General features: G+C 59.6%; 18 protein-coding genes (2 of these 18 running past the window's edge). 7 read left to right on the forward strand and 11 right to left on the reverse strand.

What is annotated here, in order from left to right; translation table 11 throughout:
* The 6 genes from NKI46_RS04960 to NKI46_RS04985 form a co-directional block, all read right to left on the reverse strand.
* Positions 1 to 753, reverse strand: partial view of an HlyD family efflux transporter periplasmic adaptor subunit gene (locus NKI46_RS04960; RefSeq protein ID WP_352745049.1) — the 5' portion only. 1,395 nt of this gene lie to the left of the window's left edge; only the first 753 of its 2,148 coding nucleotides appear in the window; its start codon is at positions 751 to 753; the stop codon falls past the left edge of the window.
* 21 nt (positions 754 to 774) lie between these two features.
* The gene (locus tag NKI46_RS04965) at positions 775 to 2,661 is read right to left on the reverse strand and encodes a GAF domain-containing protein (protein WP_352745052.1); all 1,887 of its coding nucleotides are present in this window, start codon (positions 2,659 to 2,661) and stop codon (positions 775 to 777) included.
* 120 nt (positions 2,662 to 2,781) lie between these two features.
* Positions 2,782 to 3,675: an efflux RND transporter periplasmic adaptor subunit gene (locus NKI46_RS04970; protein WP_352745055.1), complete on the reverse strand. Its 894-nt coding sequence runs from the start codon at positions 3,673 to 3,675 to the stop codon at positions 2,782 to 2,784.
* Positions 3,659 to 3,961 (reverse strand): DUF3467 domain-containing protein, encoded by a 303-nt coding sequence (locus NKI46_RS04975; RefSeq protein WP_352745058.1) that lies wholly within the window; start codon positions 3,959 to 3,961, stop codon positions 3,659 to 3,661. Before NKI46_RS04975 ends, NKI46_RS04970 begins: the two co-directional genes overlap by 17 nt.
* Before the next feature lie 86 nt (positions 3,962 to 4,047).
* Complete coding sequence (locus tag NKI46_RS04980) at positions 4,048 to 23,274, reverse strand: Ig-like domain-containing protein (protein ID WP_352745141.1); 19,227 nt, start codon at positions 23,272 to 23,274, stop codon at positions 4,048 to 4,050.
* Between the two features lies 1 nt (position 23,275).
* A complete protein-coding gene (locus NKI46_RS04985; RefSeq protein WP_352745060.1) occupies positions 23,276 to 35,650 on the reverse strand; it encodes a CARDB domain-containing protein in 12,375 nt (4,124 codons plus the stop codon).
* A 1,119-nt stretch (positions 35,651 to 36,769) separates the two neighbouring features.
* Between NKI46_RS04985 and NKI46_RS04990 the strand changes: the two genes are divergently transcribed.
* Positions 36,770 to 40,183 (forward strand): TM0106 family RecB-like putative nuclease, encoded by a 3,414-nt coding sequence (locus NKI46_RS04990; RefSeq protein WP_352745062.1) that lies wholly within the window; start codon positions 36,770 to 36,772, stop codon positions 40,181 to 40,183.
* Between the two features lie 159 nt (positions 40,184 to 40,342).
* The gene (locus tag NKI46_RS04995) at positions 40,343 to 42,445 is read left to right on the forward strand and encodes a UvrD-helicase domain-containing protein (protein ID WP_352745064.1); all 2,103 of its coding nucleotides are present in this window, start codon (positions 40,343 to 40,345) and stop codon (positions 42,443 to 42,445) included.
* Positions 42,446 to 42,455: 10 nt separating this feature from the next.
* Here NKI46_RS04995 and NKI46_RS05000 read toward each other — a convergent pair whose 3' ends face one another.
* Genes NKI46_RS05000 through zorA form a run of 5 tightly spaced genes read right to left on the reverse strand, consistent with a single transcriptional unit; the run spans position 42,456 to position 50,758 of the window.
* Positions 42,456 to 43,364: an ASCH domain-containing protein gene (locus NKI46_RS05000; RefSeq protein WP_352745065.1), complete on the reverse strand. Its 909-nt coding sequence runs from the start codon at positions 43,362 to 43,364 to the stop codon at positions 42,456 to 42,458.
* Positions 43,365 to 43,395: 31 nt separating this feature from the next.
* Positions 43,396 to 46,380, reverse strand: coding sequence for a DEAD/DEAH box helicase (locus NKI46_RS05005; protein WP_352745067.1), 2,985 nt, complete (start codon positions 46,378 to 46,380; stop codon positions 43,396 to 43,398).
* On the reverse strand, positions 46,377 to 47,762 hold the full coding sequence (locus NKI46_RS05010) for an EH signature domain-containing protein (protein ID WP_352745069.1): 1,386 nt from the start codon (positions 47,760 to 47,762) through the stop codon (positions 46,377 to 46,379). Before NKI46_RS05010 ends, NKI46_RS05005 begins: the two co-directional genes overlap by 4 nt.
* The gene (locus tag NKI46_RS05015; RefSeq protein WP_352745072.1) at positions 47,759 to 48,622 is read right to left on the reverse strand and encodes an OmpA/MotB family protein; all 864 of its coding nucleotides are present in this window, start codon (positions 48,620 to 48,622) and stop codon (positions 47,759 to 47,761) included. The genes NKI46_RS05010 and NKI46_RS05015 overlap by 4 nt, the downstream gene beginning before the upstream one ends.
* Positions 48,623 to 48,634: 12 nt before the next feature.
* The gene (zorA, locus tag NKI46_RS05020) at positions 48,635 to 50,758 is read right to left on the reverse strand and encodes an anti-phage ZorAB system protein ZorA (protein WP_352745075.1); all 2,124 of its coding nucleotides are present in this window, start codon (positions 50,756 to 50,758) and stop codon (positions 48,635 to 48,637) included.
* A gap of 343 nt (positions 50,759 to 51,101) precedes the next feature.
* On the opposite strand from zorA, the gene NKI46_RS05025 reads away from it, so the two are divergent.
* The 5 genes in view from NKI46_RS05025 to NKI46_RS05045 are tightly spaced (at most 6 nt apart) and all read left to right on the forward strand, a layout consistent with a single transcriptional unit that may run on beyond the window.
* Positions 51,102 to 54,161 (forward strand): BPTD_3080 family restriction endonuclease, encoded by a 3,060-nt coding sequence (locus tag NKI46_RS05025; RefSeq protein ID WP_352745078.1) that lies wholly within the window; start codon positions 51,102 to 51,104, stop codon positions 54,159 to 54,161.
* 3 nt (positions 54,162 to 54,164) lie between these two features.
* Entirely contained in the window at positions 54,165 to 56,075 is a 1,911-nt protein-coding gene (locus tag NKI46_RS05030; protein ID WP_352745081.1) for a GmrSD restriction endonuclease domain-containing protein, read from the forward strand.
* Between the two features lie 6 nt (positions 56,076 to 56,081).
* Positions 56,082 to 56,510, forward strand: coding sequence for a hypothetical protein (locus NKI46_RS05035; protein ID WP_352745084.1), 429 nt, complete (start codon positions 56,082 to 56,084; stop codon positions 56,508 to 56,510).
* Positions 56,507 to 57,508: a PGN_0703 family putative restriction endonuclease gene (locus tag NKI46_RS05040; RefSeq protein WP_352745087.1), complete on the forward strand. Its 1,002-nt coding sequence runs from the start codon at positions 56,507 to 56,509 to the stop codon at positions 57,506 to 57,508. Before NKI46_RS05035 ends, NKI46_RS05040 begins: the two co-directional genes overlap by 4 nt.
* Positions 57,505 to 57,671, forward strand: partial view of a hypothetical protein gene (locus tag NKI46_RS05045; protein ID WP_352745089.1) — the beginning only. The gene runs 271 nt beyond the window's last position; only the first 167 of its 438 coding nucleotides appear in the window; its start codon is at positions 57,505 to 57,507; its stop codon lies off the right edge, out of view. Before NKI46_RS05040 ends, NKI46_RS05045 begins: the two co-directional genes overlap by 4 nt.

A 57,671-nucleotide genomic window follows, 5' to 3' on the forward strand; every position in this document is an offset into this window, starting at 1 on the left:
GCTGCGAAATCCGGCCGATGCCGAAGCATTCACATAGGGCACGGGAAAGAAAACCAGGAACATCAGCCCCATTTCATGGACTTCGCCACCGAAGGCCCGCGTCGTCAGGCCATGTCCCAGTTCATGCAGCAGTTTGACAACAGGATAGACGAGAGCAATCAAAAGCAGGCCTTGCGCCGCGAAAACCCGGTCCGAGATATTTTCCGTCAGAGTATGTGAGTGAAGGCTGGCCAAGTACAGCGCAGGTGCAACAACGACGACCCACAGAACCAGGCCGGTCTTCCCAAAAAGCCCGCGGCAAAACGGGAGTGCTCCCTTTAGGAAGCGATCGGGATCAAAGAGTGGTAGGGTTACGGAGAGCGGGCTCTTGAGATTGCGCTTCAATAGCGCCTGACTTTGCTTGGAGAACCGATCGAAAGCCTCCAGTGCGTCCGGCTGAGTGTCGTGGCGAATGAGATCCGCGCTATGAAGCTGCGTCAACAGTCCAATGATCTCATCCTGGCTCGGCGCGCTGTCGCCGAACATATCCACCATACTGTTCCAGATTGCGTCGACGGTCTGCCGCCCGTCGAGATTGGCAATGAAATAGTATGCGACCGGCGTGAACCGGTGGGACTTGCCGCTGGCGGCGTCCTGAACAACGTACCAGGCGCTGCCGCGATAGCGATGACGATGGATGCGCGCATGAAGCCGAAGCATCGGCTTCAGGCCGCAGACCCTATACCAGTTTGAGCTCAGGAACGGTTCAACCATCACGTACTCCCAAGTCCGGCATTAGGGGATCCAAGCCCAGATAAGGAGCCTGGTGCGTTCGATCAGGTTCCGTCCCAACACCCAAAGGAGCCGGCGCTCGCCAATTTCGATCTTACCGATGCCCTCCATACCCGGCCGGAGAGGAAGGTCGTTGGAGAGCAGGTCGGCTTCAACACGAAAGAAGTTACGGCCGTCCTCGGCGGTCGCCACTGAGGTCAGCCGGGCGACACTGAATGGGACCGTCTGCCCAGCCGCCCCGGTGAGGGCGAGAGTACCCTTTTGTCCAATTGCAATGTGCCGGATGTCCTCCTCGTCGACATGCAACACGACCCGATACGAACTCAACGGCGCCACCTCGAACAATACCTTGCCTTGCTGCACAGGTGCACCGAGCATCTGACTTAGATCCCCCGAGACAACGAAGCCGTCGACCGCGGCAACAATCCTGCTGCGCGCCAATTTGTCCTTGGCTAGGCTCGCTTGGGCCTCTGCCTGATCAATCTGCGCCTGCAGCACCTGCATATTTAGCCTGTCATGCTTCGCCTGCGCATCTCTATGTTTCTGTTGCAGTTTGCGAACCTCCATCTCCCACCGCGTGCTCTCCAGCACGAGATCGCGATCGTCGAGGGTAGCGAGAACGTCACCCTGTTGTACGATGTCGCCAGGTCGCACATTTGCTCGGGCGATGAACCCATCGAAGGGCGCTACGGCGGCTCGCTGTATCGAACCCTCGAGGACAGATTTAGCCGATACCCGGAATTCCGTGTTGGCAAACGCGAGAAACCCGAACAAAGCGAGTGCAAAAACGACTGCGAGCTTGAGCGCGGGTCGGCGCGGTCCGAAGATCGCCGTAACGGTTGACCGAGCGTTTGTCGCGATCCTGCCAGTGATCCAGCGCTCGGACCCTCGCTGTAGTTCCAGCACAGGGCCTGCTAGGGCTCCAAGAAGCTGGAGAGTTTGAACCGCCTCGGGATTAAAAGGATCGTTGACCTGACGCTCCAACGTCATTACGCCGATCGGGCCGTTTGCGGCTGAGAGCAGCACCGACAGAACGCTCCTGACCCGGCCTGAATTGGCAAGCTCCTTGTGAGCCACCGCGATCCGCCGTTCGGTTCCAGTCACCACGGGATAGGAGACTGGTTGTCTCTGGTCGAACGCCTCGTCCATGGCGTTTTCCAGCGTGCCGACCAACTCCGACTTCCGCTGAAACCAGGCCGAGTGCGACATCGCCCGCATCCGGATTCCGCGCCGCTCATGGAACCCCAGCGAAACGCGCTCGCAGCCGAAGCGCGCCGCAACTTCGTTGGTTAGGGCCAGCGCCGCAGTCTGGAGCCTGGAGTGTTCCTCAACGACTGCAAGCATGTCGAGGGTTGCATTTGCACGAGCGAGCAGCCCTATCTCGCCTACAGCCCGCTGTCGCAGCAAGGCCGCTTCGAGCCACCCGGTTCCCCATTGCAACTGCCGGAAAACGGTCTTGAGATCGAAGTTCGCATGGGAGACAACGTCTAGCACGACAACGCCTACTGCGTTTCCCTGCACATCGATTGGAAATGCGACATGCACACGCGCGATCGGCCCCGTACTTGCCGTGATTGATCTTACGACCCCACGGCGTTCTCGGATTGCCTGCTCTGCTCCAGGGCTCAGGTACGAAACATCCTTTTCGGCGTCGGGCCAAATGGCAGCAGGCCGGTACGAACCTTCTGGGCTCTGAAGCAGGAGCAGGCCTGCCCCCGTTTGCTGGATCTGGCTGCACTGAAGAGCCAGCCAGCAGGAGCAAAACGTTGCCAGGTTGTCGGCTGTCGCAAGCGACGCCCAAAGCGCGGCATCATCCGCCGCCGAGACTTTGCCGGAATCCGCGGTGCGGTCCCTCGTCGCGTCCTTTTCAAATTGATCAACGGTGTCCATAGAACACCTCAAGATCCGTGGCACCAGGCCCAATCGATTTCATAGAGGCGGACAAAACGCTGTCCTGTTCCAAGCAATGGTGGGCCGCTCGCTTTTCCATCTTCGCCCGACCACGCCAGTTCACCCCGCGTCGTGCCGCTGGTTCGCAACACGCGTGCGAAACATGATCGTGCAGCGCAGCCCCGCCGGCACCTTGCCCTCCGGGTTATCGAGCGTAAGCCTCACCCCGAAAGTTGCGCTGGGGGCATCGATGAACCGGTCGACCACCGACACCTTGGCGGTAAGCCTGCCCCCGACAGGGTCTTCCGGATAGACTTCGGCAAGATCGCCGACCTGGATTGTTCCCAAGCGTTCAAGCGGCAGAAACACCTCTACAAACAGCGGATCGGTCCTAAGGATAGTCAACACGTGAGCCTGGTCGTGAAGGTACGCTCCTGCCGTGAGCGCGCGCTCTATGACAACACCGTCGTACGGGCTGCGTATCATACGTTGCTCCAACAGCGCCTCTGAACGCCTCAACTCGAGCTGCGCCATCCGGAAGCTGAGTTCGGCCTCGCGCAGTTCCTGCTCCGCTTGTTTCAAGTCGGAGTCGCTTTCGTCGCGGCTGGCCTCGGACGCTGCCTTCACCTCGGCGAGCTTTGTTATCCGGTTGGACTTCTTGGTGAGGTATTCCATTCGAGATTTTTTCGAGAGCACCTCATGGTCGTTTTCCGCCCGAGCGCGGGCCACCTCGAGCGAAGCTCGTTCGACACCCGAGTCGAGCTCGGCCACGATTTGACCTGCTGTGACTGCGTCGCCCCGATCGGCAAACACGTCTTTCACGAGCCCTGAAACGGACGCGCCGAGCTCGACCTTCGCGCTCTGTTCAATCAGACAATCGGCATCGGAGGCAGCTTGTCTCTCTTGCGCAAGAATGGGCTTCGAAGCAGAGACCAACGCCAGCGCGGCAAAAGCGCTTATCGCCAGGGCATGGAGAGAAGCGTGCAATGATCGCAGCTTAGCGCAGTTCGCCATGGCGGTTTTCGTGCTCCTGGATGAGCTTCGTTATGAGCTCCTGCAAGCGTTTCGCCGCAAATGGGCTCAGGATAATGCGGTGGTGCAGCTCGATCTCGAGATCTCGCTGCTGAAGATCCCAATTCTGGTTGATTCCGAAATTGAGGACCACCTCTTCTCGCGTGCTTGTGGCGTTGCAGACATTGCAATAGGTGCTTTTCAAGTTCGCCGTGTTCAAACGTACAGGAGGCTGCGTCTTGCCCGCTGTAGTCGTTTCTGAGCCGTTCTCTGGCTTGCCACTCGCCATCCCGTCACCCCTTCTCCCTACCTGCAATCTTTCGTTGTTCGCCGAAGTCTGCCAAGCCAGTCCCAATGCTGGCTCGCCGCGATCGGCTAATTTCTTTTGCCCGGCCCTGTGGATGCCGAAACCCGGATGCCGGCGTTCGGGTTCTGAGCCGCAAGTGCCTGCGCGACGAATGGGAACTGCCATGCCACCTGATCCGTCAACAGCGACCACTTGTCGTTTGCGAATGCCGGGATCGTCAGATCGAGCGCAAAATCGCGATCGTCCGGCGAGGCTCGTCTCGCGGCGCCGCCAAATTGCCAGTCCGGAACTTCCAATGGTGAAGCCTCGGTTCCCTTCTCAGGAGCGCGCGAGAGAGGGGCAGAGTTCTTCGCAGGCGTAGGATCCGCTGATGCCTCGCCGAGCGCCACCCTCGACTGAGATGTTGTTGTGTTGGCTGAAGTCGGGATCGGGCCAAGGGGCCAGGCACCTAGTGCTGAGAACTCGCTCTGCAGCCCGGCCCCAGTGCTTTGGAGCTGAACGTGGATGCCGGAGGGAATCGGTGGGATTTCCGGCTGGTCGCGACCCGCTATTTCCGACTGCAGGATGTTGGCATCTTGGCTGGTAACAGCACCGCTGAGGTCGAAATCCGCGATCGAGACCGGATCGATCAAGGACCAGGCTGCGAAGCCCTGCCCCGGATTTGCGGCCGCGCCGGAGATCAGCTTCACATCGGCCTTGGTGTATGCCGCATCTCTGTTTGCGTCGCCGATATAGCCCACAACCTGTAGGGCATCGTCGCTGGTCGTTGTTGTCGCCTTGCCGTTTACGCTTGCAACAGCAACATGCAGGATCTGGGTATCTCCGTAGATCGCTGTGCTGGGCACAGACGCAATGAGGGAGACGATGTTCAGGGTGCCGCTTCGCAGCGCGCTGCTGCTGGAAACGGTCACGGTGGCCTGCTTCGTCCCATCAGGCTTCAGGGTGCTGCCAAATGTGAGTTTCGTGCCTTTGGGAAGGTCGGCTCCGGCCGTTGCTCCAGTTATGGTGAGCAGGGCCGGATCATAGTCCACAGTGAACACTAGCGACTTGACGCCGCCAAGGCTGCTGAAACTCACAGGCAGTCCGTTGGCGCGGGCGGGAACATCCACTTTCTGGCCCGGACCGCGCATGAAGTCGAACAGGCTGATAATGCCGTTTCCTACGCTCTTGACGTCGAAACCAGCGATAAAATCGTCGCCAGGAGTTCCATCGCGATTGCCATCCAGGTCGTCGCGGCTGTCATGCAGGGAATTCTCACCGCTTCGCAGCATGACACGGTAGTGATCGAACGGAAGGATGCCACCGACATTGAGATCGGGTAGCTGTGCTGTCCCGGGATCCTTAGCCGTTGGCTCCTGGCTGTGCTTTAACATAGATTCTGGGCTGGCGTTCTGGCTACCATATTGCCGGATTGCTCCCGTCCGCAGGAAGGTGAAGCCCGCCAAATCATCGTCGATGACGATCGAGCCGTCGATGCGACCGACCCCCTGCCCGATCAGCATGACGTCGGTGGGACCGCGTGCGTTTCCCTCGCCTGGATGGATATTGAACGTCGACGGGTCGAAGGCGTGATTGAAGCGCACCCGGAAGCCTGTCGCCGTCGGCGTGAAGCTTTGCACCACCAGCCAGTCGGTGTCGACCACAACACTGGTTCCGGAGGAAGCGCTGAACGTGCCGTCCTCGTTCGTGGCGCTGGCGAGGATGGTGAAGCCGCCGCGTGTGTCATAGTCATGCGTTGCGGTCGTAGCGCTTCCGGCCAGGGAGTCGACCAACCCATCGCCCCAGTCGACCCTCCAGAGGGTGATCGTGTCGTCACCGGGATCGGCAGCCCCAAGCGTGATGGTGTAAGGGTCACCCGCGATAGCATGTGCTGGACCGGTGACCGTGATTGTCGGCGCAACATCAGCGACGTGGATCGCAAAGCTCTGCTCGCTCGCGGCGCCGTGCGCATCCGTGACGCGCAGGGTCACATTGTGCGTGGCGTCACCATCGCGCGCCGTCCACCTGAACGCGCCTGTGTCCGGGTCCACCATCGCGCCGGCCGGGGCAGTCACAAGCGAGAAGACAAGCTTGTCGCCTCGGTCAGGATCGCTCGCGACGGGCACGAAGGCCACCGTCTCCCCCTCCTTCAGCGAGCGGTCGGACAATGCTGCGAGCGACGGCCCGTCATTGAGGCCATTCACCGCTATGGTCACGCGAGCCGTGGACAGCGCGCCGGAGGCGTCCTTGACCGTATAGGTGAAACTGTCGCTCGCCGTCTCACCCGCGGCCAGCGCCGCGAAGGCGCCGTTCGGGTCGTAGTCGTAGCTGCCGTCGCTCTTTACGGCTACGCGGGCCCCGGAAACAAGAGCCAGCACTTGGCCAATGTTCGCAGCCGACCCGTTCACCGCGAAGAGGGCAAGCGTGTCGCCGCTGTCCGGGTCGGTATCGTTGGCGAGAATGCCCTGGGCTGCTGCGACGCTCAGTGCGGTGTTCTGGTCAGTCGCCGCTGAATCGTCGACCGCCTTCGGCCCGTCGTTCTGTCCGGTGATCGAAACGGTCACGGTTGCGGTCGAGGCTGCGCCTGCAGCATCGCGCACCGTATAGATGAAGACGTCCTGGGCCGTTGCGCCCGCTGCGAGATGATCGAAGGCCCCGTTCGGATCGTAGGTAAAGGTGCTATTGGCATTGAGGATGACTTTGCCGACGGTCCCAGCGGTGTCGAAGCTGATACTGTGGGTGTCGCCTTGGTCGACATCAGCGAAAATCGGCGCGAGAAGCACCGCCGGGCCGTCCTCCATGGCTTCGCCGGCTACATCCTGCGCCACCGGCGCATCGTTCACCGGCGTGACTGTGAGGTTGAAGGTGTCGAAGGCTGACAGTTCACCGTCGCTCGCCGTCACCTTGAGGCCAAGGACTCCGTTGAAGTTCAGCGGCGGCGTGCCCGAGAAGGTCAGCGTCGAGGCATCGAAGGAGAGCCAGCCTGGCAGCGGCTCACCGGTGGCAATCGTCGCTGAAAGGGTGAGAGCATCGCCGTCCGGATCCTTGAAGACGAGCGCAGGAAGCGTGAAGGTCCACAGTGCATCCTCAGGCGAGGCCTGGTCCGCGATTTCCTGTTCCAACACCGGTGTGTTGTTGCCAGCCGTGACCTCAATGCGCACAGTCGCGATGTTGCTGGCCAGAACGCCGTCGCTTGCCTGGTAGGTGAAGCTATCGGTGCCGAAGAAATTGGTTTTCGGTGCATAGGTGAAGCTACCGTCCGGATTGAGCGTCAGCGTGCCATTGGTCGGGCCGGCGACGAGAACCGGCGTCAGGGTGTCGCCGTCGACGTCGCTATCGTTGGCAAGGACCAACACCACCAGGCTGCCGTCCTCGGCGACGTATGCGATATCATCGGCGGCGACTGGCGCGTCGTTCACCGGCGTGACGGTCAGCGCGACCGTCGCGATGTTGCTTTCGGCGGTGCCGTCGAACGCCTTGTAGGTGAAGCTGTCGGTGCCGAAGAAGTTGGCGTTCGGTGCATATGTGAAGCTGCCGTCCGGATTGAGCGTCAGCGTGCCGTTGGTCGGCCCGGAAACCAGGACCGGCGTCAGCGTGTCACCGTCGACATCGCTGTCGTTGGTGAGGACCGACACCACCAGGCTGCCACCCTCGGCAACGCTTGCAAGGTCATCGGCGGCGACCGGAGCATCGTTCACCGGCGTGATGGTCAGGGCGACGATCGCGATATTGCTCTCGGCGATGCCGTCGGACGCCTTGTAGGTGAAGCTGTCGGTGCCGAAGAAATTGGCGTTCGGTGCATAGGTGAAGCTGCCGTCCGGATTGAGGGTCAGCGTGCCGTTGGTCGGCCCGGTGACGAGAATCGGCGTCAGGCTGTCGCCGTCGACATCGCTGTCGTTGGTGAGCACCGGCACGACGACGCTGCCGTCCTCGGCTGCGGTCGCCATATCACCGATTGCCAGCGGCGCGTGGTTTTGGTTCGCGGCATTAATCGTGAGCGCGACGGTCGCGATGTTGCTTTCCGCCGAGCCATCAGAAGACTTGTAGGTGAAGCTGTCTGTGCCAGAGAAGTTGGCCTTCGGCGCGTAGGTGAAGCTCCGGTCCGAATTGAGCGTCAGCGTGCCGTTGGTCGGTTCGGTAACCAAGATTGGCGAGAGTGCGTCGCCATCCACATCGGTGTCGTTGGCGAGGACCGAGACAGCCACGCTGCCACCCTCGGCAACGCTTGCAAGGTCATCGGCGGCGACCGGTGCATCATTCACCGGCGTGACGGTCAGCGTGACCGTCGCGATGTTGCTCTCGGCGGTGCCGTCGGAGGCCTTGTAGGTGAAGCTGTCGGTGCCTGAGAAGTTGGCCGTCGGCGCGTAGGTGAAGCTGCCGTTCAGATTGAGCGTCAGCGTGCCATTGGCTGGTCCAGTGACCAGGACCGGCGTCAGCGCGTCGCCGTCGACGTCGCTATCGTTGCCAAGCACCGCCAGGATGAGGCTCCCGTCCTCGGTCACGCTTGCGATGTCATCGGTGGCGACAGGTGCATCGTTGACCGGCGTCACTGTCAGCGTGACTGTCGCGACGTTGCTTTGTGCGAAGCCATCGCTGACCCGGTAGGTGAAGCTGTCGGCACCGAAGAAATTCGTCTTCGGAGCATAGGTGAAGCTGCCGCCGGGGTTCAGGGTCACGGTGCCGTTTGCCGGTTCCGTCACGACCGATGGCGTCAGGGTATCGCCGTCTTCGTCGGTATCGTTGGCGAGAACGGCAACCACGACGCTGCCATCTTCGGCGACCATCGCTTCATCGTCGGACGCTATCGGCGCATGGTTTCCCGGCTGACCTTCGGTGACGAACTCGACGTCGTCGATGATGACCTGGCTACCGAGCGCACCAAAGCCGAGCAGGTCGAAATAGAGCTTCAGCGGTGTATCGGCCGGAATGCCGGTGAGATCGAATTCCACCGTGACCGCAGCGTCAGGAGGCAGCTTTCCATTCTGGTCGAGGCCGGTCAGTCTTATCCGCGACGAGGCGAAGACGGTGCCGTCGGACTGGATGTTGAGCGCTGCGTCGGTCCTGGAGAGCCCGTCTACAGCGATCGGTTTTCCATCCGACCCGATGAGCGCGAACTCAAAGGCATCGCCGGGGTTCTGTGAGCTGTCACCGAAGTGGACGCCCTTCAGTTTGAAGCGCAGCGCCAGTGTGTTTTGCGGAACGCTGAACTCCTGTGTGGCGCGGGCGCCGACCCTGTCGCTCTCGCTCAAAGTGAGGACGCCGGAGCCAATCCCGGCACCTCCTGTGACGATCCAGCCGGAACTCCCGGTGTTCGGGTCCGAGACGCCGAACGACCAGTTGATGCCAGCCGGAGCGGTGCCGCCCGGACCGAGTTCAGCCAGAAGCGCGTTCAGGTGGAACTCGGCTTCAAGTGCGCTTGCGACGCTTTCCTCTGGCGCGGCGGCAAGCACCGCCTTCAGTGCTTCGACATCGGCGGCAGAGGGGAGGCGCCGTACGCCGACAGGGAGGCTCGCAAACATCACGCTGTTTGGATCGGGGGAGTGGCCGAGACCAAGGATATGTCCAACTTCGTGGATCGCTGCCGTGAGGAGATCGATCCGGCTCGATGCGTCGGTCCCAGCCCGCGCGAGGAAGACGTTGGGTTCGGCTGTGGACTCAAACTCGCTATTATCGCGCGGGGTCGGATCGACAAACCAGCCGAAACCGGCTGCATTCGAATCTAGGGTAATCGCCACCGACGTTGATTCAGCCAGTTGCGATTCAGACAAATCGCCAAAACTCCATACTGCAGACTGAAGGGCACCGGGAGGTGGCTCTAAACTGCCTACCCATGACGACTCGGCCAACGCCTCCAAGTCACTAACAACCCAGTCGCTGGCCATATCACTTCCCAGCGCTGAAACAGTCGCCTCTCTAGGAGGCAGATACATATCACCAGAGTTGCCTGGCGATAACAGACTACCAATCACTACGCTACGCGTTCCAATCGTTCCACGCAATAACTCTGCAATGCTTCCACTCGGTGTTTGAGACAGATCTACGTCATAACGTACATTTCCATCACGGTAACTAATGATCTGTATATTATATAGCCATGATATCTCATGAACGCCATCCGACTGTGTCAACTCAATGTGATCACCGACCGTTTGCCACGAAAATATACGATGTTCAGGCCGCGCCGCTTCAATAACTAGCGTATTCGACCCAGTAAACCCAGCAACAACACCGCCGTCGACGATATGCGTCTTTGCTCCACCGGCCCAATAAAAAACATCACCAAATTGACCGCCCAAATCAAAATCGTCGTTATTTGACATCCTGACTACATTTGACGAAAATGCTTCGTTTGGGTCACCAGAATTTCCGGCAATACCGACTTGGATGTCTTTTCCACTATATAACGTATCCGCCAGTAAGCTTCTTGCAAAGTCTGTTTTGGAGAATTGGCTACTTGGATTATCACGAACAAAGTCAATGATGAACGACAGGTCATTCGTATAACTTTTGCGATTGTGCTCCGCAAAATTGTACATATCGAGTAGGCTTCCGACACTAGTGCTAAAGTAGACAACGCTTCCAGAATGTTCCTTCTGCGGCGTAAACACTGCCGAGAATAACAAGCTATCTTGTTGGGCCAGCGGGACGCCTTTCTCAGCCAAGGCGGCCCTGATGAAGGGAACTGCGACCCCGTTGGTCATTATGTCACCCGCGGCCACGAGACTCAAAATCGCTGCTTTGGCCGCAGGTGATGACAATGTCGGCACCCAATTGCCGACGAGATCGTCGGTGTGTACGAAATTCGTTATCGGCAATCCTTTGCGCGGACTCTCAGCTCCAGGGCTCCCATCGGTGTAGGTCGAAACGACATAGGTCGGGCACCTAGTCGACAGTAGCTGTTGAGTGAATAGTTGAGCGACAGATCCGCCAAGACTATGCCCCCCGATAAGCACTTTCTGTATGCCGTTGGTCGGATCGTCAAGATATGCAACTACGGCATCAAGAAGCGGTTTGAATTTGTCGAGGTGCTTTTGAAATGGAACGTAGTCGAGAAAATCGCTGGTCTGATCCGTTCCCCGAAAACTTATCTCAAGCGTCCGCCGTCCATCAACAATCCCCGTTAGGACCATTGCATTGGCTTCAGCATGATCTCCAAGCAATGTCTCTTTACTATCGATGGCTGCATATATGCCATTAACAAAAGAATAGTGTAACATTCCGTTAGGATCGTAGTCCGCCGGCAAGAGGCCGAGTTCCATAGCTGATATAGTATGCCACTTCCGAGAAACAGCAGCCGCAGTCAGGTTAGTGTTATCCGTCGCCCCCTCCGCGAAAGCGAGTAGCTCCTCCTTCTTCCCATTGAGTGTCGGAATTGAACCATAGACCTCATCATTTAGCTGCATCATCTCGACAGCGACGCTACCACCTGTGAGTTCGATGCTATTGTTGATTAAATCATCGAAGGTTACTTTCTCGAAATCCGTGGAGTTTACCCCGAAACTTGCTGATGGGTTAACACTACTCCGGATCTGGACAACCGTTTGAGTCCACGTCGCTCCATGATCATTAAATTTGACATCGAATGTGTAGTCGTTTGGGCGTCCGGGCAACCTCAGAATATCTAGGCCATTATTTATCTTATTATTTGACTTATCTCGATCAGTTTCCGTGCCTCCATCAACCGCCTGAACAATTCCGGCGCCACCGAAATCTGATGGAACTGCAACTGTGTCATTGCCTGGCCCTGCATAGAACGTGTTCTCATAGTTCCATCCAAGAGTACTGCCGTTGCCAACGTCTTCATTTTGATTCGCTTGATTTGGAAGGGTGACGACGTCGTCGCCACCGAGGCCGTCGTAGATATCAGCATCATCCGCAATGGCGGCCATCTGATCCAGCCTCAGCGCATTGAAATTGACAGGGTCGGCCTCAGGGCTGAATAGATGTGGGGACTGCTGCGAAGCCATACCCCTTGGCGTGCCACCCAAATAGATCGGTGCATTTGGGCTGTTCGGCGCGGACGGTCGAGTGACGCCAGACCACACTGCAAAATCTGCCCTCACATCGATGAGACTGTTGACGCCCGTGCGCAATCCGGTGAACGGGTCAAACAGGGTGGCATTCGAAGTCAGATCGTCAATCGCCCAATTGTAGGTCGGCGATCGCGCGCCGACCGGATGTTGCAGTGAGTTTTCGACCTGAGCGATGAGCGCGGTCACGTCAAACACGAGAACGGCGCCGTTGCCGGTATATGTGCCGTACAGATATTTGCCGTCTGCGGAAAGCGCAACGCTGCTGCCAAAAGCGTAGGGGATCATTCGAGTTGCAGCGACAAGGCCCTTCGGGCCGGTCATCGCAGGGTAAAGCCCGAATGGATCGCGGATGACGCCGATATTGCTGCCGGCCGGCTCATTTGGGTTGGCGTCGGGATCGTGCGAGTCAACACCTTGGACAAAACGGTTGTATCCGTAGACAAAACCGTAGCGCAGATCGTCGGTGAACACGACGTCACTCGCGTTGTTGACGTCAAAACTGTCGAAGTTATCAGGCCCGAATGGTGAATCCAGAGTGATCGAAATATTGCTGTGCAGTTTCCACGTGCTGCCGTCTTTCTTGAGCACAACTAAACCAGTGCCGTCCGACGAGCGATCGGTCACCGCGATGAACTCTTCCCCTTTCGGCCCAACAAGCGTCCGGACGGCGAATAGCTCCTCAAGGCCCGGCGCGCTGAACTCGGTGGAATGTACTTGCGAGAAGATCGGCCCGACCGCACCGGCTATCGCGAGGAGGGCTTTCGGGTCCGGCAGGTCCACGATAATCAGCTTGCCGGGTGTCGTTGCGGTGCTGGTGCCTGTGAGAAACTGGTTAGGCGCGGCGACGACCAGTTGGCGCCCATCCGGCGTGAGCTTCAAGTCGCGCAGGCCGAAATGTTGGGGCACGCCGCTGCTCATATCGGTGACGTCTTTCACGACGATAGTGCCGACATGCTTGTTGTAGGTGGCGGACGCCGGGTCCACATCGATGACGTAGATCGCACCATTGTTCATGTCGCTCACGTAGGCCCATTTATCCGAGGCATCGATAGCGATGTCCCATGGCGCAGCGTTGGGCGCGTTGATGAACTTGATGAAGTTCACTCCATCTGTGTTAGGCTTCGCCGGATCATCCGGAAGTACGTCTACCTGACGCATCAGCATCGTATCGACGACGGCTATACCTCCGCTTCGCAGCGTGACGTATGCGCGAGCCTTGTCGCTGGTGATCGCCACACGGTTGGGCATCACCGCGTTTCCCGCCACCGGCCGGCCGTTGTCTTCGAGATTGCCGAGTGGAATTCGAGCGACAAGTTCGGGCAACTCGTTGTTGTCATTCGCAACCTGGCGAATGACCGCCAGTTGATCGGCCGTGCCGTTCTCAAAGGTGCCGCCAGGCACAGCAACGAAGACGTTCTCTTCTCCCGGGTCAAGGAACTCCCAGTTGGAATAGACAGTCAAAGCGTCCCAGAACGAACCGGTCTGGCCGCTATCCCGCGCGTAGCTCGACCGTTCCCCGGTGAGCTCGTCGTTGGTGAGGACGTAGTTAAGGCGGCCGACCTGGAACGGCGTCGAACCGAGAGCAATGGAGTTCGGCGCACGGACCCAGAGTTCGCCGCCTTCCATGAAGCTTGGACGAACCAGCACGCCCTTGCTAACCGGAATCGCCTCGTCGGCTTCATGCCCGCGGATCAGATCGCGAATTTCCAGTTCGTCGGCATAGCCGAACAGCACCCGCAGATGGTCGAGGTCTGTGCCGGTGAGCGTCGGTGCCCCAGGCTCGCTCCAAACGAAGCGGTCCCCTTTCAGGACAAGCCAAGGCTCGATTCCCCGGCCCTTGTCGGCAAATTCGACGCGCGCCGATGTGATCGTCGGGCTGTGGTGGGTATCGGCCACTGGCTCGAAGTCGACACTGAAAGTGGTTTCGACTGTGCTGACTTCGCCAGGGCGAACATCTACGTTGGTTGTTGTCCTTACGAGATGACCGTCCACAGCGCGAGCGCTGAGGGTTATGTTCTGATTGCCTCCAGGCAGGGAAAGAGGAAATTGGCCCAAGCCGGCTGCGCCGACCAGGACGTTTCCGATGTTCGTGTAGGCGTATTGCTGGATGGTGCCGAAAGAGGCGCCGAGATCGGCAACGACGGTGCCGATCATGGCAGGATCGATGGCCGCCGCCATATAGGTGCCCCCGAAGCCGATGCCGCTCCAGATCGGGGAGGCGGTGCGGGCGAAACCGTTTGCGTCTACATAGCCGCTCTCGACTTCAAGCCAACCCTGTACGGTTCCGTCAGCGGTTGCAAAGTCGGAGAGCCGATAGAAGCGAACCGCGCTTCCCGGTTCCAGCGTGGTCGGAATCACAAGCTGCGCCGGGGCATCCAGCGTGGCGCCTTGGAGATCGATGTGGAACGCTGCGCCAAACCGGAACCCTTGGTCCTCGGGCAGAACAGGGATCGTCAAATCATCACGAGCAACACCTGAAATGGTGACGGTTACCTCTCGGCTTAAGGCTCCGGGAGCGATCGCTACCTGGAGGCCCTCGCCGGTCACGACCACGGCGCCTGCCTCGCCAACCAAAGTCGGGCCGAGCTGCGCGGCAACGACCCTGACCGGGACGCGGGCCTCCGCCATCTTGTACGTCGCAGTGATGGTCACTTCGCCGGACGCGAGCGCTGTGATCAGACCATCGGGCGAAACCTCGACAACGCCCGGCTTGTCAACATAGTAACGGGTCCCGTTCGCTGCGAAGGCCACGTTCGTGCTGGCATCCTGCGGATCGGTAAACAGCTTGATTTGACGCGTTCCGCCGTTGGCGGCCAGCGTGACTGCATCGGGATAGACGTCCGCGCCGAGGGTTGCGAGTAGATAGTCCTCATAGGTCTGCGCGCTGCCTACGAGGAATGCGGTTGCCGCTGTAAGTCGCCCGCGCGACGACACGACAGTACCGGCACCGGAAGCTCTTCCGATGAGCATGCCTCCGGAGACATCTGCTGCAACGGGATTGGTTGTCGACACGTTGAAGTAGGACGCGGGCAGAAGGACGTTGCTTTCATCCGCAAAGTCCCCGATCCACTGCATCTGATATCGTTCGCTGAGATTGATCCGGGGCTGACGCGTTACAAAATCGAATCTCAGCAGGGCAGCATCGGAGACACTGACGCTGATCGTGACCGGCGCCGAGTTCTGGTAACCGTCGTCGGCGACGATCGTGAAGCTTGCCTGCCCCGCAAAGCCCGCCTCGGGCACGAATACAATCGATTTCCCATCAGCAGACAGGCGCGCCGTGCCGTGCGTGGCCCCGAGCAACCGGACGAAAGTCGTGTCGGCTTCGGGATCGCTGACCAGATTGCCGATGGAAGCGGTGAGTTCGAGTTCCTGGTGGGTCTTGAATGTACCCGTAATCGCGATCGGCGCCTGGTTCGGCTGATACCCCAGGTTCTGGAACAGTAGCTGGGCGTCGGTGCTGTCGACGGTGCCGTCCTGGTTCGCGTCAGCGGTGGGCGTGTAGCCAGCCTGGCCCGCGCTCGCGCCGTTGGCGGCAAACGTCAGGGCGGCATCGGTTCCGTCCACCTTGCCGTCCCGGTTGGCATCGCCGGCAACGAAAAGCTCGAGGCTGTAGGCGCCGGCGCTCTCGGCATCTGCGCCGCGGACGGTCAGCAGCTTCAGCCCAGCCTGGTCGATCTTGTACAGCGCGAAAGCGCCATTCGCCCCCGCCCGGCTAGCGACAAGAGTTGCTCCCTGAAGCTCCGGAACAGCAAACGTTGCACCTCCGGAAGTGGGCTTAAGGATCACGCCGAGATAGAGGGAGCCGCCATCGGTGGATTCGAGCTCGGACGGCCGGATCGTAAAGGTCAGCCTGTTCGTCCCGCCTTGCGTCAAGGTTTCATGGGCGGCGTCTGCGAGATAGCCGGTTGCGACACCGAGATCAGCGGTGACCGGAAGCTCCGCTCCCGCCGCATCGATTGCCACGCCCGGCTGCCCGGCGTCGCCGCTCACCAGTGTGAGCCGGTGATCTGCGTCGTAACCGTATCGCCTCGACGTCGCGGTGATCAAATTCCTCACCAGCGTGAGATTGCCTTGCGCATCATAGAGATACGCGAACGAGCGGCCGTCGGTGGTGATGGCCCGTGTGATGCCATGCTCCCCGCCGATGAAGGAAACTCCATCGCCGTTCGGGGCAAAGATGCCGCTGTCGGCAACGGTCAGCGCTACACCGTCGGTGAAGCGGATCGAGGTCACGCCGGCCTGGGAGTCGACGACATAGGCGGTTCCATCTGGCCCGACGAGCTGGTACTCGCCGCGGGTGTCGAGCCCGGCCGGGTTGTAGGGCCTGCCGGTTGCAAGATCGTAGAACCGGTCGCCAACGCGAGAGAGCTGCGTCGCGGCCGTCTGCAAGGTCCACGTCACGCCAGCGTCAGCGCGGAAGGAAGGCGTGTAGTAGACGAGGCCCGGAATGCGGTGCTCTTGCGCTTCGAATGTGAAGCCGACCCGCTCTCCGGTCGGCAGAGTCACGTATACACGCGTGCCGTTCCTGAAGGCGCCGTACGAACCTAAGGCCTCGCGGCCGGTCGGCGGAACGTCGGTTTCTATCGCGACGTCCTTCAGAGCAAGTTGCCAGCCATTGCCGAAGCTGCCCGCCTGGGCGCGAGCAAGGGGATCGTAGTGCCTGACCAGAGCAATCTGGTGGCCGGCAAGCGTGACAGTGAGGTCATTCTCGGCACGCGGCAGTGCTTTGATGCTGTCGATCTCGACCTGAGTCTCGGCGCGCGCGGTCCGGCCGGCCACGTCGGCCGCCGTCAGACGCAGGCTGTAGATGCCGTTCGCAAACAGGGCAGGGTCGAGTTGCGCGAGCGCGCTATTCGTGATCGCGCCAGCCCCGGTAGCCAGGGTCGTCCACTTGCCCGATCCAAAATGCGCGATCTCAAGTTGCCAGCGATCGAGATTGGTATCGATCACTGACCCGACGACATCAGCCTTCGCGTCAAAGCGCCGACCCAGAAGGCCCGCCGCGAAGGAAACCTGCGGGGCCAGTATGTCGGCTGGGTCACGCACTTTGAGGATCGCCGTGCGCGTACCGACGAGCCCGTCTGCGTCGGTCGCGGTCGCCACGATCTCGCTCAGGCCCGGCAACCCGACCGGGATGCGGGCGCGCCCCTGGCCGTCGAGCGCGAGCAGGTTGCCGTTGTAACGCACTTCAAGCTTGGTGATGTCGGCAAAGCCCGTCGCGATGACGTGAACCAGTATTTCCTGGCCCGGCACGACCGGGAAGCTCGGTGTTTGCTCGATGACAATGCGCGGGAGATCTGGTGCGGTGGTTGCACGAAGCACGACCGGTTCGAGCACGCTCTCCTGCCCGTCAGATAACGTGGCGAGCACCAGATAGTCGCCGGCCTGGCCGGGACCCGGCGTCCAGCGGATCTCGCCTGTCGTCTCGTTGAGGGTGGCGCCTTCGGGCAGTCCGGTGGCGCCATAGGTCAATGTGTTCTGGGTATCCGGGTCTGTCCCTGCAAGCCGGAACACCAACTCGGTGCCGAGCACCACCTGATGGTCGGAGGACTTCAGGACCGGCGTGCGGTTTGTGTCCGCAATGGCGACCTGGACATCGAGCGTCGAAAGCGCGCCCGACGGATCGGTGGCGCCAAAACGGATCGTGTAGTCACCGGCCTGGCTGTAGCCGGGCGTCCAGGTGAACTTGCCGGTCTTACGGTCGAAGCGCGCGCCCTGCGGCAGGGGCGACAGCACGGAATAAACCACAGGATCCTGATCCACGTCACCCGAAAGCAGGGTGAAGGCCATCTCGGCAGCTTCCCGGCCGGCCTGCGGGAATATCGGCACGAGCTCGGGCGCGCGGTTCACGTTCTGCACCTTGAGCGTGATGGTCTCGGAACTCGCCTTGTTGCCGTCGGAAGCGGTAAACGTGATTCCCAAATAGTCGCCAGCGGTGAAGAAGTTCGGCGTCCACGACAGGAGCCCGGTCTTCGCGTTGAACGATGCCCCTGTCGGGAGGTTGGTAACCGAGAAGGTTATCGCGTCGTTGTCAGGATCGATTGCCTGCAGCGAAAGGGCGAAAGCCTCGCCTTCCCTCAGGGTGCGATCGCCGATCGGCAGCAGGACAGGCGCAGCATTGCTGGCGCGTACGACGAGGCTGATCGACTGGCGATCGAACAGCGCCGCGTAGGCGCCCGCGTTTCCGTCATCCGTTACCTGGAAGGTGATTGTCCGTTCGCCAATATCTGCTGCCGTTGGCGTCCAGTCGACGCGGGCGGTACCGTAGGTGGCGAGCGGCGTAATCGTCATGCCGGCAGGCATGTTCTCGCCGGAGAAGACCAGGCCAGTCTGATCCGGATCGCGTGCGCGCAGGATGAAACTCAGTGCCTGTCCGGGAACGGCGACCTTGTCGCCGATGATGTCGAACAACGGTCGCTCGTTCGGCGCCACCACGGTGGTGATGAAGCTCACCGCAGTCGTGCGAATATCTGCCTTGCCTTCAGCACCGCCGTCGTCGGTGGCACGGATGGTGATGAGATAGTTGCCGCGGTCATGGTCGACAGGCGCGAAGCGGATGATGCCCTTGTTGGCTTCCGTCTTCACGAAGGTCGCGAGGCCACCTAGGGCGGTCAGCTCGATCGGCGTCGTGTCGACGGCTGGCCCGCCGGCCGTCGGCTGCCGGCTCAGGTAGACCGACCATGTCAGCGGGTCACCGTCCGGATCGGACACCTCCACCGGAATCTTGAGGATCTCGCCGCGGTTGACGCTCTGGTTCACGGGCGTCGGCACCACCGGCGCGCGGTTGGCGTTGACGATATCGATGACGACATCACGCACCGTCACGGCCGGCGTGAGCCCATCTCCCGTGTCAGTCGCCGTGAAGCGAACGGTGTAATGTCCGGCCTGCGTATAGCCCGGTATCCAGCCGAAGATGCCGGTGACAGGATCGAAGCTTGCACCCTGCGGCAGGTTCTCGACGCCATAGGACACGGTGGGTGCCGTGCCATCAAGCGGCGTCAGGCTGCCGTCCGCCTTGCGATCCTGCGGTACGAAACCTGGATTGTCAGGATCGAAGGCGAAGGCGCGGAAAAAGAGCGGCTGGTTCTCCAGCAGTCGGAACGGGCCGAGCTCGTCGAATGCCGGCGCGCCGTTGGCATTCGCGACCGTGAAGGTCGTGCTGATCTCGGTGGTGTTGATGCCATCGCTGACGAGGAACGGGATCACATAGGTGCCCGCCTGGGTGAAGGACGGCGTCCACTCGAAGGCGCCTGTGTTCGGATCGAGGAAGGCGCCACCCGGAAGCAGCGCGCTGGAGAAGACGAGCGCATCGCCTTCCGCATCGTTCGCGCGCAGCCGGATGCGGATTGGATCGCCCTCGCGGACGATGCGGTCCGGCACCGGGGTAAGGCTCGGCGCCTGGTTGGTCGGCTCCACCAGTAGCGTGAATGTCCGCGCGACGGTGTTCACGCCGTCGGTCACGCCAAGAACCACGCCTTCATAGGTGCCGGCCTGACCCCAGCCCGGTGTCCACTGCAGCAATCCGGTTTCGCCGTTCAGCGACGCACCAGCCGGAAGCTGGTCGGCGAAATACTGGAGGTAGTCGCCGTCGGGATCGAAGGCCGCCAACCCAACGGCAAAGTTCTCGCCCTCGCGAACCCTTAGTTCTTCGGGCAGCTCCTGGATGACGGGCGCCTGGTTCCCGCCATCAACCTGAATGGCGTAGGCCTGTGTCGCGTAGCTGCCGCGGTTGTCGTAGGCGCGCAGCACAACGCTGACCTGAGCCGGGCTGTCGACCGTCGGCGACCAAGTCAGTAGGCCTGTGTTGGACAGGCCCATCCCTTCGGCGCCGTCGAGCAGGAGATAGGTGAACGGGTTTCCATCCGGGTCATGCGCGGCAAGTTGATAGGAATAAGGCTGTCCTGCGATCGCAGTGGTGACGGGTGCGGAATCGATGACGGGCGCCCGATTCGCGGCGGGAACGGCGAAAACGCCATGACCGATGGAAAGATGCTGCAGGGCGGAGTTGCCGATCGTGACGGTCTGCACGGTCGTGGACTGTCCGGGTGCAAGCCGGCCGTCAGCGAGAGCCTCTCCGAGATTGATGTACCAGAGTCCGCCCCCTTCGAACGTCGCGCCGGCAGGCTGACCCAGGAAATACTGCGCGGGGTCGAGAACCAGGGTGAGCGGCGCCAGAATGTCCGCGTCGCAGATGTTGGTGACCTTCACGTCATAGGAAACCGTGCCGTCGGCTCGGCTGGAGCGCACGGCGCTGAATTCGATTGTCACGAGCGCCGAAAGGTCGGTGATGGCAGTGAAGTCGCTTGTGAAGGCTGATCCCAATTCGGCATCCTGAATGCTCTTCAGATGCTCGCCCACCGTGAGCGTGTAGTCGCCGAATTCGAGCGGATCGAAAGAGAGGCGAACGGTGCGGGTTGCCACGTCATAGGTGGCGACCTCGAGCGCAACTGGCTCGCCCGTACCTTTCACAAGCGTATAGTTTGCAAGGTTCAGTACCGAACCGCCGTCTAGGCCGTCGCCCGCCAGCATGTCCTGGTCGAAGGTTACCGTGATCTCCGCGAAGGGCAGCGGCACTACGGATCCGTCCGGCGGATTCACGAATGCCACTTTCGGCGCCACGATCGGACTGACGACATCGATCTGATGCGACTGCGCAATCAGGACGCGGCCATCCGCCGTCGTCGCAAGCGTTTCGCCCCACGTCCCGTTAAGGGCGATCGCAACATGTTGGAGTGTAGCGAGGTCAACCGCGATCAACTGCGAGCCGCGGGATTGGCCGTCGGCGAGATTGTTCGAGATGAAAAGGAGACCTTCGAGCTTCGTGCCAGCCTTGCCGAAAGCAATGGAATCAACCTCGCTGTCAAAAGAAAGGACTCGTGTGGCGCGCCCCTTGGGGTTAAAGGTCACGACATCGCCCTTTTCGGGCCAGGTGGTGCCCCAGAGCTTGCCGTCCGGTGCGAATGCGAGATCGTCGACGCGGACCGAACTGAAGGCCGTAAAGGTGTGCTTCACCGGGTCGAAGATCTCGATGCCGCGTCCCGACGACACGTAGATCTTGCCGGTGGCCGGATCGACAGCCAGTGCCTGCGTGATGCTGTCGCCAAAGCGAGCCTGGATCTGACCTGTTGCCGCGTCCAGGAGGAGAAGTGCGCCACCACCGGTGGTGGCCCACAGCTGCCCTTGAGCGTCGAAGGCAAGGTCAAATATTGGCTCGTCCAGTGTTGCCAGCGGCTGCCTGGCATCGCCGCCGTTGTGATCGAATTTGTAGAGTGAGCCGCGGTTTGCACCGCCGCTTGCGTATACGCTGCCGTCCGCCGCCACCACGATGGCGAGGGCACCTATCCCGGCATGGCTTTGCGGGATTGCAGACGCGAACACCTGCGCACCAAAGGGACGGATCGTCGTGCCGAATTCCGGCAAGTCAGCCAGTGGCGTCGGGGCTGGAATGGCCTGCTGTGCCTGCAGGAAAAGTGGATTGGTGGAGGGTGTCGGCGATGGCGCCGGAGCCTCGCCGAGATCTTGGCTTGTGCCTCCCACGTTCGGCAGGCTGCCGAGGTTCGGCCCGGATCCGTCGTCGGGTGCCAGAATGCCCAGAGCCGGTTCCTCGGTGTTGCCCGCATTGTCCGTCGCCAGCGCCAGGAACTCATAGCTGTGACCGTTCTCTCCCTGGAAGATTCCGAAGGTCTCCGTTGTCTGGCGCTGCCAGATCTGAAAGTCGCCCCCGTCCTTTGCAACGTAGACGGTGACATGCTTGACGCCTGATCCGCCGGCGTCGTCCGTTGCGGTCCAGCGCACTTCGTAATTGGCGCCTTGTATGAGCTTCGCGATCAGCGTCGATGTCGGGGCCGCGGCATCCAGCGTCTGGGTAAGCTTGATCGTCTCCTGCGGGGCCATCGTATTGAAGAGCACCCGCGCCTGAGCTGTGATGGCCGTGCCGGTCGGCACGTCATCCTTCGGACGGATCGTATAGCTGACCGTGCCCTGCCCTGCCCCTTGCGCATTGTTTGCAGGCAGCAGTCCACGGGATGTATCCTGGATTAGTTCCCCCGTTTCAGGATCGATCGCCTGCAGCAGCCACGTCGCCGTTGCCGCGCTGATGTCGATGCCGGCGGAGACGCGCAGAATGAAACCCTTGGATCGCGTGAAGTCGAAGTCACCCTGGAACAGCGAGCGGCCATCCGGAATATGGACGTTGATGTCGCCGATCTTCAGATCGCCTAGGCGGAAAGAATAGGGGTCGAGGTCTGCGTCAAACTTGGTAACGATGCGGATCTCGCCAGGACGAGCCGAAGCGTTCTGCGGATTCTCGAACCCGATCGAATACGGAAGCGCTGCTCCCGCCGGCAGGAACTGCTCGTTGCCGACGCCTTGCGGGCCGGTGATCGACGCCAACTCGCCGACGGCCGCCGCCTGCTGGTAGTAGCGCGAGAAATCAAGCGGCGACAGTTCGCTCGACCCGGCCACCGAGCCGAATTCCGGCAGCGCCACCGTGCTCCCGCCGGCTCCGCGCTGTTCGAACCTGATCCACGGTACGAAGACGTTGAAATTCTCGAAGTACGTCCGCTGTGAAAGTCCCAGGTCGAAGTCCGAGTATTTCGAGAGCGCTGGTACCGGGATTTCGTATATGTAGCAGTCGTTCTGGCGCAACTCCTTATGGTCGATCGGCGCCAGCGTACCGGGCTTGTCGCCGTACCATTTATGGACCTGCTCGAAGAACGCGACGAGATTGCCGTCGCTGCGAATTTCCTGGCCGGCTGCGCCGAACAGCACCCCTGTCGTCAGCACCGAGATGACGCTCTGGACAACCGGATCTTGAGTAATCGGCGGAGCCTGATCAGCTGGCCGCAAGATACCTGCAAGTTCCAGCGCCGCAAGATAGCTGGCCTCCCAGGTCTTGGCGTCGGCGGCGAGGTTGATAAGTACCGCATTCGCGGTTGGATCGGCCAGCACCTTCGTTCTGAGGTTCGCCGCTTCGCCCTTCTGTTCGGCGACGAACTCGTCGCGCGTCATCGGCGTAGCCGCCGCTACGACATTAAATCGGAACGGGATGAAGAGCTCGCGACAGTCGTCAGGAATTGCGCCAAGTTGCGTATAGAGATCGTAGAGACCGGGATAGATCTGGTCGAGAGCCGTCGGGCCTGCATCCAGCTTGCCAACCAGGGCCGGAATCTCCGCGTACACTCGCTCTTTGAACTCATCCCAGGCGCGATCATGCATCTCGCGTAGGCCAGGATAGGTCGAAACGTTGAAACTCAGTCCGGTGAAGGCGCCGGCCGGCATGTCATAGAGATAACCGGGAGCGAGAATCGTGCCGCTGGTGTTGGCATCCGATTCGAGACTTGCCCAAGGCACGTCCTCGCCGCTCTGCGGCTGAGTGCCGCCGCGAAGGTTGGTCTGGAATGTCACATAAGGAAGATTGTAGATGATCGCATTCGTCTGCAGCTCGGAGACGCCGTACGAGAAATGTATACGGTGTGTCGACATTCGTGTGTGACTGGAAGGCGATTCCATAGGTGCCGGTATCTCCAGCCAGCAGGACACGGGGGCCGCCAAGTCCGATCGTCACATCCGGTTCCAGCGCCCGCTCGATCAGATACCGGTAAGGCTCGATGGCCGTTGTTCCGTCAGGGTTGATTACCTTTACGTCGTACAGGCCGTGGGGGGCGTCGGTGAAATCGAAGGTCGCCTTGATGTGCGTGGAATCGAGCACGTCGTAGCGCACCGGCTCATATTCCGCGATGCCGGGGCGCACGAGTTTCACAATGGCGTTCGTGGCGAACTTCGCACCGAAGACGTCGAACGTCACCCAGCGGCTGTCTCCGCCTCGATCGACTTCGACTCGGCTGATCGCAAAGGGTGCAACTTCGGCCAGGAGCGTCACAGCTGTGTCTTCGGACGGTTCCTGATGGCCTCGGATCAGAACGTAGTATTCTCCTGCTTTTGTTGCCGGAATTACTGCTGTCTGAGTTGCCTGCAGTGGATCCTGGTAAATCGCGTCGAACAGGAAACCAGTGGGCACGTCACCATAGCGAAGGAACAATTCGTTGGATGCGTTCGAATCCGAACCCGTCAAGCGAACCTTCAGGGTCTCGCCCTGCGGCACGGTTATCCGATACACGCGCACCTGTCCCGTGCTAAGGGTCGTCTGCAACGGCACGCCGAGGTGCATCTCGTCAACGCTGACACTCAGCGTATTGACCGATGGAGCAGCGTTGTTCTTCTCGCTTTCAGCATTGAACGGGCCTTCGTAGACCTCGTTGTAGATGTCTGACCGGACTATCAGGCGGTACTGGCCGGCCTTGGCAGGCGGCAGGTCCGCAGGGATGCTCACAGTATAGGTGTCATTTGTAAGGAGCGAGCCCGTAAAAGGTACGAGCTTGAGCAGACGGTCGTTGATGTCCCAGATTGCGTCATCGGAAAGATAGACGCCGTCAGTCCAGGTACCCTCCGCCGGATTGACGCCCTGGTTCCTGACAGTCCAGCTGATCTGGAGCGTATCGCCGACCTTCGCTACCGAAGGGGTTGCGACATTGTTGTCGACGACGAGGTCGGACGGCGGCGGCAATTCGAAGACGAGAGGCTGGTCGCTTGATTTCGCGTTGTTCGTCTCGAGGTTCGCTTCGAAAACCGAGCTGCGGCCTGTTGCGCTGATTGGATCGGTCACGACGAAAAGGTAGTAAGATCCTTCAAGTCCCACCGGCGCCCTGATTGACTTGGCCAATGTGTAGCTCTGGCCCGCGGCGAGCCCGCCCGTATGCTCGTAGGCGCCGATGAAGCGGTCACTTTCGAGATCGAGATGCTGGTCACGGGAGAGATAGACGAGATCAGTCCAGCTATCTTGCGAGGTGCGAACGTCGCCGCTCCCAGCATTGAGGACAGTGAAGCTGAAATCGAACGGCTGACCCGCGGTCACATGTTGGGGAGCAGTGACCGATGAGACCTTGAGGTCCGGCGGGACACGCAGTGTAATGGGAAGAGCTTTTCCGGTTGCGTTGTTGCCCTCGCCCTGGAACTCGGGGACAGTATCACTTGCGATCTGCAGGCCCGGCAAATCCAGCGCAATCGTGCTGGGGACGAATGTTGTCGTCGCCCGCTCGGATCGGGCGTCAGTTTCGACGATGATGTGGAAATCGCCGTCAATGAACTCGGGAAGGTCGACGTCCAGCAGAGCCGTGTAAGCCGCCCCAATGGCAAGCTTCCCATTGTGCTGGAAGCTTCCGAGTTCATAATCGCCGGTGTCGAGTGAGCCGTCTCGCGAGAGGAAGACACGATCCACCCACGCATCCTGGCGCGTCTCGCGGGTCCCTGCATTGAGCACGTGCCACGAAACGGTGACCCGGTCCCCCGAGATCGCGGTGGCAGGAACCGCTAAGCTACTAACCTGAAGGTCCGGCTCGCGGTATGTGACCGAGATATCCTGTCTTGAAATGTTGTTTGTATTGTTTGCGCCCTCGAACACGGACTCGAGGTAGTACTCGCGTATTTGGTCGTCACCTCCCTTTGCCTCGTCAAACTCCTCCTTGGGAGCTTTGCCCGTCGGAACCACGTCCGTCAGAACGAAGACGTAGAATGGGCCGTCGATGCCGGGCGGAAGAACGACCTCGGCACTGGCATTGTAGCTTTCTCCTGCCCGCAAGCCACCCTGATTGCTATGAACGGACGTGGCAAGCAACTGGGTCCGCTGCGGCGTAATGGCTGCGGATGAAATTTGAATATCAGGATTCCAGACCGGGTCTCGCGAGAAGAAAACGGAATCGATCCAATAGGCGGTGTCCGGCCAGACATCCGCGCCTGCATTCGTGACGGTCCAGTTGATCGTCGTCTTCTCGCCGGAGAAGTTTTGGGCAGGAACCTCGATCCGCGTGACTCTTAGGTCAGCCGGATGGCGTATGACTTCCGACGCGACGACCAGGTTGTTGTTGAGTTCGTTGGTTTCAGGAACGGCACCACCTGCATCGACGTCGACAATCAGAAAATGGCCCTGAATGGCAGGTGACAGATCATAGGTTCGCTCGCTCGTTGCCGTTTCGCCGACTGCCAATCCTCCGCTGCGATCAAGCGACTCCAGGAGCCACTCCTTCGCTCCGACTTCACCGAGAGTCGGGCGGTCGGATATCCATATCCTCTCGACCCAGCCAACATCGCCAGTATCGCCTGGGCCGGCATTTCCGACCGTCCACTTGACTGTATATTGGCCGGCGGCATCGATCTGCGTCGGTCCGCTGACCGACAGCACCTTAAGGTCTGGCCGCTGCGTGATCGTTTCCGGGCCGAGGACCTGGATCTGCCGTGCCTTGTAGTTGTTGTTGTCGAATTCGCTCGGATCATCGGCGTTGACGTTGACAGCAAGCGTATCTTCCAGGACGACGTCGTAGGAATCGCTCCAGGGTGTGATGAAATAGATACCTGACTCCAGATCGTCGGGCAGCGTCACCTTCAGGACCTGGTCATAGCTTTGTCCGACCGGCAGCGCGCCGCTATGCTGGATGCTCCCGAGCAGGATGCCACCGTTCTTGCTCGGGCTCGGACGCGTACGGTCCTTCGTCAACCAGACCGAATCAGACCACGTGTCCTTGTTTGTGCTTGAGGAACCCTTGTTTGTAACGGTGAAGCGGACCTCGATCTGCGAGCCTGCCACGGCCTGTACAGGCGCTACAACGCTTCCGGTGACCAGGTCCGACAGGGGTTCGGGCTCGACGAAGAAGGCAAACGCGCGCGTGTTGTTGGCGTCGTTCGGATACTCCTCGACTTGATCGGCCGAGTCCGTACGCACGATCAGATAGGCATCACGGCGAAACCGTATCGGAATCTCGATCGGTCCAGTCTCTTTCGTGTACCGCCCGCCGGGATCGAGTGCGAGAAGGTTGTCGTACGTGCCAACCAGCATGTCCCCAGCATCGACCTGGTTGTCGAGGGAGAGATATACTGAATCCTTCCACCGCGACGTTGTCGGAACCGTCCCCTGGTTGATGATCGTGAACTTGACCGAGGCAGTTCCGCCAGCTGGCACGCGAGCCGGCACGATGGCTGCCTCGACCTGGAGATCAGCCCTCGGCTTTAGCTGGACGGCAAGCGTACCGTCATCGCCCGTGTTGTTGTTGGTCGCCGCTGCGCCGTGCTCGTAGAGGAAGTAGCTGGGTTCCGGGAGGGTGGCTTCGTCGGTGGTTGGCAACAGCGCATTGGTGACGACGAAGGCGCGATAGAGGCCTTCGATCTTGTCTGGCAGGCGGAATTGTTCCGTGCGCGTGTACGATTTGCCTGGCGCGAGCTCCCCGCTGAAGCTGAACGTTCCGACCTGGAGGTCGGGTAAGTTCGTGCCCGCGAGCGGACGGAGCACGATGCGGTCGCTCCACGTACCGTTGGCGACACCCTGACCGTTATTGGTGACGGTCCAGGAAACGTCGATCGTATCTCCTTCGATAGCGGAAGCGGGAACCTTGACGTCGGTAACGGTCAGATCCGGGCTCGGCGCCAGGGTGACCTCGATAGTATCGGACGTTCTCGCGTTATTGTCCGTGAAGACGAACTCGTAAACACCGCCGGTGGTGGCAACGAGCCTGTAGGGTCCCGAGAGCCCGTTCGGCAGCACGATCTGTGCCGACCGGGTGTAGCTCGCATCGTTGGCTAGAATTCCCAGATGGTCAAACCGCGCATCCGCGACAGCCTGTCCGGAGGCGTCAATGAGTGTGATCGTATCCGTCCATTGGTCACGGTCCGTCACACCTACGCCCTGGTTCTTTACAGTCCAGCTGACATTGAGCCGACCGCCGCTCTGCGCCGAGGCATCCGCGACCAAGTCCGTGACCGTCAGATCCGCGTAGGGTATCGGCACCACGTCTACGGGATGTCCCGGCGTTGCCGCATTGTTTGCTTCCGATCCGTTCTCGAATACTTCCGACTTGGAGTCGGTACGAACGAACAGAGTGAAACGTTCAGACAATGCGGCGGGCAGCATGATCTGCTCGCTACGATCATAACTGCCGCCAACAGCCACAGCGCCATCGTGACGGAATTCCGCCAGGACCATGTCGTCACTGTTGCCGAGGATTTCGTCTCGCGAACCAATGATCGTATCGGTCCACGCCAGGGTCTGGCCGACGCCTGTTCCTTGGTTGGTGACAGTCCATCCGATCGTGACGCGGGCTGGATCGCCAATGGTGAGCGCTGGCGCACTGACGCTACCAACCGAGAGATCGGCATAGGGCGCCAAAGTGACATGCAGAGAACTGCTGGCGAGGTTGTTAGCCTCTGCCTGAGGCTCGCGGACGGTGTCAAGCTGGTCCGAAACGACGATCAGCTTGTAGTCGCCCGACGCAGATAGTGGCACCGCGACTGTCGCTTCGCCCAGATACTCCCCATCAATATCAAGCCCGCCAACATGAGGCACGTCCGCAAGCTTGATGTCCTCTGCATCTATAACATCATCACGCGAGAGGTAGATCGCGTCGGTCCAACTGCCCAGGGCGGCCCCGGTGCCGTTGTTACGGACATTCCAGCGTACCGGCATGACACTGCCCGACACGATTGTGGCGGGAGCCTGAACATTCGAAGTGGTGAGGTCGGGATGACTTAGTGCGAGTGATGAGCCCAACGCGTTGTTGGTCTCGCGGTCAACTTCGTAAACCTCCTGGTTCGCATCAGTAACGACAAGAATCTGGTAGGTGTCATCCGCGGCATCCGGAAGCGTGACGTCGACCGTTCCGACGTAACTGGTGCCAACTGCGAGATCAAAGACGCGACGGACCTCTCCGATCACTATGGCTGTGGCCAGCGTTCCGTCTTTCGACAGGTAGACCCTGTCGGTCCACGGCGCACGGGCGCCACCTTCCCCGTCGTTGCGAACGGTCCAGGTAACTGTCTTGTGTTGACCCGGTACTCCGGACGCTGGCGCAACCACGCCGGTCACCACCAGATCCGCAGCCGGCGCCGCGGACACCGCGATCGTCGTGAGAGACTGGCCAATATTGTTGGCGGTGGCATCGCGTTCGTAGACGCGGGCCTCGGCGTCTGTGATCAGGAGGAGGTGGAAGCTGCCTTGGAGACCATCGGGAAGACGGACGGTCGCACGGCCGGCATAGGTGCCGTCCTTGGCCAGAGCGCCAGTGTGCACGACATTGGCGAGAATGCGATCCGTGGCGTCGACGACCTCATCGGCGGAAAGCACGATCCGATCCGTCCAGACAGTCACATCTGTCGCTTCACCCTGGTTCCTGACTCTCCAGGATAGGTCGATCAGCTCTCCGCTGCGGCCGGTGAGCGGCCCGACGACCGCCTCGACGACCAGATCCGCCGCCGGCGATTGCAGGTCGATGGTCACGGGAACCGCAACATTGTTGCTCAAGGTGTCCGGCTCGGTAACCGCGCCTGTGGCATCGGTGCGGACGGTCAGCAAGAAGGTTCCATCAAGACGCTGCGGCAACGTGACTGTCTCCTGACGCGTGTAACTGGCGTCCGGAGCGAGCGCGCCCGTCCGAGTAAAGCTCGCGACCTCTACGTCGTCCTCGTTTCCCCATACGGAATCCCGGCTGAGGATGATCGTGTCCTTCCAACTCGAGACACCGGTGTCGACTGGTCCGATGTTGGTGACGGTCCAGTCCACCGTGACCGTACCACCTCCCTGCCCAGAACTTGGGGCCGACATGTTTGAAGCTTCCAGATCAGGATAGAGCCTCGGTTGTGAAATGATTTCGAGAACAGCGCTATTGTTGGCCTCGGCGTTGACCCCTTCGGCGGCTTCGATGATCGTTCCGATGCCGTTCTGGTTGCTGTCGGCGGTGACATGGATTTCGAGCGTGCCGGCACCGCGCGACCCGTGCGGTAACTGCAGCGTGACACTGCGGGGCCGTGTCTGGCCAGCTCCGAGCGGTGCGTTTCCTGGAGCGACTGGGTCATAGGAGATGGCCGTGTTTAGGACGGTTTCGCCGGTTGCGGTGTTCACGATCGCGATCTGTGTGAACCAGCCGGTTGTGGCAGGGAGGGCGCCGGTATTGGCGTCCGACCACTCGATAACGAGGGCGCCGCCCGCCTGAACCTCCGCACTCGTGACGTGAAGATCGAGAATTTTCAGATCTGGTGCGGACGCAATTGCGACTTGGGCAGTGTTGTTCGATTCGGCGGTGCCCAACGCATTGCTCTCCGACACCTGATTTGCCGAGTCGGTCGCGATCTCGAAGATGAACTCGCCAGAGCCCGCAAGACCGGATGGCCAGACAAAGTTGTACTGGCGAGGGCGGCTGTCGCCAAGCGCAAGCCCCTCGACACCCGCATCGAAGGCGATGCTATCCAGACGAATGATCTGTCCGGTCGACAGATTCCGAACGCGAATCTGTTCCGTCCAAGAGCCCGATGTGGCGAGGTTTCCGATGTTCGTTGTGTTCCAGGTAAGACCTACGGTGCTGCCGGGTAGCCAGCCCGTTGCGGGACTTACGACTATGTCGGTGACTTCGAGATCGGGGGCCGGAACGGCCTCCTGATTCGCGATGGGGACGGGTTCCGAAACTGGCACATGGAAGATGCTGAATGTGAACGCCGCAGGCTCTGTATTGTTGACGTAGCCCTCGATCGCCAGCGTGTAGGTCCCGGCGAATGCCAAGGCCTGGACATCCTGGTCCCCAAAACCGTTGAACCAGACCTGCCGGCCGAATGGATCGACGAGGCGCCAGTAGACGGTGCCGCCGCTGCTGCTCTGTTGGTCGAAGAAGAACTTCTCGCCGGCCTGCGCATCGAAGCGGTAGAGTAACGTCTCCTTGCCGGTCGGCAGCGCGCCCGACATCGGCGTGCCCGAGGTGATTGGCATCGCTGTCGCAACATCAAGCAGCCGGAAACTGTAGGAGCCGGTCATGTCGAGATTGCCGTCGACAATGAGCGTATAGCTGCCCGCCGACAGATCGAGCACCGGATTGCCCGAGTAATAATAACCAGCATCCGAGCTGGAGAAATATCGACTGCTGACCTCCTCGCCGCGCGGTCCGATTAGGCTCCAGCTCAAGCCGGAGTTGGTCAGGCTATCGAAATAGAGCCGTTTCGCACTCGCCAGGTCGAACGTGTAGCGGTTCTGCTGGCCGGCATGCGCAATCGCTCCGCTAACCGTCGCGCCGACCGTCAGTGCGGCCGTTGTGTCCTGGACCTTCTGAACCGCAAAGGTGAAGCTGGCCGAAACCGTGTTGTAGACGTAGCCCTCAATCGCCAGCGTATAGGTGCCGCTGAACGCCAGCGCCTGGACATCCTGGTCCCCAAAACCGTTGATCCAGACCTGCCGGCCGAACGGATCGATGAGGCGCCAGTAGACGGTGCCGCCGCTATTGCTCTGTTGGTCGAAGAAGAACTTCTCGCCGGCTTGCGCATCGAAGCGGTAGAGCGCCGTCTCCGTCCCAGTCGGTAGCGTCCCCGACACCGGCGTGCCAGAGGTGATCGGCGCCGCGGTCGCTACATCAAGCAGCCGGAAGCTGTAGGACCCGACCGAGGAAGCGCTACTCTGAATCCGCAACTGATAGGTGCCTGGAATCTTGAGCGTGATAACCGGATCACTTCCAAAATTCGCTGAATCTGAATTCGTGAAGGCGCGTGCGGCAACTACCTCGCCCTGTGGCCCGATGAGGCTCCAGGTCAGGCCCGAATTAGTCAGGGCATCGAAGAGAAGCTGTGTCGACTGCGTGACGTTGAAGACATAGTTGTCCTCTTCGCCCACCGTGTCGATCGCACCCGTCGTGGTGGCACCCAGCACAAGGCCTGTTCCGGTCGGAGCCGGCAGATCGACATGGCCCTCTGACGTAACATTGAAGGTGTATTGGAGCGCCCCGCTCTCCGCAATCTGCCCTTCGAAGAGCAGCGTGTAGGTACCCGCCAGAGGCAGCGTCAGGGTCGGGCTGTCAGTGAAGTAACTTGCGTAGAACTGACCACCATACGGGTCGATCAAACGCCAGTACGGGCTGCCGGCACTGAGTGCCTGTCGATTGAGGAGAACCTGATCTCCGGCCGTGGCATCGAAGCGGTAAAGCGCCGTCTCGTTTCCGGAGGGCAAAGTCCCCGACACCGGGTCACCCAGCGTGATCGGCGTGGCCGTTGACAGATCGAGCAGCCGGAAGCTGTAGGGGCCTGTCGTGTCGAGATAGCCATCCACGATCAACGTGTAGGATCCGGCCACCAGGTCCAGAAGCGGAGTGCCCGGTCCGTCCGAATACGAGAAGCCGATGGGCGTGCTGTTCAGCTCGCCGCGCGGCCCGATCAGCCGCCACGTGAGGTAGGGATCACTGGTCAGGCTGTCGAAATAGAGCCGTGCCACACCCGCAAGATCGAACGTATAGCGGTTCTCCTGGCCGGCATGCCCGATCGTTCCATCTACCGTCGTGCCGACCGCCAGTGCGGCCGTCGTGTCCTCGACCTTCTGAACCGCAAAGCTGAAGTCCACAGAGCTCGCGTTGGACACATAGCCCTCTATCGCCAGCGTATAGCTGCCGGTGAACGCCAGCGCCTGGACATCCTGGTCCCCAAAACCGTTGACCCAGACCTGCCGGCCGAACGGATCGATGAGGCGCCAATAGACGGAGTAGACGGTGCCGCCGCTGCTGCTTTGTTGGTCGAAGAAGAACTTCTCGCCGGCCTGCGCATCGAAGCGGTATAGCGCCGTCTCCGTACCGGTCGAAAGCGTGCCCGACACCGGCGTGCCCGAGGTGATCGGCGTCGCCGTTGCGATATCAAGCAGCCGGAAACTGTAGGAACCGGTCTCGTCTCCGTAGCCGTCGACAATGAGCGTATAGCTTCCCGCCGACAGATCGAGCATCGGGTCGCTGGAGAAACTAGCAGCATCCGAGCTGGAGAAATATCGAGTGCTGACCTCCTCGCCGCGGGGTCCGATCAGGCTCCAACTCGAGTTGGAGTTGGTCAGGCTGTCGAAATAGAGCCTTGCCGCACCCGCCAGATCGAACGTATAGCGGTTCTCCTGGCCGGCATGCCCGATCGTTCCATCTACCGTCGTGCCGACCGCCAGTGCGGCCGTCGTGTCCTCGACCTTCTGAACGGCAAAGCTGAAGTCCACCGGGCTCGCGTTGGACAGAGAGCCCTCGATCGCCAGCGTGTAGGTCCCGGCGAATGCCAAGGCCTGGACATCCTGGTCCCCAAAACCGTTGAACCAGACCTGCCGGCCGAATGGATCGACGAGGCGCCAGAAGACGGTGCCGCCGCTGCTGCTCTGTTGGTCGAAGAAGAACTTCTCGCCTGCCTGCGCATCGAAGCGGTAGAGCGCCGTCTCCTTGCCACTCGGTAGCGTGCCCGACACCGGCGTGCCCGAGGTGATTGGCATCGCTGTCGCAACGTCAAGCAGCCGGAAGCTGTAGGAGCCGATCTCATCTCCAGAGCCGTCGACAATGAGCGTATAACTGCCCGCCGACAGATCGAGCACCGGATTGCCCGAGTAATAATAACCAGCATCCGAGCTGGAGAAATATCGACTGCTGACCTCCTCGCCGCGCGGTCCGATTAGGCTCCAGCTCAAGCCGGAGTTGGTCAGGCTATCGAAATAGAGCCGTTTCGCACTCGCCAGGTCGAACGTGTAGCGGTTCTGCTGGCCGGCATGTGCAATCGCTCCGCTAACCGTCGCGCCGACCGTCAGTGCGGCCGTTGTGTCCTGGACCTTCTGAACCGCAAAGCTGAAATCCACCGGGCTCGCGTTGGACACATAGCCCTCGATCGCCAGCGTGTAGCTGCCGCTGAAGGCCAACGTCTCGACATCCCGGTCCCCATAACCATTGTACCAGACCTGCCGGCCGAACGGATCGATGAGGCGCCAGTTGGTGCCGCCGCTGTTGCTCAGTTGGTCGAAGAAGAACTTCTCGCCGGCTTGCGCGTCGAAACGGTAGAGCACCGTCTCCCTGCCGGTCGGCAGCATGCCCGACACCGGCGTGCCCGAGGCGATCGGCGTCGCTGTCGCGATATCAAGCAGCCGGAAGCTGTAGGAGCCCGTTGATCCGCTGCCTTGCACCCGAAGCTGATAGGTGCCGGGAATCTTGAGCGTGATAACCGGATCACTTCCAAAATTCGAGTCTGAATTCATGAAATAGCGAGCGGAAACCATCTCGCCCAGTGGCCCTATGAGGCTCCAGCTTAGGCCCGAATTCGTTAGGGCATCGAAGAGGAGCTGCGTCGGTTGAGTGATGTCGAAGACGTAGTTGTCCTCTTCGTCCGCCGTGCCGATCGCACCTGTCGTGGTGGCATCCAGCACAAGAACTGTTCCGGTAGGAGCCGGCAGATCGACATGGCCCTCGGACGTAACATTGAAGGTGTATTGGAGCGCCCCGCTCTCCGCAATCTGCCCTTCGAAGAGCAGCGTGTAGGTACCAGTCAGTCGCAGCGTTAGGGTCGAACTGTCGGCAAATGAATTTGCGTAAACCTGACCGCCATACGGGTCGATCAAACGCCAGTATGGGCTGCCGGCACTGAGCGCCTGTCGATTGAGGAGAATCTGATCTCCGGCTGCGGCATCGAAGCGGTAAAGCGCCGTCTCGTTTCCGGAGGGTAAAGTACCCGACACCGGGTCACCGAGCGCGATCGGCGTCGCTGTCGCGACATCAAGCAGCCGGAAGCGGTAGGGACCGGTCGCGTCGAAATAGCCATCCACAATCAATGTATAAGATCCGGCCGCCAGGTCCAGAAGCGGAGTGCCCGACGGTCCGTCCGAACTCGAGAAGCTGAAGGGCGTGCTGTTCACCTCGCCGCGCGGCCCGATCAACCGCCACGAGAGGTTCGGAGCAGTATTGGTCAGGCTGTCGAAACAGAGCCGCTTCGCACTCGCCAGGTCGAACGTATAGCGGTTCTGCTGGCCGGCATGCGCGATCGCTCCGTCAACCGTTGCGCCGACCGTTAGCGCCGCCGTCGTATCTGTCACCTTCTGGACCGCAAAATCGAAGCTGGCCGGAGCCGTGTTGTAGACGTAGCCCTCGATCGCCAGCGTGTAGCTGCCTGTGAAGGCTAGCGCTTGGACGTCGACGTCTCCATTCTGGAACCAGTTCGACCAGACCGTTCGGTCGAACGGATCGATGAGGCGCCAGTAAACGGCGCCGCCGCTGTTGCTCTGTTGGTCGAAGAAGAACTTCTCACCGGCCTGCGCATCGAAGCGGTATAGCGCCGTCTCCGTACCGGTCGAAAGCGTGCCCGACACCGGCGTGCCCGAGGTGATCGGCGTCGCCGTCGCGACATCAAGCAGCCGGAAGCTGTAGGAGCCGGTCGCATCCGCCGCACCGGTGACACTGAGCGTGTAATCGCCGGCAACCAGATCAAGAGCCGAAGTTGCCGACCCGCTTGGACCATCCGAATTGGTGATGGCGATGCCTGGGACTTCGGATCCACGCGGGCCCGTGAGAGTCCAGGCTAATTGGCCATCACTCGTCAGCGCGTCGAAATAGATCCGCGTGTTTTCAGAAATGTTAAAGGTGAATTGATCTGTTTCTCCCGGTACGTCTATCGACCCGTGAACCGGCATGAAGTCAGCTGACAAGAGCAGTCGCGGTTCAAGCGCTTCGAAATGAACGGCTCGCGTTTCGTATTCGCGCCGTTTTCCCTGCCGCTTTTCTTTCTTGGACTTTGTGACATATCCGATCGCTGCTGAAAGCGCAGATGCCGAGCAACTGTTTCGAAAGTTAGCGTTTCGGTAGCGGAATGTCATGCCCGTAGCCCCCGCCAAGACGCTATGCTTGGGAGCTGAGCGCTGCTCCTTCCACCGCGAGCAAGAAGTGCTTTCCCCGTGCGGGCCCACCTTAGGGTCGGCCAGAACGCAACCTGACCTCGGCTAAACGCCTGATCTGGCACCGATGCAGGAATTGTCGGAACTCGCGGTTGCTGTTCCTCGCCACAGCCGCGAAAGGCGAAGGTAAAGGGCGTTGGGCAAGTGAAAATAGTTGTCGAAGGGCCCCCGGAACTCACACTCTCACTGCTGGATAACGCCAGCAACAATACATCCGTGAACGTGAACGCTGCCACGTCGACAACCCCCAGCCACTCGGCAATACTATCAGTTGCCAAGTTACAGTTATTCGAGCATGAAAATCTGCCAATTTAGCCCCGACTGGTAAGTGCCGATGACCCGCCGTTATTATTCTCCCGCTCGCTTTTTCCCTCACTTTCAGGTTGCAACTGCAGTACACCAATGTCAACTGCTTTATTAGCGTGTCCGAAAGTACCGCCCGCGCAATTGGCGAGGTATTCCTGCAAGTCTTTGAATTTCTTTGCACCGTACCTAAGGCCAATGCCTAAAATCCCCGTTTACGCCAAAAGAGGTGCCCCTAGCCGGGGAGCAAAAATTGAACCTTTCCAATGGCCAATCTTGAAAGTGGGACAGAGTGGGTCGTCCATAATCCTTATGCTTTTCGTCGCACGGGTCCCACCAAAACTGGCTTAGAATAGGGGCGCACTCCAAGCGGCTGGCAAATTGGCAGCTCAAAATCGGTTAGACATCCTGACGTCAAACTTGCGAGAACAGAACCTCTTCCCGGAACCGGATGACCTTCACGACCCAGAAGGTGATCCACCGCCGCCAAGGTATTCTTGGGGTGATTGACTACTGTAGGATCTGATAGCGCAGGGCCATTTGCAAAGGCGTCTTACGCCGGTGATTGCCGCGTAGGTCTGGCGTTGAGACGGAGCCTACCACGGACAAACAAATGTCCGCTTGGAAGGCTCGTAGGTTCTGATTTTTTTCAAGGAGCCCATGCTAATCTCGGTAGTAAAATCCGATTAGGACCATTCATTCCTTTGATTAGGCCACTATTCTCTCTAAGGTTTGGGCATGAAGTGGGCGGACAACAAAACATATCTCAGCGCGACTGATCTCGTGGGCCACCTGAGCTGCCGCCATCTCACCAGCCTAGACCAAGCCGTTGCGAAGGGGACGCTTGCCAAACCAGCTTCTTACGATCCGTTTCTCGAAATTCTTCGAGAACGAGGCGCGCTTCACGAGCAAGCGTATATCGACCATCTGAAAAGTTCGGGTCTCGATGCCGTGCGCATTGAAGGCATCGAGATCACGGCGACAACGGCCGCACAGACACTCGATGCCATGCGTGCTGGAACGCCCGTTATCGTCCAAGGAGCCTTATTGAACGGACGGTGGAGCGGCCGAACAGACGTGCTTCTGCGTGTTGAGACACCATCAGCGCTCGGCCCCTGGTCGTATGAGGCAGTCGACACCAAGTTGGCTCGCGAGACCAAGGGAGGCACGGTCCTCCAGCTTTGCCTTTATTCTGATCTCCTTGCCGTCGCTCAAGGGTCAACACCTGAATTCATGCACGTGGTTCCGCCATGGGCGGATTTTCAACGAGAGCAGTATCGCTTCGCCGACTACGGCGCCTTCTATCGCCGGGCTAAATCTGGGCTTGAGCTGTCTGTTGATACGGCTGGCGACTCCCACACCTATCCCGATCCCAACAGTCACTGCGATGTTTGCCGGTGGAGCGCGCAATGCGACAAGCGGCGCCGAGCTGATGATCATTTGTGTCTGGCGGCCGGCATATCCAAAGTGCAGATCAACGAGCTGAAAGGCCGCGGCGTTGGCGCGATGGCGTCGCTAGCCAGCATGCCCCTGCCCTTGCAATGGAAGCCCGAGCGCGGTTCGGCCCATTCCTACGAGCGCGTTCGTGAGCAAGCGCGATTGCAGGTGCAAGCTAGAGCCAGTGGCAACCTCGGGTTCGAACTCCTTCCTGTCAAAGCAGGCTTCGGGCTGTCCTGCCTTCCGGAACCTTCGGACGGAGATGTCTTCCTGGATTTGGAAGGCGACCCGTTTGTCGGCGAACACGGGCTTGAGTACCTGTTTGGATATCATTTCAGAAACGAAGCGGGCGATTGGAGTTATGGGAACTGGGCATTCACCCGTGCCGGCGAGAAAGAGGCTTTCGAGGCGTTCATCGACTTCGCGACAATGCGTCGGCAAGTTTATCCGGAATTGCACGTCTACCACTACGCGCCCTACGAGCCAGGAGCCCTCAAACGGCTGATGGGCCGGTACGCAACGCGTGAGGAAGAATTCGACAACATGCTGCGATCGAAGTTGTTCGTCGATCTATACGGCGTTGTCCGCAACGGTCTTCGTGCCAGCGTTGAGAGCTATTCGATCAAAAGGCTAGAGCCGTTCTATGGCTTCACCCGCGAAACAGCTCTTCTGGATGCAAACATCGCACTGCTCAGTCTCCAATCGAGCCTGGAACTAGGACAGCCAGACAAAATTCGCGAACATGACCGATCGGTGGTCGAGAGCTACAACCGCGACGACTGCGTCTCGACGCAGTTTCTTCGCGACTGGCTGGAAATGCTCCGCTCACAAGCAATTGCTGCGGGTGAAACCGTTGCCCGGCCCCAGCCCGGCGACGAAGTCGCAAGCGAGAACGTCACGGCATGGCTCGCAAAGATCGGCCCGCTGATTGACCGGCTGATGGCGGACATACCACCCGATCCGGACGAACGCGACGAGGAGCAGCACGCGCGATGGATACTCGCCAATATTCTCGATTGGCATCGGCGCGAAGCAAAGGCGATGTGGTGGGAGTTCTTTCGCCTTCGCGACCTCTCAGCCGACGAGCTGATGGACGAACGTAGCGGCCTGTCGGGCCTCACCTTTGTCAGCGAGGTGCCTGGTAGTGGAAAGCTGCCGACGCACCGATATTCTTTCATTCCGCAGGAAACAGACATTCGCGTCGAGGACGACCTCCACAACGTCGGCGGCGACAAGATTGGAACTGCCGTTGCCCTTTCGCAGCAGAGCCGTACAATCGACATCAAGAAGACAGGCAAGTCAGTCGGTCTTCATCCACAGGCGATCTACGGTTCCAAGAATTTCGGGTCTGATGAACAGGCGCATTCCCTCGTGCGCATCGGCGAATATGTGGCAGACCACGGGCTCGCTGGCGACGGGCCATACTGCGCGGCGCGCGATCTGCTATTGCGCCTGGCACCGCGTCTGCGGGGTGAGCCGATCAAGGTCGATGGGGAGACAACCTTGGACGCGGCGATGCGGGTTGCCACGCGGTTCGATGGCGGCATCTTCCCCATACAAGGCCCTCCGGGTACCGGAAAATCATTCACCGGTGCGCGGATGGTATGCGCGCTTGTTCGCGAAGGTAAGACAGTCGGGATCACAGCCAACAGCCACAAGGTCATCAGGAACCTGGTCGACAAGGTTGTTGAAGCGGCCGACGAACTTGACATCGACCTGACGTGCATCGTGAAGCCGAAGGAGATGGAATCCAATCAGCACCGCTTGGTTTTCGCAAAGTCCAATGCCGACGTGTATGACGCGTTGAGCGGACCCTGCAAAGTCGCGGGGGGAACAAGCTTTCTCTGGTCGCGTGCCGATGCGTTCAATTCGGTCGACGTTCTCGTCGTGGACGAAGCTGCTCAGATGTCCCTGGCAAATGTGCTGGCGGTTTCGCAGGCAGCCCATACGGTCGTGCTGCTTGGCGATCCTCAGCAGCTGGATCAACCGATGCAGGGAAGTCACCCGGATGGAACTGACGTGTCTGCCCTCAACCATATCCTTGATGGCGATAAAACCATCGATGCTGGCCAGGGCCTCTTTCTCGAAGAGACCTGGCGACTCCATCCGGACCTCTGCGCATTCACTTCGGAACTGTTCTATGAGGGCAAGCTGAAGTCGAGACCGGGACTAGACGTCCAGGTCATCTCCACTGGTCCGATAAGCGGTTCCGGCCTGCGATACCTCCCTATCGCCCACAGTGGAAATCAGAACTCCTCACCTGAAGAGGCTGACGCCATTCATCGCCTTGTCGACCGCGTGCTGCGATCGGATACGCGTTGGATCGACCGGAATGGCAAAGAAGCGGCCATCACCCTCAACGACATCCTGATCAACACGCCCTACAACGCGCAGGTCTTCGAAATCCTGGAACGTCTTCCAGGCGCCAGAGTCGGTACCGTGGACAAGTTTCAGGGTCAGGAGGCGCCGATCGCAATCTATTCGATGGCTTCGTCAACGCACGCAGATGCTCCACGAGGCATGGAATTCCTCTACAGCCTCAACCGCTTCAACGTTGCGACATCGCGGGCCAAATGCCTGTCGATCCTCGTTGCGGCACCGGAGGTGTTCGAAACGGAGTGTAAGACACCCCGACAAATCCAGCTTGTCAACGCGTTCTGTAGATATCTTGAGACGTGCTCAGAAATCCAATTGCCTATGACGCGTCAGCATTGACCTCCGGTCTTAGCCTTCGAGTAGAGCACAGCTTGAGCTTGCAACAGCGCTCTGTCGCGCTCCGTGTTCGAAACTTGCTCACGCTGCGGTCCACGGGGCAGACTGCAAGCTGAGATCATTAGATTCTGTAGACCATCGCCTCAGTTTGGGAACACTAACATGGCTGATGCACAAGATATTCCGACCAGGCCAATTGACGTCTCAGATCAGCAACTTGACGAATTTCAGCAGCGGTTCTGTAAGGTCCCCGGGGGCAATCTGCGGCTCCTTGCTCCTGCCGGCAGTGGTAAGACGCAATCTCTCTTATGGCGGTGTGCAGAGCTGTATCGCCGAGCGGATTCGAAAGGACGTTTCCTTGTCGTGACTTTCACGCGAGCCGCGCGTGACGAACTTCGCGCACGACTTTCGAACCCCCATTTCGCGTTCATGGCGAGTGCTGTCGAGGTGGTGACTCTGAACGGCTGGGGCTTCAAGAGGCTACGCGCAAATCATCACAGCCCGCGCTTGCTGGTAAGCGAATTCGAAAAGTCAGGTTGCGTGCGAAATACATTGCAGCCCGTCTGGCGCAAATTCCCTCGCATTGAGAAGGCTATGGAGGCGCAGCCTTACGTTGTTGACAAGATTCTGAACGGGCTGATTGAACGACTGAAATCATTAGGCTTCGACCATGAAGCTCCGAGCATTTGGGCCGCCCACGACCAGATGGACTACCTCATGCGTCTGGGCTTGCTTTGGCAAATCCAAAATCTAATCGACCAGTTGGCCGAATGCGAGATACTGGCCGACAAGCGCCTTGAATCCTTTATCGAAGATGTGCTGCCGTTTTGGGTCGACAGTTGTCAGACGATGATTGGGCAGGCTCTTTTTTCGTTGGAAGATCAGAAATATGTCGCGTTCCTGGATCTGCGCCGGCAGATTTCGGAGGATCGCTTTCCCACCGGCGGGTCGCGGTACACACAGGTACTCGTCGATGAATTCCAGGACATCAATCCGCTTGACCTCAACCTAGTCCGAAAAATCGTCGATCTGCACAAGGCTGACTTGACGATCGTGGGGGATGATGACCAAGCCATCTTCGAGTGGCGAGGGGCGACACCCCACTACATCCTGCAACCTGATCAACATTTCGATCGTGAATTTTCGACCCACATCCTGGAACGAAATTATCGTTGCCCCAGAAATCTTGTAGCGGCTTCACAAAAGCTGATCGTTAACAACAAGCGTCGAGAAGATAAGCGCGTCGTTGCGATGCAAACGGCAGATGCAGAGGTCCAAATCGTGAGGAGCGACAGGTTCGTCGAATCCATCGATGCTGTGATGGATGAAGTGCGGTCTTTCCTCGCCAGCAACAGACCGAATGCGAAGCTTGCGATTCTTTCCCGCAAACGCGCGCAACTTATCCCGTATCAGGTTCTGATGGCGAGCGAGGATTTGCCCTTTTGTGCAGCTGAGGATCTTCAGATTTTCATGAGTGGTGCCTTTGAAAAGCTGCGGCATGCACTGCAGACATGTGCAAAGGCGCGAGCCAATTTCAGGCCGCCTGCGCTTGTGGACGACATTGTCAAGCTTTGCGACCTGGTGAAACGGTATCCGCTGAAAAAGGCGGAACGAGAAGCATTGGCCGCCCATTTGCGCACGAGCCGACCAAAAAGCTACAGCGACGCGCTCGATGCGATAGCAGCCTACCGCGGATCATTGAAAGGCCTCAACGAGGATGGGGCCGCCGGCCTCGTTTTCTGCCGGGTGCTGCGCGACCTCTTGGATGCGCCGACGGTAAGGGATGCAATCGCGGCATTGGGTACGGGCTTTGCGGGGCTCAACCAGGACTATGGCAAATCGCAGGAAGACATATTCTACACCGACCCACCCTTCCTCTACTTGGCGGAATTTGCGGGACGCTATGAGGACGACTTCCAGCGCTTCATTGATGATCTTGACAGCGCACGCGATACGCTTGCCCGGCTGCCGGGCGAGGAGGACGCTTCAGGCGCTGCCGACGAACTGTGGCGCCGACCAGTTCATCTGATGACAGCGTTACGCGCGAAGGGCAAGGAATACGATACCGTCATCATACTTGATGCCAATGATGGCATCTGGCCCTTGCGCCGGGCGGAAACGGCAGAAGCCAAGGAGAGTGAGCGACGCTTGTTCTACGTGGCCATGACAAGACCAAAGCGCCGTCTCATGATTACGCTTAGTGGAAGGATTGGAGACCAACCCGCCAACCCGTCGCCGTATCTGACGGAAGCTGGTCTCTTGTAGCGATCCGCGTTCAAGCGACCTCAACGGCTTGAAGGATGGCTCCGAATGCGGATTCCGCGCGGAGCGCGGACACAAACCAGCCATGCGCTTCCGGCTCCTGACCCTCATATGGGGCGAATGCGCGAAAAGCGCTGTGTCTGAACACATAATGGCCCGATCTACCATTCCTGAATCGCACAACGCCAGGAATTCCAGCGATTGCGGTTTCAGCCTTCTTGTCCACCTCCGGCGGGAGGAAAACCCTGAATTGCGGTTCGGAATGCGGCATCCGGTCGACGAAGACAAAACGCTTGCCCCTCCGTGTAGTGACCGACAGTTCAAGCATCTTGGTCTGCGAACTTCTGCGCGGCTTGACGGCGAAGCCGAGTTCTTCAGCCTTTAGCACGAGCTTGGATTCGAGAGCGGGGGATATTTGCGGTTCCTTGCCAGATGACCTGGGGGAAGAATCTAATTTCTCCTCTGCATATCGGCGAGACGTTGAAGTGGGCAATGCAACGGACACCGCCTGCACTGTCGCGGCGTTCGACCGATTTAAGATAGCCGAATGTTGTTGCACGGCACGCATCGTTTCGACATCCAGATCGACCCAGGTAACGGGCCCGGACGGACGTGTGAAAGGAACGGGCGCAGAAAACCGGTGGGCGTCTACCAGTACCCATGGAGTCAACCAGCCAGCTTGCGTCACCTCTTGAAGTCTGCTCGACGGGACACCGTGAAACTCGATGGAATCTGCCAAGCCGGACGCTGACAATTGCGGCAGGACGTCGACGAGTTTAACTACGCCTTCGATTTCTCGGCTGCCTTTACGAATGAGTGCGATCCGCCCGCGGATCGAGGTGGGCTGGGTTCGCAGCTCCCACGTCTTGTGGCCATCCAGGATCAGATCGATCCATGGCTCTCGAACGATGAGGGCTTTCATTTGCTTACTCTGATGTGAGGAATCGGATGGGTCAATGTGTCGAGATGGTGGCCCCGAAAAGAGCGCCCAAATCTCCATCCGACACGGGCGGCGCCAGCATGTTGCGCGAAAGCGAACGCTTTCGGCTCAGGAGACGGTCCAGCGTGACGTCGAAGGACGCGTCGCCCAATACTGGATGAATCGCTATCGGCAGATGGATAGTCACCGGCTTGTCCTGCCCGATGCGATAGCAACGGTCATTGCACTGATCCTCAACCGCCGGATTCCACCAGCGACTAAGATGAATGACGTGGTTCGCGGCCGTGATGGTGAGGCCGATTCCGGCCGCCTTCGGGGACAGCACCAGTAGATCGAAGCCCTTTTGCGCCTCCTGAAACCGTTTGACATATTCCTGCCGCCGATGGCCGGGCACTTCACCGTTGATGATTGTCGGTTCGGCGTGAAGATCGAAGAGAGTTACGACAACTCCAGCGAAGGCTTTCTGAACGGCTCGGTCTTCGATGAAGATCAGCGCCTTATCGCCCGCTGATTTGACTTGCCGCAAGATTTCGATCGCCCGTGTCAGCCGTGCGGATTGCCCGAGCCAAATCGCTGCCGATTGGGTGTCATAAGGATCGACCTCCCTGGCTCCTTCGGGATGCAGGGAAATCCCGCGCAACGCGTGAATCGCCTTAAGCATCGCTCCATGCGAGCGCTCGCCTGCCTGGGCGGAGCGAACGGCGTCCATATAGGCCTCCGCTTGTGCACCGGGCATGTGCGTCTGGTAGGACATGATCTTCTTTTCAGGCAGCCCCTCTATGTGGTTTTCCTTCATTCTACGAAGCATCATTGGTGGCCCGTTGGCCTGCGGCTCGTCGAGCTTGTCCTTGAGCGCCTTGAGATTGGTCGGCTGGTCCTCGGTATGCGCCTCGGAAAATCTCTTGAGATCGCCAAGAAATCCGGGCGCCACGCGGTCCATGATGCACCACAGATCCTCGAGCCGGTTCTCGATCGGCGTTCCCGTCAGCCCCAATACAAAATCGGCGTTCATCGCCTTGGCGGCATGAGTGTTGATCGTACGTGGATCCTTCACCTTCTGCATTTCGTCGAACACCGCCACCGAATAGCCAATCCGTGCGAAGGCGCGATGATAGTCGGCAAGTGTTTCGTATGTGGTCAGGATCCAGTCGGCGCGCCTCAAGGCGTCGCTGTCGAGGGCGTCCTCGGGGGACCAGGAGACTGTTCGTGGCCGCTTCAGCCTCTTCAAGCCCGGCCCGAACGCATCCATCCTCTCTCCCAGCGCATCCGGGGCAAGATGTTGTTCTGCCTCGGCGATCCAGTTGTTCAGAAGCGCCGTTGGTGCGACGATCAGGATCGGGCCTCGCTGCAGCGGCGTCAGCGATGCTGCTTGAGATTTCCGGTTCGCCCTGGTCCAGGCCAGAAAGCCCAGAGCCTGAAACGTTTTTCCCAAACCCATGTCGTCAGCTAACAGCACACCCGGTCGCCCCGCCACCCATGCGTTGAGCAACCATGACAATCCCGTTTGCTGGTGCGGCTTTGCCCTGGTGCTCCCCATCAGTGCTGATGGCACTTCAAGCGGAATGGATGCAATCCGCCTTGGAGCTGCAAGCACATAGTCGGCGTCTTCCAGATTCTGCCTGATGAGAAGGACTTGCCTGTCGTCTGGTGCCAGCTTCTCATCGCTTGCGGTCTGGCTGGGTTCTTCCCCCGTTTGGTCGATGCCGATCGGGGCAGAATCAACTGGCGCAATGTGAGCAAGCGCGCCCTCGACCTCCAATACGGAATAGTCCGTTCCCATAACGGCGACGGTCTCGTGTCCTTCGACCTTGGCGGCCTGAACCTGGTGCGACAGCTGCTCCACGCCCTCCTGGCTGAAGATGAGGGTCTTGTCGCGCAGCTTCAGCGCAAAACCTTCGGGCAGCCACTGACCCGCCTTGTTCTGCAACCAGGGAAGCGCTGGCCTTTCCCACACGCCAAGGCCGAGAACGCGTTCGGAATATTGTTGTGTCTCGACAAAAAGCGAAGCGGCGACGGCATCGGCCGCCTCCCCGCCAAGCGCTTCCGAGAGCGCCGGTCGAGGGTTGCGGATAAAGGCCCGTCGCGCTTCCCGTGGAGCGGAACGCATCTTTCGGACCACATCCAGCGCCTGCTTCAGGTCAGGATCAAGGACGACGAAGACATTGCGTCCAAGGACGTAGGCGTTATGGGTGCGGCCGCTGGCCTCGTAGCGCTCGGAAACGAATTTCTGTTGCAGTTCCGGCGGCAGGAGTGCGTCGGCAATTTCGTCGCGAAGCTTTCCCGTTGGTTCGTCATCATCACCTTCGACGGCGGGCGCCACGTCCTCGAGAGTTGCCGCCTTGCCTCGGCTCATCAGGACGGGCCTAAAGTCGGGGCCGTTTGACGTTTCCCTGACATCGAGCGCGAAGGACCCTGCCTGATAGATCGTAAGGCTGGAGAGATATTGATCGGATTTGACCTCAAGTCCCGTGCTCTCGCGCAACGCTTCCTGTACCGGTTGCCATAGACCGATGCGAACTTCGATCGGTTGCCCTGTGCTCGCATTGTAAGATTCGATGGCCTCCGTCAGCCGGAACAATGCACCGGTCAGCCTCCCCGTTTCCTCACCGACCGTCACGAAAGCTCCGGTGCGGATTCCGAGAACGGGCCGGGTATTCGCGTCGTACCAGCGAACGCGAATTCGTCCGGTCGCCGAATCAATCCTGTCCTCGAAAGAGAGCGTTGCCGAGAGATGGGCCAACGGAGCTATTCCAAGCGTCTTGGCAATCGATGCCGGCAATCCAGTCACGGCAGCGTGGGACAACACGACCGAAGCCGGCTCTTCGCGAGCCTCCTGTCTGGCCGCCGACGACAAGATCATGCGCGCCGCGACGGACTCAATGCCTCTGAAGGTTTCCCACTGCGTCGGCGGGACATTTCTTCGTCCGAGCAATCCCTTCTGCTGCGCTTCTACATGGACGCCGTCCGGCGCAACGCGCGTACGGAAGACAATCCTCATCCCCTTACCTTGTAGCTTGACGAGGGGATTCGAATGCCAGTCATCTGGTGGATCTTGTTGGCCACTTTTGATTGCCAGCTATTCGCGCCATCATGCGGCCAGTGAGTTACGGCGAAGATGGAATGTTGGAGAGAATCGTTGCCATACGACCGAACTGCGTCCGGAACATACGAACGCCCGTAAAGTCTTGGGGCTGTGCGATCCTCCGCGTCATTCCATATGTGGCATTTTCCGTTGTGACTCCATTCAGCAACTACTCCGCGTCCAATACGCAAGAGCAGAACGGCATGGCCTGATTGAACAGAGCCATCAAAAGTGGCGAAGGAAACCTCTTTTCCAAAAGCCCGTCGGGCCGCCCGGGCACCGGATGCGTCAAAGATAACCCAAGCCTCGGAGATAAGTTCGGCCCTGTAGACAGCTTCCCAGAAGGCTCGCCGGTAGACCCACATCCGTTCGAGCGCGACCTCGTCGACGATGTCAAGGAACTGTCGTAGCGACTGCTCGGTCAACCATCGGCGAACGATGTCAGCCGCTTCAGGCATCCGCGACCACCGCGCGCCAGGCAGCCGCGGATCCTTGAACAGTTCGAGGAGCAGCGAAAGGTATTGGTCTCGAACCTGTTTGGCGGGCAGCACCGCACCAAAGGGAAGCACCAGTGCGTTCGCTACGAGAGGCGCATGCTCCTCGAAGATGAGTCCCCCATTTCGGTCAAGCGCAAGGTTCTTCACGATTGCCAGTCGGGTGTCGGCGTGAAGTCCGGTGTCAGCAGCAAGCTGTGACAGCGCTTCCGTGGCGCAGGCACGCGCATAACCCGATCGCGAGTCGAGGGCGCCAAGTCCGCCCTTCTGCAAGAGGACTGTAGGCGAGACGCCATCTGTCAGCGCGCGGCGGCTAATATTGCGCGGTCCGGTCCGCCAATCGAACAGGTCATGTTCGTCGTGAAGGTCGGACCATGGCCGACCCAATCCGCTCGCAAGCCGGCCGAGCGCGGCGGAGGCTTCTGCCATTCCGTTACGACCAGGTGCGAAGGCTGAGAGGAAAGACGACGCCAAGGCACGGCCGGGCGGCTTGCGGCCACAGTTTTCAATACGAGCAAGCGTGCCTTTGAGGATCTCGCTGTGATCGGAAAGGGCGGGAGTGGTCATCCAAAGGCACCACGCTGCATCACGAAGTTCACGCATGGTTACGTCCGACCCGACGCTCAGGCGATTGAGAAATGTCCGTGCCAGCTCGTTGTAGTCCTTCGCCTCACGACGGAAGGCCTGCCCATCAATGCCACTGACACGCTCGGCTGCCGCCGCCACAGCCGGAACATCCCGGAGTTTCGGGGAGGTGAGCGGGCGCGCCTTCAACTGCTGAATTACTCCCTTCAGATGGCTCACGGTGCACCTCCGATCGCGTCTATCAGGATCTTGATTTCTCCCTGCATGTCGTCCGTCTGCTTGCGCAACTGCTCCAGCCGTTCGCGATTGTCGCTTTCCATAACGAAACGCAAGTCGATGCGCCTGTTGGCAGCCCGAGCTTCGGTCGTATCTGACTTGTCTGCAGGGCGCGTCGAGGAGTAACCGGAGACAGATAGGATTTCCTGATCATTGTGGTTCGAAAACGTTCTCAGCTCAGGAGCACTTGCGATCATTTGCTTGAAAGTTTCCGAAGCGCGGGCGGTTGATAGCCGCCAATTGTTCTGGTCGATGCCGGTGCTGTCGGTGTGCCCTTCGATGAAAACGGTCTCAATGGCAGGTGCGTTGGTGTCGCGACATTTGCGCGTACCATCTTCCACTTTGCATGCAACATAGTCGGCAAGCACCTCCCGAAGGATTTGTGCGATCGTCTCCACATTTCGTTCAGCCTGACCCTTTAGCGTCGACTCATCTGAGCCAAACTGGACAGCATTTTCTGTTATCCGCAGGACATCACTCTTAGGACTGATCACCACGTCAATATTTCGACTGGCAAGCTGGTCCCGGATCCGTTCCAGCAATGTGCGTCGTGCTACCGCCGCTTCGTCCATCGCTGCGATGTGTTGGCGAACCTCGATCTGCAAGGCCTCGACCTTTTTCGCCGCTTGCCTCGCCGCTTCCAAGGCAATCTGCTGCGTGTCCGTCTTCGTCCGGAAATCGAGTGCGAACACCATGAGCATAATGATGAAAATGAACAGGACGCCGACCATCATGTCGGTCATCGAAACGAAATAATTTTCGCCTTCTTCCGCGGCTGCGTGAGAATCTTCCTCGGTAATCATTCACGCGGCGTCCTATTCGGCGGCCTGCGGCAGCAACGCCGCCCGCAGTCGATCAACTTCCTCACTCAACGCAGTGGTGTTGTCGTTCATGTCTGTCAGGAGCGGGTTTAGCTTGTCGATGGCGCTCGCGAAGCCGGCGTCGATTTGCTGCACCCGCTGCGCAATGACCTCACCTTGGTCCTGGGCAGCCTTGGCCAAGCCTTCGACAGCACTGGCAAGGCTCTTGTCTACGCCTTCGAAGCGCTCCGCGTAGGACGACCAAGCTGTTGCCAGATGGTTGTGGTGCTGCGTTAGTGCATCAGCCAACGAGCGCGATGCGGTCTGGCCCGCCTGCAGAGCAGCTACCGAGGAGGTAACCGCTTCTGCCATTCTGTCGGTCGCGCCCGCGATACGCTCGCCGGACTGGAGCAGCGGTGCGGACGCCGTGCGAACATCCTGGGCGGTACGCTGGAAAGCGTCGGCCACGGCGCGAGATTGGTCGGTCGTCTCCCGCATTGCATTGCCCTGAGCGACAAGCGTGGTTTCGGTTCCACGCATTGCCACAGCGAAGCGCTCGATCTCTTCGCGGATGGTGGCAAGGGCTCCTCCAAGCCCATCGCGCAACGCCTTGGCAGCTTCTGCAGATGCACCGCCAATAGCTTCAGCTGCACCTGCCTGAGCCGCCGCGACGCGCTCGCGCGTTTCCTCGAGCTGTTTCGACAGTCCATCCTGGAAGCCACCGAGCCCGTTGTTGAACGTCGATACCTGTGCTTCCAGCCGTTCGAATACTCTCCCCATTGCTTCTTCGAGCCGTGCCGATGCGCCGGATGCCGCTTGGCCAAGGCTCTCGTCGACCTTGCGGTTCGCCTGCTCCATCGTCTCTCGCAGCGCAGCAACGACCTCGACCATTGCGACACGGCTCTGTTCGGAACTTGAACCGAGCTTGTCACCGGCATCCGAAACAAGCCGATTGAGGTTCTCAGCTGCCTCCGACAGTCTTCGGCCGAAATCGGCGCCGCTGCCGTGGATTCCGCGCTGCGCCTCGACCAGCGCGCCTTGCATCGACTGGAGCGTGGAAGCCAATTCGCGCAGTTCAGTTCCGGCGCCCCCCTGCACGCTCTCGCTGAACCGAGCAACGAGTTCTGCGACGCCAGATTGGCTATTAGTGGAAAGCTTTCCAACAGCCTGATCGATGCTTGCCGTCACAGGCGCCATGGCGCTCGCAAAGGCAGTCTGGATCTGAGGCGAGAGGTTTTCGCCCATGCGAGCGAAGAACTCAGCGGAATTAATCTGTTTCAACTCCGTGAGTTGCCCCGCCAGCGTTTCGTTCATCTCCGCAGTAATGGCCTGAGGCGCGGTGTAACGAAGTTTTCGCTCCACCGCCTTGCAGAATTTGTCGAAAACCGATTCGATGACTGAAAGATTGAGCTTGAACCAGAAGGACAAGAAAATCGACGCGCCAAGACCCGCGATCGAAGTCGAAAATTTGAATGTTGCAACCTGAAGCAACTCGCGCGTCGCAACCTGCATGCCTTCTGCATCCACGCTGTTGACGGCAGTTGCAGCTTTGTTTAGCGCGAGCACCAAACCCACAAAAGTCAACAGCAAGCCTATGCCGACAAAATACCCCGGGATGCTGCCGACGAGCTTCAACCCGAGTAGATGTTCTCGTGCGACCGACATGTTGACGAAGGCTTGGGGACGTACGGTGTTGCGGTAGACGCCACCCTCTTCCTTTGGCGGAACAAGCGTCTCGTCGAACTCTTTCCAGGCATGACCCAATAACGGGTGCAGTTCCAGCCGCTTGTGCATGGACGGATAGGACTTGGCGAACTCAACCATATCCTTCGTTTTCTGCACGCGGCGCCTTATGCCGAAGATAGAAAGCGAAATCAAAATCGTGTGCATGACAGTGAAAGCGATAGCCAAGGCCACTGCGAACGCCACCAAACTGCTAGCTATGGCGAACGCGAAACCTTGAGTGCTCACGCCTCTCAGGTCTCTGTTTCCCACTTCTATGAGGGTCGCCCAAATCAGATCAACATCCAACCAGGCGAATGTCGAGGCAAGCTTCCATAATACAGCCGCAACAATGACCCAAAAAAAGATAAAGCGGATGGCGCCGTTCCACAGCAGCTTCGATGCGAAAATAGACATTTGAATCCCCGAGCCCTTCGCCTGTCAATACACCCCTCTCTTTAGAAGTTCTAGCTTACCTTGCCATGCTGGGAGTGGAGACACGAAATTTGATCGCGTAGTGCAGGACCCTGGCCCCCTGGCTTTCTGGGCTGCAATTCACTGGCTCACTGGAACGTCTCTTTTTACCTAATTCGGTAATTCGTGAGGGTCAGCAAAGGATTTTCACTGCCTTCGTCAAACGGCTGCCTTCCATCCATTTGCCCATTTGGCAAACGACATATAGGAATAACCACCACCTCAAGGTTGATAAACGAATCCCTTCCCGTACAAGATACGGAAGATTCGCTCTTGGGGGGCGGCCATGACAAAACCATTTTACGCGGAGCCGATCCTTAATTCTCCGTATTTACCGCCCACGCGGCATCACGCGCTGGGGGATGACGGTCAGCCGCTGGAACATCCGCCGATCGAAGGGCGGAGACGGTCGAAATATGTGACGCCGGTGCCGAAGGCGCGGCGCTCGAAGTCGGGTTCGGCGCGAGGCCAGACCTCGCTCGGCTTCGATGCCGAGGAAACCAGCGAAAGCGGCTACAACCCGACTCCGATCATCAACGAGATCCGAGGCCACATCGAATCCTGGCGCGCACTGCCAAATCCCAACGACTGGGGCGTGACGCCGGTGACCCAGCGTCTGCTGCAGCATTGGCGGCATCACGAATTCTCCAACCAGCAGCCATTCTTCTGTCAGATCGAAGCTGTCGAGACGGCGATCTGGCTGGCCGAGGTGGCGCGTGGGCGCAAGCAATATGCACACATTTTTCGCCACCTGCAGGAGGCCAATCGCGATGCAAACCCGGAACTGTTTAGACTCGCACTGAAGTTGGCGACCGGCGCAGGCAAGACGACGGTCATGGCCATGCTGATCGCCTGGCAGTCGATCAACGCAGCGCGGCAGCCGAACTCGTCGCTCTTCTCGCGAGGGTTCCTGCTGGTGGCGCCCGGCATCACAATCAAGGATCGGCTGCGCGTGCTGAATCCTTCAGACACGGACAATTACTACCGCACGCGCGAACTGGTTCCGGCCGAGCTGATGACCGACCTCGGCAAGGCCAAGATCGTTATCACCAACTACCACGCCTTCCAGCGCCGCAAGGCGCACGACCTCAATCCCGTCGGCGAACGGCTGATGCAGGGGCGCACCGGCCAGCCGATCGAGAAGCAGGAAAGCGAAGGCGAAATGCTCGCCCGCGCTTGCGGCGAGCTCCTTCACCTGAAGAACATCGTCGTCATCAACGACGAGGCGCACCATTGCTACCGCGAGCGGCCGGGCACGGACGAGGAGTCAGAGGCGAAGGGCGAGGACAAGGAAGAGGCGAAGAAGAACAACGAGGCCGCGCGGCTTTGGATTTCCGGACTGGAGGCGCTGAAGCGCAAGGTCGGCCTGCGCGCTGTCTACGACCTATCCGCCACGCCTTTCTTCTTGCGCGGCTCGGGCTACGAGGAAGGCACGCTCTTTCCCTGGGTGGTGTCGGACTTCAGCCTCGTCGACGCGATCGAATGCGGCATCGTCAAGCTGCCGCGCGTGCCGGTCTCGGACAACGCCGTTAACGCCGAGGCACCAGTCTACCGCAATTTGTGGGACCACATCGGCAAGGCGATGCCGAAAAAGGGGGCGGGCAAGTCCGGCGAACTCGACCCGCTTTCGATCCCCGCCCAGCTTCAGACTGCTCTAATCTCCCTCTATAGCCACTATAAGACCGAATATGACGAATGGCAGCGCGCTGGAATTTCGGTGCCGCCGGTCTTCATCGTAGTCTGCAACAACACCGCAAGCTCCAAGCTGGTCTATGAATGGGTCTCTGGATGGCAACGCGAGCGCGAAGGCCAGATGCAGACCATCCATCATGGGCATCTTGAGCTGTTCAGCAATTACGACAAGAACACGGGCGGGCCGCTGCCTCGCATGAACACGCTGCTCATCGATTCCCAGCAGATCGAGTCCGGCGAGGCGCTCGATGCCAGTTTTCATGAAATGGCGGCGGGCGAGATCGAGCAGTTCCGCCGCGAGAAGCAGGAGCGCGAGGGAGCGGCGACCGGAAACATTTCTGATAGCGAACTCCTGCGCGAGGTGATGAACACAGTTGGACAGAAAGGTCGCCTCGGCGAGCAGATTCGCTGCGTCGTTTCCGTCTCCATGCTGACCGAAGGCTGGGACGCCAATACCGTCACGCACATCCTCGGCGTCCGCGCCTTCGGTACCCAGCTTCTGTGTGAGCAGGTGATCGGTCGAGGTCTGCGCCGCCAGTCCTACGAACTTAACGAAAACGGGCTGTTCGATACCGAATACGCCGACATCCTGGGCATTCCCTTCGACTTCGCCACTGAACCGCAGAAGGTCACGAAGAACCCCCCCAAACCCGTCACGCGCGTTGCCGCCGTCCGGGAGCGCGAGCGCCTCGCTATCCGCTTTCCCCGCGTCGGGGGTTACCGGACCGAGTTGCCGCCGGACCGCATCTCTGCAACGTTTACACCAGACTCCACGCTGACGTTGACGCCGGAGTTGGTCGGCCCCTGTGAGACCCGCCTTGAAGGACTCGTTGGCGAAGGCCACGACATCTCGCCGGATGCGCTTGATGACATGCGGCCGAGCGAAGTGGGGATGCATCTGACCAAGCGGCTGGTGGAACGTTACTTCCGCGACGGCGACCAGGACCCGCCCTACCATCTGTTCAATCTCATCCAGCCGATCACCCGGCGCTGGATTCAAAACCATCTGAAGACTTCCGGCGGCACCAAGATTGGCATGCTCACCTATGCCGAGATCGCCGAAAAAGCCGCAAGCCTGATCTATGCGGGCATCGTACGCGAGGCTAGCGCCGACGGCGCGCCGATCGTCAAGGCGATGCTCGACCCATACAATCCACACGGCTCGACCAATCACGTCGCCTTCAACACCACCAAGACGAACCTGTGGACGACATCACCGTTGAAGAGCCACATCAACTACGTCGTCTGCGACAGTGACTGGGAGGCGGAGTTCGCCCGCGTCGTCGAGGGGCACCCTTCAACCCTCTCCTACGTCAAGAATCAGGCGCTGGGCTTCGAAATTCCCTATCTCAACGGCTCCGTCACTCGTCGCTACCTGCCGGACTTCATTATCCAGATCGATGACGGGCGCGGCTCGGACGATCCGCTCAGCCTCGTCGTCGAAATCAAGGGGTTTCGCGGTCTGGATGCGCGGCTCAAGGCGCAGACCATGGAAAATCTCTGGGTACCGGGCGTGAACAATCTGAAGAATTTTGGGCGATGGGCTTTCGCCGAATTCCGCGATGCGTTCGCGATCCAGGAAGAATACGGAAAGCTGATGGATAGCCTCATCGCCTCCAGCACAAACAGGAATCAATTAAGGGAGATTGCGTAGATCATGGCGGGGGCCGCATTCCAGACCAATCCTTACAATCTCCATAACCTCCTCCAGAGTTGTCACAGTGGGGCGCTTCAGCTCCCCGATTTTCAGCGAAGCTGGGTCTGGGACGAAGATCGCATAAAGAGCTTGATCGCCTCCGTGTCGCGAGCGTTTCCCGTCGGCGCCTTGATGACGCTTGAGACGGGCGGAGAGGTTGATTTCAAGCCACGTCCTGTCGAGGGAGCGCCCGATCAGGCCAAGAATATGCTGCCGTCATCCCTGCTATTAGACGGGCAGCAACGGATGACGTCGCTTTATCAGGTTACGATTCGCAATTCGGTCGTGGAAACCGTGACACCGAAAAAGAAAAAAGTCCGGCGTTGGTTCTACATCGACATTCTGAAGGCTCTTGATCCAGCGGTCGACCGCGAGGACGCCATTATCGGCGTGCCGGAAGACAAAATCATTCGCGAGAACTTCGGCAAGGAAGTGGTCCTAGACCTATCCTCCCGTCAGGCCGAGTTCGACAATCTGATGTATCCGGTCGCCATGGTGTTCCACTGGAACGAATGGCAGATGCAGTTCATCGGACACAGCAACGTCAGGGGCGACTTCCAGGAGAAATGGCCCATCATCAATCGCTTCCATGACGGGATCATCGCCAATTTCGCGAGCTATCAGGTTCCCGTTATCGCCCTTGGGAAGAACACCTCGAAAGAAGCAGTCTGCGTGGTCTTCGAAAAGGTGAACACTGGTGGGAAGCCGCTCGACGCTTTCGAACTCGTGACAGCCATGTATGCCGCAAGCGGCCATGAGCTTCGCAAGGATTGGTTCGGCGGCGACGGGACAAAGGGGCGACATCGGCTGTTTGCCGAAACCTTGCACCCAGCCGGTCACGAAACTGGCATCATCGCCAACGTTGCCAACACGGATTTCCTGCAGGCAATCTCGCTCTTCCACACGCGCGACCGTCGGCGAGCCGCTGAGGCTTCGGGGAAGCACGGCAAGGAATTGCCGCCCGTCACCGGCAATAGACAGGCGCTGCTGAGCTTGCCACTCGAGTCCTACCAAAAATACGAGAAGCAGGTGGAGCGCGGTTTTCTGCAAGCGGCAAAATTCCTGCACATGCTCCATATCTACCGGATCTTCGACCTGCCCTATCAGTCGCAGATCGTACCGCTCGCCGCGATCCTCGCCGATATCGGGGACGCGTGGGAACACGAGGCCAATCGGGCAAAGCTGGCTCAGTGGTACTGGAGCGGCGTGTTCGGCGAGCTATACGGCTCGGCCGTGGACACCCGCATCGCTCGGGATTTCATGGAAGTCCCGGCCTGGCTGAAAGGCGGCGATGCTCCCTCGACTATCAGCGAGACCATGTTCCGTTCGGATCGCCTGAAGACAATGCGCATGCGCCTGTCTGCGGCATATAAGGGGGTCAATGCCTTGCTGATGAAAGAAAGGGCCCAGGATTTTCGGTCCGGCCAGGAATTCGACCACACCGTCTTCTTTGGCGAGAACGTCGATATCCACCACATCTTTCCGCAGGACTGGTGCCGCCGGCAGTCGATCAAGCCTGATGAATTCGACTCGATCATCAACAAGACGCCTCTTTCGTACAAGACCAACCGGATCATCGGTGGGGTCGCGCCGTCGCAATACCTGACGCGTCTCGAGGCCGGCAGCGAAACGAACCCTCGGATCGAGCCGACGAAGCTAGACGCCTATCTTGCCTCCCATCTGATCGAGCCGTCGCTCTTACGCGCCGACGACTTCAAGGGATTCATGGCCGATCGCCAGAAGCGCCTCCTCGGCTTGATCGAGAAGGCCATGGGTAAGGAAGCTTACAAGGGCGATGTACCCGAGGAAGGTGAGGATGACGAGCGCGACGACGACGGCATCGAAGCCGAAATGACCATCGCGGCGGAGTGAGCGGCAATGGTTTACAACGACCTCAAGACAGATGTGATCAAGCGCTTTTGGCTGCATATGATCCGGCGGCACCGCGAAGAGATTCGCCACGGCCTCGCACAGCCTCGTGGCGCGCGCTGGCACGCCATTCCGGAACTGGGTCTGGAGATCAGCATCACGACCGGCATCGACTTCGTCCGCGTATTCGTCCGCACGATGGAAGGCGGGAAAGCGTCGAAGCTGCGCGAGCGCCTGACGCACTGGCAGGACGAGCTGCTTCCAGCACTTGGCGCTCCGTTGAAAAGCCCAGGCGAGAGCGACAGGTTCTTCTCAAGCAGGCTTGATCTCGACATGAACGACGAAGGCAATTGGGACGCCGCGGCCGATTTCCTGTGGGACACCTCACAGCGCTATGAAAAGGCCCTGCGCGAAACTCTGGGTGGGACCGAAGCATGACCGACCCCCGCGAGCCCCACTTCGTGGCACAGGAACGTGCGCGTCAGTCGGCTTTCTTTGAAGCGTATCTTCCCGGCGAAGGCGGCTTCGAGGGCAGCGCCTATCGCCTTGCTCCTGCGAACCGCCTTTCGAACCTCAACCCTGCGATCCGCGACATTGCCGCCCGCTATTTCTCTGACAACGCCATCGCTTGGCATCAGCACGCCGCTCATGGGCTTTCCTCGCAGGTCTGCTGTCTGAACTTCCTGATGCCTCTCGCAACGCGCCCGGAATTGTTGGCGCGTCTGGTCCAGCAGGCCATCGGAGGCGAACTTCCGAAAATGCTGGAGGTCGAGAAAGGACCGGACGGCGAACCTTGGTTCGTCGGCTTCGAATGGATCGGCCGCAAGGATCACCTCAACGAATGGCCCCGAACTGGATCGCCGAAGCGCGGCGCCAATGTTACCAGCGCAGATGCCATCGTGCGCTTCCGACAGGCGGGCCGGGTCGAGACCTTGCTGATCGAGTGGAAGTACACCGAATCCTACGGCGCTCCGCCCGAGCCGAAGCGCGAGGCGGAGCGCCTTCGCCGCTACCAGAACATTGCCTTCGCGCCGTTCGGCCCGTTGCTCAGCAATGCCGACCTGAAACTCCCCAACCTGTTTTGGGAGCCGTTCTACCAGCTCTTTCGTCAGCAAATGCTGGCGTCACGCATGCAGGCAGCGAAGGAAGACGGCACTGAACGCGTTCGCGTGCTGCATATTGCGCCGGCCGGCAATCGGCGGCTCACTCGCGTCACCTCACCAGCGTTGCGAGCGCTCGGCGACAATGCCTTCATGGTCTATCGCGCCTTGCTGGCCGACCCCGAAGACTTCATCAGCCGCACTACCGACAAGCTATTCAGCCCGCTGATAGCCGATGTGCCTGCGGACGATTCCTGGGCGAACTATCTCAGCAAGCGCTATGCATTCCTGGCCGATACGACCACCCCCTCTCCAGATGAAATGACCCCGGCATGAATGCCATTTTCGACGTCACCCCCCGCACCGCCGCCGAATTCGACGACGATTCCTTCTGGAAGGTGCTGGAGGAACGGCACCCGCAGGAACGGGGCAGGCGGGCTGCAAAGTCAAAATTCTACTGGCAGCGCTCGCTGCCACAAGTCGATCTGGTCGTCACCAT

Source organism: Mesorhizobium sp. M0615 (genome assembly GCF_040320805.1).
In the GTDB taxonomy this organism is placed as follows: Bacteria; Pseudomonadota; Alphaproteobacteria; order Rhizobiales; family Rhizobiaceae; genus Mesorhizobium.

Bases quoted from the DNA above. Each gene is read 5' to 3' on its own strand.
- NKI46_RS05000 (WP_352745065.1), bottom strand. From the start codon at position 43,364: ATGAAAGCCCTCATCGTTCGAGAGCCATGGATCGATCTGATCCTGGAT.
- NKI46_RS05025 (WP_352745078.1), top strand. From the start codon at position 51,102: ATGACAAAACCATTTTACGCGGAGCCGATCCTTAATTCTCCGTATTTA.
- NKI46_RS04990 (WP_352745062.1), top strand. From the start codon at position 36,770: ATGAAGTGGGCGGACAACAAAACATATCTCAGCGCGACTGATCTCGTG.
- NKI46_RS05015 (WP_352745072.1), bottom strand. From the start codon at position 48,622: ATGATTACCGAGGAAGATTCTCACGCAGCCGCGGAAGAAGGCGAAAAT.
- NKI46_RS05005 (WP_352745067.1), bottom strand. From the start codon at position 46,380: ATGAGGATTGTCTTCCGTACGCGCGTTGCGCCGGACGGCGTCCATGTA.
- NKI46_RS04975 (WP_352745058.1), bottom strand. From the start codon at position 3,961: ATGGCGAGTGGCAAGCCAGAGAACGGCTCAGAAACGACTACAGCGGGC.
- NKI46_RS04965 (WP_352745052.1), bottom strand. From the start codon at position 2,661: ATGGACACCGTTGATCAATTTGAAAAGGACGCGACGAGGGACCGCACC.
- NKI46_RS05035 (WP_352745084.1), top strand. From the start codon at position 56,082: ATGGTTTACAACGACCTCAAGACAGATGTGATCAAGCGCTTTTGGCTG.
- NKI46_RS04985 (WP_352745060.1), bottom strand. From the start codon at position 35,650: ATGACATTCCGCTACCGAAACGCTAACTTTCGAAACAGTTGCTCGGCA.
- zorA (WP_352745075.1), bottom strand. From the start codon at position 50,758: ATGTCTATTTTCGCATCGAAGCTGCTGTGGAACGGCGCCATCCGCTTT.
- NKI46_RS05030 (WP_352745081.1), top strand. From the start codon at position 54,165: ATGGCGGGGGCCGCATTCCAGACCAATCCTTACAATCTCCATAACCTC.
- NKI46_RS04980 (WP_352745141.1), bottom strand. From the start codon at position 23,274: ATGCCGGCCGGCGCCTTCACCGGACTGAGTTTCAACGTTTCGACCTAT.
- NKI46_RS05040 (WP_352745087.1), top strand. From the start codon at position 56,507: ATGACCGACCCCCGCGAGCCCCACTTCGTGGCACAGGAACGTGCGCGT.
- NKI46_RS04970 (WP_352745055.1), bottom strand. From the start codon at position 3,675: ATGGCGAACTGCGCTAAGCTGCGATCATTGCACGCTTCTCTCCATGCC.
- NKI46_RS04995 (WP_352745064.1), top strand. From the start codon at position 40,343: ATGGCTGATGCACAAGATATTCCGACCAGGCCAATTGACGTCTCAGAT.